At 58.1% G+C, this 57,671-nt stretch carries 50 protein-coding genes (2 of these 50 only partly in view); 25 read left to right on the top strand and 25 right to left on the bottom strand.

The genetic code is table 11. The annotated features are described in order from the left end of the window. The 4 genes from NLK60_RS10785 to NLK60_RS10770 all read left to right on the top strand — a co-directional run. A protein-coding gene (locus NLK60_RS10785; protein WP_254807800.1) for an ABC transporter permease crosses the window boundary here: on the top strand, positions 1–698 show its 3' portion. It extends 487 nt beyond the left edge of the window; only the last 698 of its 1,185 coding nucleotides appear in the window; its start codon lies beyond the left edge, outside the window; the stop codon is at positions 696–698. 25 nt (positions 699–723) lie between these two features. Beyond that, entirely contained in the window at positions 724–1,953 is a 1,230-nt protein-coding gene (locus tag NLK60_RS10780; protein WP_254807799.1) for an ABC transporter permease, read from the top strand. 258 nt (positions 1,954–2,211) lie between these two features. Then, positions 2,212–3,618 carry an NAD(P)-binding protein gene (locus NLK60_RS10775; RefSeq protein WP_254807798.1) on the top strand — a complete coding sequence of 469 codons (1,407 nt, stop codon included), beginning with the start codon at positions 2,212–2,214 and terminating at the stop codon, positions 3,616–3,618. Between the two features lie 175 nt (positions 3,619–3,793). Next, a complete protein-coding gene (locus NLK60_RS10770) occupies positions 3,794–4,123 on the top strand; it encodes a TRAM domain-containing protein (RefSeq protein ID WP_254807797.1) in 330 nt (109 codons plus the stop codon). 42 nt (positions 4,124–4,165) lie between these two features. Here NLK60_RS10770 and NLK60_RS10765 read toward each other — a convergent pair whose 3' ends face one another. Then, positions 4,166–4,978, bottom strand: a complete 813-nt coding sequence (locus NLK60_RS10765; RefSeq protein ID WP_254807796.1) for an aldo/keto reductase — start codon at positions 4,976–4,978, stop codon at positions 4,166–4,168. 24 nt (positions 4,979–5,002) lie between these two features. Here NLK60_RS10765 and NLK60_RS19690 point away from each other — a divergent pair, with 24 nt between their 5' ends. From NLK60_RS19690 to NLK60_RS10735, 7 genes are all read left to right on the top strand, one after another. Beyond that, positions 5,003–5,092, top strand: a complete 90-nt coding sequence (locus tag NLK60_RS19690) for a hypothetical protein (protein ID WP_425499045.1) — start codon at positions 5,003–5,005, stop codon at positions 5,090–5,092. 149 nt (positions 5,093–5,241) lie between these two features. Further along, positions 5,242–5,862 (top strand): metal-dependent hydrolase, encoded by a 621-nt coding sequence (locus tag NLK60_RS10760; protein ID WP_254807795.1) that lies wholly within the window; start codon positions 5,242–5,244, stop codon positions 5,860–5,862. 570 nt (positions 5,863–6,432) lie between these two features. Then, positions 6,433–7,824, top strand: a complete 1,392-nt coding sequence (locus NLK60_RS10755; RefSeq protein WP_254807794.1) for a nucleotide sugar dehydrogenase — start codon at positions 6,433–6,435, stop codon at positions 7,822–7,824. Then, positions 7,817–8,842, top strand: coding sequence for a glycosyltransferase family 2 protein (locus tag NLK60_RS10750; protein ID WP_254807793.1), 1,026 nt, complete (start codon positions 7,817–7,819; stop codon positions 8,840–8,842). Before NLK60_RS10755 ends, NLK60_RS10750 begins: the two co-directional genes overlap by 8 nt. Next, positions 8,835–9,611, top strand: a complete 777-nt coding sequence (locus NLK60_RS10745) for a polysaccharide deacetylase family protein (protein ID WP_254807792.1) — start codon at positions 8,835–8,837, stop codon at positions 9,609–9,611. The genes NLK60_RS10750 and NLK60_RS10745 overlap by 8 nt, the downstream gene beginning before the upstream one ends. Continuing rightward, complete coding sequence (locus NLK60_RS10740) at positions 9,608–11,167, top strand: alkaline phosphatase family protein (RefSeq protein WP_256530371.1); 1,560 nt, start codon at positions 9,608–9,610, stop codon at positions 11,165–11,167. Before NLK60_RS10745 ends, NLK60_RS10740 begins: the two co-directional genes overlap by 4 nt. A 1-nt stretch (position 11,168) precedes the next feature. Continuing rightward, on the top strand, positions 11,169–12,200 hold the full coding sequence (locus NLK60_RS10735) for a DUF354 domain-containing protein (RefSeq protein ID WP_254807790.1): 1,032 nt from the start codon (positions 11,169–11,171) through the stop codon (positions 12,198–12,200). Between the two features lies 1 nt (position 12,201). Here the strand turns inward: NLK60_RS10735 and NLK60_RS10730 are convergent, their stop codons facing one another. From NLK60_RS10730 to NLK60_RS10720, 3 genes are read right to left on the bottom strand one after another with little or no spacing between them, the layout of a single operon-like run. Further along, on the bottom strand, positions 12,202–13,800 hold the full coding sequence (locus tag NLK60_RS10730; RefSeq protein ID WP_254807789.1) for a LamG domain-containing protein: 1,599 nt from the start codon (positions 13,798–13,800) through the stop codon (positions 12,202–12,204). A 5-nt stretch (positions 13,801–13,805) separates the two neighbouring features. Next, positions 13,806–13,997, bottom strand: coding sequence for a hypothetical protein (locus NLK60_RS10725; protein WP_254807788.1), 192 nt, complete (start codon positions 13,995–13,997; stop codon positions 13,806–13,808). Next, complete coding sequence (locus NLK60_RS10720; protein WP_254807787.1) at positions 13,994–14,182, bottom strand: hypothetical protein; 189 nt, start codon at positions 14,180–14,182, stop codon at positions 13,994–13,996. The genes NLK60_RS10725 and NLK60_RS10720 overlap by 4 nt, the downstream gene beginning before the upstream one ends. Positions 14,183–14,887: 705 nt before the next feature. On the opposite strand from NLK60_RS10720, the gene NLK60_RS10715 reads away from it, so the two are divergent. The 4 genes from NLK60_RS10715 (at position 14,888) to NLK60_RS10700 (ending at position 19,240) form a co-directional block, all read left to right on the top strand. Then, complete coding sequence (locus NLK60_RS10715) at positions 14,888–16,372, top strand: hypothetical protein (RefSeq protein ID WP_254807786.1); 1,485 nt, start codon at positions 14,888–14,890, stop codon at positions 16,370–16,372. Between the two features lie 76 nt (positions 16,373–16,448). Next, a complete protein-coding gene (locus tag NLK60_RS10710; protein WP_254807785.1) occupies positions 16,449–17,327 on the top strand; it encodes a polysaccharide deacetylase family protein in 879 nt (292 codons plus the stop codon). Between the two features lie 207 nt (positions 17,328–17,534). Next, positions 17,535–18,584 (top strand): GNAT family N-acetyltransferase, encoded by a 1,050-nt coding sequence (locus tag NLK60_RS10705; RefSeq protein ID WP_254807784.1) that lies wholly within the window; start codon positions 17,535–17,537, stop codon positions 18,582–18,584. A gap of 332 nt (positions 18,585–18,916) precedes the next feature. Continuing rightward, complete coding sequence (locus tag NLK60_RS10700; protein WP_254807783.1) at positions 18,917–19,240, top strand: hypothetical protein; 324 nt, start codon at positions 18,917–18,919, stop codon at positions 19,238–19,240. 36 nt (positions 19,241–19,276) lie between these two features. Here the strand turns inward: NLK60_RS10700 and NLK60_RS10695 are convergent, their stop codons facing one another. The 4 genes from NLK60_RS10695 to NLK60_RS10680 form a co-directional block, all read right to left on the bottom strand. After that, positions 19,277–20,806: a lipopolysaccharide biosynthesis protein gene (locus NLK60_RS10695; RefSeq protein ID WP_254807782.1), complete on the bottom strand. Its 1,530-nt coding sequence runs from the start codon at positions 20,804–20,806 to the stop codon at positions 19,277–19,279. Positions 20,807–20,946: 140 nt separating this feature from the next. Next, positions 20,947–21,945: a class I SAM-dependent methyltransferase gene (locus tag NLK60_RS10690; protein ID WP_254807781.1), complete on the bottom strand. Its 999-nt coding sequence runs from the start codon at positions 21,943–21,945 to the stop codon at positions 20,947–20,949. A 220-nt stretch (positions 21,946–22,165) separates the two neighbouring features. Further along, positions 22,166–22,897 (bottom strand): class I SAM-dependent methyltransferase, encoded by a 732-nt coding sequence (locus NLK60_RS10685; RefSeq protein WP_254807780.1) that lies wholly within the window; start codon positions 22,895–22,897, stop codon positions 22,166–22,168. 245 nt (positions 22,898–23,142) lie between these two features. Further along, complete coding sequence (locus tag NLK60_RS10680) at positions 23,143–24,150, bottom strand: lipid II:glycine glycyltransferase FemX (RefSeq protein ID WP_254807779.1); 1,008 nt, start codon at positions 24,148–24,150, stop codon at positions 23,143–23,145. Between the two features lie 248 nt (positions 24,151–24,398). Between NLK60_RS10680 and NLK60_RS10675 the strand changes: the two genes are divergently transcribed. The 4 genes from NLK60_RS10675 to NLK60_RS10660 are packed head-to-tail and all read left to right on the top strand — an operon-like array spanning position 24,399 to position 27,456. Next, positions 24,399–24,677 (top strand): DUF8044 family membrane protein, encoded by a 279-nt coding sequence (locus tag NLK60_RS10675; RefSeq protein ID WP_254807778.1) that lies wholly within the window; start codon positions 24,399–24,401, stop codon positions 24,675–24,677. Beyond that, on the top strand, positions 24,674–25,786 hold the full coding sequence (locus NLK60_RS10670; protein WP_254807777.1) for a DUF4350 domain-containing protein: 1,113 nt from the start codon (positions 24,674–24,676) through the stop codon (positions 25,784–25,786). Before NLK60_RS10675 ends, NLK60_RS10670 begins: the two co-directional genes overlap by 4 nt. After that, on the top strand, positions 25,783–26,805 hold the full coding sequence (locus tag NLK60_RS10665; RefSeq protein ID WP_254807776.1) for an AAA family ATPase: 1,023 nt from the start codon (positions 25,783–25,785) through the stop codon (positions 26,803–26,805). Before NLK60_RS10670 ends, NLK60_RS10665 begins: the two co-directional genes overlap by 4 nt. Before the next feature lie 18 nt (positions 26,806–26,823). Next, the gene (locus NLK60_RS10660; protein ID WP_254807775.1) at positions 26,824–27,456 is read left to right on the top strand and encodes a GAP family protein; all 633 of its coding nucleotides are present in this window, start codon (positions 26,824–26,826) and stop codon (positions 27,454–27,456) included. Between the two features lie 56 nt (positions 27,457–27,512). Here NLK60_RS10660 and NLK60_RS10655 read toward each other — a convergent pair whose 3' ends face one another. The 4 genes from NLK60_RS10655 to NLK60_RS10640 all read right to left on the bottom strand — a co-directional run bounded on the left by NLK60_RS10655 (position 27,513) and on the right by NLK60_RS10640 (position 31,863). Continuing rightward, positions 27,513–28,454, bottom strand: a complete 942-nt coding sequence (locus NLK60_RS10655; RefSeq protein WP_254807774.1) for a hypothetical protein — start codon at positions 28,452–28,454, stop codon at positions 27,513–27,515. A 342-nt stretch (positions 28,455–28,796) separates the two neighbouring features. Further along, complete coding sequence (locus NLK60_RS10650) at positions 28,797–29,696, bottom strand: DUF7982 domain-containing protein (protein WP_254807773.1); 900 nt, start codon at positions 29,694–29,696, stop codon at positions 28,797–28,799. Beyond that, the gene (locus tag NLK60_RS10645; protein ID WP_254807772.1) at positions 29,693–30,370 is read right to left on the bottom strand and encodes a DUF8163 family membrane protein; all 678 of its coding nucleotides are present in this window, start codon (positions 30,368–30,370) and stop codon (positions 29,693–29,695) included. The genes NLK60_RS10650 and NLK60_RS10645 overlap by 4 nt, the downstream gene beginning before the upstream one ends. Beyond that, a complete protein-coding gene (locus NLK60_RS10640; RefSeq protein WP_254807771.1) occupies positions 30,367–31,863 on the bottom strand; it encodes a DUF58 domain-containing protein in 1,497 nt (498 codons plus the stop codon). The genes NLK60_RS10645 and NLK60_RS10640 overlap by 4 nt, the downstream gene beginning before the upstream one ends. Positions 31,864–32,096: 233 nt before the next feature. On the opposite strand from NLK60_RS10640, the gene NLK60_RS10635 reads away from it, so the two are divergent. Both NLK60_RS10635 and NLK60_RS10630 read left to right on the top strand, forming a co-directional pair. Next, a complete protein-coding gene (locus NLK60_RS10635) occupies positions 32,097–34,250 on the top strand; it encodes a hypothetical protein (protein ID WP_254807770.1) in 2,154 nt (717 codons plus the stop codon). 219 nt (positions 34,251–34,469) lie between these two features. Then, positions 34,470–35,297 carry an MSCRAMM family adhesin SdrC gene (locus tag NLK60_RS10630; RefSeq protein ID WP_254807769.1) on the top strand — a complete coding sequence of 276 codons (828 nt, stop codon included), beginning with the start codon at positions 34,470–34,472 and terminating at the stop codon, positions 35,295–35,297. Here NLK60_RS10630 and NLK60_RS10625 read toward each other — a convergent pair. From NLK60_RS10625 to NLK60_RS10610, 4 genes are all read right to left on the bottom strand, one after another. Continuing rightward, positions 35,282–35,491, bottom strand: a complete 210-nt coding sequence (locus NLK60_RS10625) for a hypothetical protein (protein ID WP_254807768.1) — start codon at positions 35,489–35,491, stop codon at positions 35,282–35,284. The two genes, NLK60_RS10630 and NLK60_RS10625, sit on opposite strands and share 16 nt — an antisense overlap. 155 nt (positions 35,492–35,646) lie before the next feature. After that, positions 35,647–37,530, bottom strand: coding sequence for a carboxypeptidase regulatory-like domain-containing protein (locus NLK60_RS10620; RefSeq protein ID WP_254807767.1), 1,884 nt, complete (start codon positions 37,528–37,530; stop codon positions 35,647–35,649). 70 nt (positions 37,531–37,600) lie between these two features. After that, positions 37,601–42,124, bottom strand: coding sequence for a S8 family serine peptidase (locus NLK60_RS10615; protein ID WP_254807766.1), 4,524 nt, complete (start codon positions 42,122–42,124; stop codon positions 37,601–37,603). Between the two features lie 237 nt (positions 42,125–42,361). Further along, positions 42,362–43,105, bottom strand: a complete 744-nt coding sequence (locus NLK60_RS10610) for a DNA polymerase sliding clamp (protein WP_254807765.1) — start codon at positions 43,103–43,105, stop codon at positions 42,362–42,364. A 463-nt stretch (positions 43,106–43,568) separates the two neighbouring features. On the opposite strand from NLK60_RS10610, the gene NLK60_RS10605 reads away from it, so the two are divergent. Both NLK60_RS10605 and NLK60_RS10600 read left to right on the top strand, forming a co-directional pair. After that, entirely contained in the window at positions 43,569–45,368 is a 1,800-nt protein-coding gene (locus tag NLK60_RS10605; RefSeq protein ID WP_254807764.1) for a serine hydrolase domain-containing protein, read from the top strand. Positions 45,369–45,529: 161 nt separating this feature from the next. Next, positions 45,530–46,312: a 23S rRNA (uridine(2552)-2'-O)-methyltransferase gene (locus NLK60_RS10600; RefSeq protein ID WP_254807763.1), complete on the top strand. Its 783-nt coding sequence runs from the start codon at positions 45,530–45,532 to the stop codon at positions 46,310–46,312. Positions 46,313–46,330: 18 nt separating this feature from the next. Here NLK60_RS10600 and NLK60_RS10595 read toward each other — a convergent pair whose 3' ends face one another. Next, a complete protein-coding gene (locus tag NLK60_RS10595; RefSeq protein WP_254807762.1) occupies positions 46,331–46,510 on the bottom strand; it encodes a ribbon-helix-helix domain-containing protein in 180 nt (59 codons plus the stop codon). Positions 46,511–46,609: 99 nt separating this feature from the next. Beyond that, positions 46,610–49,009: a twin-arginine translocase subunit TatC gene (locus tag NLK60_RS10590; protein ID WP_254807761.1), complete on the bottom strand. Its 2,400-nt coding sequence runs from the start codon at positions 49,007–49,009 to the stop codon at positions 46,610–46,612. Between the two features lie 803 nt (positions 49,010–49,812). Here NLK60_RS10590 and tatC point away from each other — a divergent pair. Further along, a complete protein-coding gene (gene tatC, locus NLK60_RS10585) occupies positions 49,813–50,814 on the top strand; it encodes a twin-arginine translocase subunit TatC (RefSeq protein ID WP_254810468.1) in 1,002 nt (333 codons plus the stop codon). A 146-nt stretch (positions 50,815–50,960) separates the two neighbouring features. Here tatC and NLK60_RS10580 read toward each other — a convergent pair whose 3' ends face one another. From NLK60_RS10580 to NLK60_RS10555, 6 genes are all read right to left on the bottom strand, one after another. Then, positions 50,961–51,551, bottom strand: a complete 591-nt coding sequence (locus tag NLK60_RS10580; RefSeq protein ID WP_254807760.1) for a diacylglycerol/polyprenol kinase family protein — start codon at positions 51,549–51,551, stop codon at positions 50,961–50,963. Positions 51,552–51,625: 74 nt separating this feature from the next. Beyond that, positions 51,626–52,642 (bottom strand): DUF7972 family membrane protein, encoded by a 1,017-nt coding sequence (locus tag NLK60_RS10575; protein ID WP_254807759.1) that lies wholly within the window; start codon positions 52,640–52,642, stop codon positions 51,626–51,628. A gap of 81 nt (positions 52,643–52,723) precedes the next feature. Continuing rightward, a complete protein-coding gene (locus NLK60_RS10570) occupies positions 52,724–53,395 on the bottom strand; it encodes a GNAT family N-acetyltransferase (RefSeq protein WP_254807758.1) in 672 nt (223 codons plus the stop codon). A gap of 229 nt (positions 53,396–53,624) precedes the next feature. Continuing rightward, positions 53,625–55,376 (bottom strand): glycine--tRNA ligase, encoded by a 1,752-nt coding sequence (gene glyS / locus NLK60_RS10565; protein WP_254807757.1) that lies wholly within the window; start codon positions 55,374–55,376, stop codon positions 53,625–53,627. Positions 55,377–55,733: 357 nt separating this feature from the next. Beyond that, on the bottom strand, positions 55,734–56,153 hold the full coding sequence (locus NLK60_RS10560) for a CBS domain-containing protein (RefSeq protein WP_254807756.1): 420 nt from the start codon (positions 56,151–56,153) through the stop codon (positions 55,734–55,736). A 141-nt stretch (positions 56,154–56,294) separates the two neighbouring features. Then, entirely contained in the window at positions 56,295–56,501 is a 207-nt protein-coding gene (locus NLK60_RS10555; RefSeq protein WP_254807755.1) for a hypothetical protein, read from the bottom strand. 136 nt (positions 56,502–56,637) lie between these two features. On the opposite strand from NLK60_RS10555, the gene NLK60_RS10550 reads away from it, so the two are divergent. Then, positions 56,638–56,922, top strand: a complete 285-nt coding sequence (locus tag NLK60_RS10550; RefSeq protein ID WP_254807754.1) for a DUF7967 family protein — start codon at positions 56,638–56,640, stop codon at positions 56,920–56,922. A gap of 57 nt (positions 56,923–56,979) precedes the next feature. On the opposite strand, the gene NLK60_RS10545 is transcribed toward NLK60_RS10550, so the two are convergent. After that, positions 56,980–57,671 carry the 3' portion of a CBS domain-containing protein gene (locus tag NLK60_RS10545; protein WP_254807753.1) on the bottom strand. The gene runs 160 nt beyond the window's last position, so the window shows 692 of its 852 coding nt (coding positions 161–852); the start codon falls outside the window, past its right edge; the stop codon is at positions 56,980–56,982.

The following is a 57,671-nucleotide window of genomic DNA, read 5'->3' as shown; positions in this document are numbered from 1 at the left end:
TTCTCTCTGACAGTGCCGGGTCGTTACTCGAGGCAGAGGAATCGGATACGCTGCGGTTGGCCGGCAACGAGAATTTCACGGTCGTCGGGGTCGACTCGACGTCAGGGGCACCGACGTTCCCGATTGCACTGGTCCAGTTACACGAACTGCAGGTCCTTACCGGAAGCGACGAGTACGACCTGGCCGATCAGTTCGTCGTCGGGACGAACTCACCGTCGGTCAAATCCGATCTGGAAACAGTATATCCTCAATCGGCCGTTCTCTCACGGACGGAACTCACCGCACGTGAGACGATGGATTCCGATCTGCCGCTGGCACTAGCACTCACCGGATTCGTCGTCGCTGTCGCCATCGGCACGCTCTTCGTGACGACCACGATGGGACTGGAACTCGTCGCCGACAGACGGCGGGTGACGACGCTCAACGCGCTTGGCATCTCACTCACCAGCCAGCTACGGCTCGTTGCCATCTGGGCCCTGGCGACGACAACGGCTGGTGGTCTGCTCGGTGGCATCGCTGGCTTCGCCGCGACCCTCGGCGTCAACGAACTGGCTTTGCGATTTCTCACCAGTGGCCCGATCGCCCTCGTCCACCCTGGCTTCGTCGTCTACGGCCTCGTCGCCTCGGTGGTGATCGGCGTGCTCACGCTCCCGTTTTTACTCCTGGTCACGAACCGACTCGCTCGAGGTGTTCCCTGATGGCGACCGAACGAGGTGAGCGATAGTGCGCCGGTTGCTCACTCGTATCCGGGGTGGCCTCGCCCTCAGCACTGCCCAACTTCGACACCATCGGCTGCGGCTCGGATTGGCTATCGTCGGGGTTGCACTCGCCGTCCTCGCCGTGACCTTGCTCGCCGGTGCCGGCATCGGCGTCCTCGAGACGGGTACACAGCAGTTCGAATCGGCCGATCGAGATCTGTGGGTGACGGCTGGCGAGACTCGAATCACCTCTGCTGGCGGTGGCGGGTTCGAGAACAGCCTGTATGACTCGCGCTCGGTGGCCGCTGAAATGGAAGCACACGATGGGGTGAGAAACGCCGCCCCACTCGCCTTCGAGACGGTGTACGTTGCGACCAGCCCCGACGCCGAGTTCCGGACGATCGTTGCGACGGGCGTTCCCGGGAGCGGGGCTTCGGTCACCATCACTGATGGCGAATCGCTTTCCGGTGATCCACACTACGCCGGCGGGACGTACGACGGTGAGCGAACGAACGAGATACTGATCGACGAGGAAACGGCTCGCCAACTCGACGTCGGCGTCGGCGACACGCTGTACGTCGGTGGGTCGCTTGCGTCGGCTCGGAACAACGAGATGACGGTCGTCGGTATCTCTCCCACGTTCGAACAGCTCCTCGGAACCCCGACGATCACGGTTCCGCTGAGTGAACTGCACGCCGTGACGGGCGAAACGGTGTTCGAACCGGCCACGTTCATCACGATCACTCTCGAGGACGACGCCGACGCCGAAGCCGTCCAGCGCGACCTCGAGGCATCCTATCCGGAGTACGAAATCAGAACGAATCAGGAACAACTCGAGGCCGTCCTGCAAGAACAGGTGCTCATCCTCGCGGCTGCCGGGACGCTCGTGGTACTCGCTATCGGCGCCGGAATTGCGCTCACACTGACGCTGCTCTCACTCGTCGTCGCCCAGCAACGCAAGACGCTTGCTGCGCTCAGAGCGATCGGTCTCTCGCCGCTGGTGACCTCCGTCGCCGTTATCTGGCAGGGGGTGACGATCGGACTCCTCGGCGGCCTCCTCGGCCTCGCGCTCACGCCACCGGCCGTTGCCCTGTTGAATCGACTCGGCGGCGCAGTCGTCGGCTTCGATGACCTGGTTCGGACTGCCACATGGGTCTCACTGGCCGGGCTCTTGATCGCCGTCGGCATTGGGACGTTGGCCGCAGCGATCGCCGGTTGGCGAGTGGGGCGGACGCCGGTGCTCGAGGATCTGTGAACGACCGTCCCGTCACAAAACTACCGCGTATATTCTTCACTAACCGATCGACTTGAACGGGGAAGTTCCTGCTCAGCCCCTGCAGATTGCTCAGCCCTTGCAGATCTGTCATAGAGTGATTCTATGTGGCTGTTTCGTATAGAGTAATTCATAAAATGATAGGAACTAGTGACCAGTTCGAAACCGAAGAGGGACAGATCAGTAAGGATTCTTCCGGGAGCGACCACACTGAGCGTCCGACTATCGGAGTGATTCGACGTGAAGACGGTTAAGACGGATTACCTGGTGGTGGGTGCCGGGGCGTCGGGGATGGCGTTTACTGATACGCTGATCGACGAGTCGGACGCCGATGTCGTGATGGTGGATCGGCGGGCGAATCCGGGTGGCCACTGGAACGACGCCTATCCATTCGTGCGGCTCCACCAGCCATCTGCGGTCTACGGGGTCAACTCGCGGCAACTCGGCAATGACACGATTGACGAGGTCGGCCCCAACGCGGGGTTCTACGAGCGGGCAACCGGCGCGGAGATCTGTGGTTACTACCGCCGCGTGCTGGACGAGGAGCTGCTTGGGTCGGGGCAGGTCCGCTTTTTCGGCATGTCCAACTACATCGGTCCCAATGCTGGTCGCTATCGGTTCGAGTCGCGACTGACCGGCGAGACGACCGGGGTGCAAGTCAGACGCCGGATCGTGGACGCTACGTACGTGGAATCGTCCATCCCCGCAACTCATACGCCACCGTTCGAGGCCGACCCGGACGTGCGGCTGGTCACCCCCAACGAGCTCGTCGAGCTCACCGACCCAGCTGAGGGGTTCACTGTTATCGGGGCGGGGAAGACGTCAATGGACACCTGCGGCTGGCTGCTCAACCACGGCGTTCCACCGGCGGAGATCCGGTGGATTCGACCACACGACCCGTGGACGCTCCCAAGGCGTCATATGCAAACCCTGGAGCTGGTGCCGTGGTTAATGGAGTGGGTTTCGCTGAGAACGGAAGCCGCCGCGAAGGCCGAAGACGTCCCCGACTTTTTCCGACGGCTTGAAGCCAGCGGGCTGGTCGTCCCGCTCGACCCCGAAATCGAACCTGAAACCTATCGTGGGGCGATCCTCAGCCAGGACGAACGCAACGACCTGCGTCAGATCCGCAACGTCATCCGCAAGGGATACGTCCAGCGTCTTGACGACGACCGAATCGTGCTCGACGATGGGACCGTGCCCACCGACCCACAGCATGTGCACGTCGACTGCACCGCCCACGGAGTCAAGACACCCCCGACGAGGCCCGTCTTCGAGCCCGCCCGAATCGCCCTGCAGTATATCGAGACCCCTGTTTCGTTCAGCGCCGCTATCATCGCCTACATCGAGGCGACCCGCAACGACGATGCGGAGAAAAACCGGCTGTGTCCGCCCACTTCCTTTCCCAGCGACGCGGAGGACATGATTCGATATACCCTCGTCGGCCAACGGGCTCGCGCTGCGTGGCGAGAGGAACCCGACATCCAGGACTGGCTTCAACACTGTCGGATCGGCTTCGTTCAGGGTATCGACGATCACTTCGATGACCCACGCATGCAGGACGCCCTCGAGCGGATCGATGAACACCGCGAACCGGCGATTGCCAACCTTGAGCGACTCAAAGAACTCGCCGAGTCCTCCACCTCCTGAATGATCCTTCAAGGATCTACCTGTTCAGGCTTGCATCTCAACGAGCTACCGAACTGTTGTCAGAAGTGGGTTGCAATCATCAGACAACGCAGATCTGTATCAACACTCGTCAGATCGATTGTTAGATCTCTGCGGAAGGACCATCCTTTTACCTCCCAGTGTCGTCGGTAGCGCCGTGGGACGTTATTTACCAGGCGAACACGATTCGTTTCTGAAATGCGATACCCCTCGATGTGGGGCGAACAACGCGCCGGAAGGAACGACAGCCTACGACAACGAGTGCTGGCGCTGTGGTGAACCCTTAGGCGGGAAGCCCGAACCGGGGGACGAACTGACGGTTGACATCGTCGACGAGAAACACGATGGAACGCTCGTGTGCAAAACCGAGAGCGGTTTCGTCCTCTTCCTCGAGGAGGAGACGGCTTCGCCCCTCCAGGCCAGGGTTCGCGTCGTCTCCGTCGACGACACCCATGGACAGGCGGAATTGCTCGATTCCGGAACGTGATAGCTCGTTTTCACGCCGCTTGAACTGCGGCCTGCCGGTCGATCAGAGGCCAAGTGTGTCGCGCGCTCGAGTGATGAATCCTCGTCGAAGTGAACCGACCTGTGCCATCTCTTCGCGGCTCAATTTGAAATCGAACACGTCCAGGTTCGCCTCGAGATGCTCGCGACTCGAGGCTTTGGGAATCGCGACAACGCCCTCCTGCTGGACGAGCCAGCGCAGCGCTACCTGTGCAGGCGATTTGCCGTAGCGGTCTCCGATCTCTGCGAGTGTATCGTCCTCGAGCACGTTACCTTTCGCAAGCGGGCTGTAGGCCGTGAGCAACACGTCCTGGTTACGACAGTAGGTGAGGAGTTCGTCCCGATCGACGTAAGGATTGTACTCGACCTGATTCGTCAGTATTGGCGTCTCTGACGTATTCATTGCCGCTTCGAGCTGGGAAATCGAGAAGTTACTGACGCCGACGTGTCGAACCAGTCCCTCTGCTTGCAGACGATTCATCGCCTCGAGCGTTTCTTCGACCGGCACGGCCTCGTTTGGCCAGTGAATCAACAACAGGTCGACGTACTCGAGGTCGAGTGCCTCGAGGCTGTTCGTGAACGAACGGTGTACGGCTTCGGCTTCGAGGTTCGTCTTCCACACCTTGGTCGTCACGAACAGGTCCTCACGGGAGACGGTGGCTGTGTCGATTGCCGTCCCGATCTCGGCCTGATTCTCGTAGAACTCTGCAGTGTCGATGTGTCGATAGCCAATCTCGAGTGCGGTCTGTACTGTCTCGCGACACTCGCTTCCTCGAAGCCGATAGGTTCCAAAACCGATGGCTGGCACGGCTTCGCCACGAACGGTGGCGTACTCCATGGCGAGTGAACACTGTCGAATGCCATGAATCGAAGGGGCCGTTTCACACACAACTCCTGCCGACGGGGTGGGGCAATCAACGGAGGCACGCTCGAGATTTCGGTCTACAGATAAGCAAGGCGAGTGCCTCGAGGTGCTAGCGCTCTGGAGGTGACCATCCACTCGAGTCCTATTCCACAATCGGTGACTATCGTGGATTCTGACCCGTTGGTACGGTGTATTTGGGGCTCTCGTCCGTACAACGAGTACCACGATTTTCACCCATGATGCCCTGGGAACACGCTATCGTCGGCTACATCGCATATTCGCTGTTTACGCATATCGTTTACCGGTCCGCGCCAACGGGGGCCGAAACGGTCGTCGTGCTGGTCGCGTCCGTATTACCCGACGTCATCGACAAACCGCTCGCCTGGGAGTTCGGGATCTTCTCGAGTGGGTATGCTCTCGGGCACTCGATCTTCTTCGCCGTGCCGCTGAGTACTGCCGTTTTTCTTCTCACACTCGTCGTTGGTCGCCCACGATTCGGGTGGGCGTTCGGGATAGGGTACCTGCTCCACCTGCCCGCCGACGTCATCCCGATCTACGTACAGGAAGGACGGATGCCACTCGAGCGGATACTGTGGCCGATGAGTTCGCTCGATGGGCGAAGCGAGGTCGGATTCACCGAGGCGTTTGCCGCCACGAACGACCAGTATCTTCAATCGCTGGCCGAGCTCAATCAGTCTCCGTACATGCAGGCGGTGGCACTCTTGATGCTCGGTGGGTTCCTCCTCTGGGTGTACGACGGCATGCCAATCGTTCGTGAAGGGTATCTCGCACTCCGTCAGGCGGTAGTCTGGTCCACGCGGCAACTCAGAAAATACTGGCGTGGGGACTCGACGTGAGGGGACGCTTCCTCGAACGTGCAGCGAGTCCAATCGATGCTTACGATACCTGAACTCGAGTGAACGGAGATAATCCTCGATTACGTCGTCTCGAGGCGGGTGTCCGAAACGGTTCTCTGGCAGGATAGCAGCCAGTGGAATCGCTGGTGCACTGTTGCCCACAGCGAGTCACGGTCACCACAGGAGTTCGTTCGGGGCAGACCGAGATCTCCTATTGGCAGGAAACCGATCCGTCTGTGAGGTTCCACTCGGTTTTGCATTCTCCGAACCGGTCCGGGTCATAACTCGATCAACCGATCTGCTCGGATTTCGACTCTCCCGTTACTCGACTTTCGGCGTCCGTTTTGACGTATTCCGATCGCATACTGACAGGAATCACTAGCCAGATTGTGGATTAACCGGTGGAACGGTCGGCGCCGCTTATACCGAGTTCTGTCTTTCGTGGCAGAATATGGGCGACGGGACGACACCGAGAGACACGAGACGGTCACTCGTGTGGCTGCAAGACCGACAGTTACACGAATCAACGGTGGCCGCTCACCTCGAGCGTTCGCCTCTGGAGGCCGGTGTATGAGTGATGCGATCACCGACCGTACAGACGGCGTCTACGACGCGTTCCACTCGAATGAGCGGCTGCAGGATGCGTTTACCACGGGGACGTTCCCCGTTTCGGTCTACGGCCTCGGCAAGATGGGACTGCCACTGGCTGCCGTCTTCGCCGACGTGACGGGCAACGTCCGTGGCGTCGATATCGATCCATCGATCGTCGACGCTGTCAACGACGGTCGGTGCCACGTCAAGCGAGAACCTGGGTTGCCATCGTTAGTCGAACGATCGGTCGCGAACGAGGCGCTGGTTGCGACGACGGACCCACGAGACGCCGCGAAGGAGGCCACGATTCACGTCGTTATCGTCCCGACCCCGATCACGGACGATAACGAACCCGACCTGTCGATACTGGATACCGTCGTCGAGGATATCGGCCATGGACTCGAGGCGGGCGACCTCGTTCTCATCGAGTGTACCGTACCACCGCGAACAACACGCGACCGGGTAGTGCCACGACTCGAGACGGTCTCCGGTCTCACACGTGACGAGTTCGGCGTCTCGGTCTGTCCCGAACGAACCTCGAGCGGTCGGGCCCTCGAGGATATCCGGGGCGCGTACCCGAAAGTCGTCGGCGGTATCGACGACGAAAGTACGCGTGTTGCCGAGGTCATCTACGATGAAATCAACGATACCGGTGTCATCCCCGTGGGCGACGCGACGACTGCAGAAGCCGTGAAAGTGTTCGAAGGCGTCTATCGCGACGTCAATATCGCGCTGGCGAACGAACTCGCGACGTTTACTGACGAACTCGGTATCGACGTTCGCGAGGCGATCGATGTCGCCAACACCCAACCGTACTGTGACATCCACGAACCCGGTCCTGGCGTTGGCGGGCACTGCATTCCGTTCTATCCGTACTTCCTGATCGACCCCTTCGAGACGGACGCACCGTTGCTCGAGACGGCTCGAGGCGTCAACGACTCGATGCCCGGCTTTACCGTCGAGAAACTTCGGGAAGGACTCGAGGTGACTGGACGCACGCTCGCGGATGCCACCGTCCTGGTACTCGGGCTAACCTATCGGCCTGGTGTCGAAGAGATTCGCGCCTCGCCGTCGCTCGCTATCGCAGAGCGACTCTCGCAGGCGGGGACAGAAGTGTACGGCGTCGACCCGATGCTCGAGTCAGCCGAGGAATTTGCGCTCGAACTGATCACGCTCGAGGGGATGGGGGAACTGACATTGGACGGCATCGTCCTCGTCACGCCACACAAAGAGTTCGAGACGATTCGATGGTCGGAACTCGAAGCTGATGATCGGACGGTCATCGTCGATGGGCGAGATTCGATCGAACCCTCGTCGCTCGAGTCGGCTGCACAGCGCGTCTACACTATTGGTGGTGGCCACAATGTATAGAGAGCACACTGTCGGCGTGGTCGTTCCAGCGTACAACGAGGAGGGATTCGTCGGGGAGGTCATCGAGACCGTGCCGGCGTTTGTCGACCGCATATACGTTATCGACGACGGCTCGACGGACGACACCTGGGCGGAGATTCAACAAGCTGCCAGCCGCGTCAACGAGCACGCACTGGTCGTCGACACACACGAAGCCACCTCGACCGACGGCGGACTGGCCTTCGACCAACGCGTCGTTCCCATCCAACACGAGCAAAACCGTGGCGTTGGCGGCGCGATCAAAACCGGCTATCAGCATTCACTCGAGGACGAAATCGATATTACGGCCGTCATGGGCGGTGACGGCCAGATGGATCCCGAACTCCTCCCTCGGTTTCTCGATCCGATTGTCGAGGGCCAGGCAGACTACACCAAAGGAAACCGCTTGCTGTACAAAGAGTACCGGCAGGGCATGTCTTCCTGGCGGTTCCTGGGCAACTCGGTACTGACCTTCCTGACCAAAATCGCCTCGGGCTACTGGAAGATGATGGACCCACAGAACGGCTACACGGCCATCTCGAGACACGCCCTCGAGAACGTCGGCATCGACGAGTTGTACGAGTACTACGGCTACTGCAACGATCTGCTTGTCAAGCTGAACGCCAAAGGCATGCGTGTCGCCGACGTTGCGATGCCAGCCCAGTACGGCGACGAGAAATCGCATATTGAGTACCCCACCTACATCCGAAAGGTTTCGGGGATGTTGCTCCGGAACTTCCTGTGGCGACTCAAAACGAGATATCTGGTGTTGGATTTCCATCCGCTCGCGTTGTTTTACCTGTTCGGGGCGGCCGCAGCGACGCTTGGGACGATTGGGGTGGGATGGTCTTTGTATTCCTGGAAACGGCTCGAGAACCCACTGTTCGTCCGAATCGCGCTTAGTGGTTTGCTGTTTGCGACTGGCAGTATGTTCCTGATGTTCGCGATGCTGTTCGATATGCAGGCGAACGAGGGTCGAGAGGTGCAGGTATATGACTAGAGACTTCACCTTCGAAATGTACGAGAAACTCCTTCAGGCTGGCCTCGAGGCCGGATATCACCATCTGACGGTGCGAGAGTACCTCTCTCGTGACAACTTGCCTGAACGGTTCATCATCCATCGCCATGACGTTGATCGGAAACCAGAGAATTCGCTGGCCATGGCACGTCTCGAGGCAAGGTATGGTATCTCAAGTACATATTATTTCAGAACAATTGAAAAAACGTTTAAGCCGAAGATCATACGCGAGATCGAATCTCTGGGCCACGAGATTGGATATCATTATGAAGACCTCGACCGAGCCAGTGGTGACGTGGATGCGGCTCATGAGTCTTTCTCGAGGGAACTCGAGAAGGTACGTTCCCATGTAACCGTGGATACGGTGTGTATGCATGGAAACCCGTTGACGAGTTATGATAATAGGGATATGTGGACTCGAACTGTCCCGTTTTTCAGACAGTATGACCTTGACGGTGAGGCGTACCTCTCGATGTCATTCGAGACGGTTTCGTACTTTTCGGATACTGGCCGGACGTGGAAGGATGGCCTGTTGAAAATTAAAGATCATGCTATCGGAATTGATGGAAAAAGTCGGCAAGTCCGATCGACTTCGGAGCTAACAGATCTTATCCAATCTCGATCAATTCCACGCTACTGCATACTTACTCACCCAAATCGATGGGCGAAAACGAGATCGGAACTTGTTGTAGAAACGACCAAAGACCTGGCGACCAACATCGCTAAAATCGGTATTCAAACGTTTAAATGACGACAATTGTAATCGGATTGGACGGGGCGAACTGGCAGATGATCGACCAGTGGATCGAAGACGGAATTCTTCCCAATCTCAGTCAGTTAATTGATACTGGTATTGGAGGTATTTCCGAAAGTTGTTTACCGCCTTTGACTGTCCCCAATTGGAAGTGTTATTCGACGGGAAAGAACCCTGGAAAACTCGATGTGTTTCGATTCGATAAAATCAATACTGATGCAAGAGAGCACACGTTTCACGACGCGACGGATTTTAAGAGTGCTGAACTCTGGGAATATCTCAATGAAGGCGGTTACACGACGGGGATTATCAACAAACCATCCACGTACCCACCAAAACCAGTTGATGGCTTCGTGATCGCTGGCGGACCTGATGCTTCCAATTCAGAGTTCCGAACGCTCGATTCCGGATTTACGTACCCTGCAGATCTTGCTGATGAATTGCGTGACTCACTCGATTATTCGGTACATCCTTCGCCGATGATTTCTCCATCCGAAAAAGGCGAGGATGAGGTTGCGGCTATTCTCGAACTGATAAGTTCTCGGTTCGACGCTGCAGAATACCTTCTCAAGCAGAGTTCGGTCGATTTTCTTCATATGACTGCATTTTACAACATGGCACTTCAACATTATTTTTGGCGCGACGAACCAGTACGTAGGGCTTGGGAGGTAATTGATCAGAACCTTTCCCGGTTTATGAACGATGGACATGATCTGATCATCATGTCTGACCACGGGACCTGCAAAGTTGAATCCGTTTTTTACATCAATGTTTGGCTTGCGGAACGAGGCTACCTTGCGACACAACGAAATATCGATAATGTCCTCCGAACAGTCGGTATCACACGAGAACGGGCACTCTCGGTCGCCAAACGATTCGGCTTAGTTGATGGGCTTAGCACGCATGTTCCAGAACAGTTGCAAAAAATGGTCCCTTGGGAAGAAGGTATCAAACGTGATCGAATCTTATCGATCATCGATTGGGAGAAAACGGACGCTGTAGCCAGCACACAGGGTCCTGTCTATCTAACTCCGACCTCGGAGACACCGGAGTTTGAACGCCTTCGGGAAACACTTATTACTGAATTAACCGAGCTTTCTCATCCTGAGACTGGAACAGTCCTAATAAACGATGTCCACCGTGGTGAAGAGTACTACACCGGATCGTATGCTTCGAATGCTCCGGATCTGTTACTTGAACAGGGGCCGAATGTACATATAAGTGATGCCGTTGGCCCAGCTAACTGGTACGCTTCTTCAGGGGTTTGGAAGGGCGGAAATATGCCGGATGGGCTCTTTTTGATGAACGGCCCAAGCTTCCGAAACGGCGGGCTCAACCAACGAGCCAATATCGTAGATATTGCTCCAACGATACTTCACTTGTTCGACCTTCCTATCCCGGAGGACATGGACGGAAAGGTCCTCGATGTGTTCTCCACGACATACAATCGGCCAGTTGAGTATGGTCCTCCACTCGAAAGGGACCATCATTCCACGTTGAGTGAGACAAATGAAATTGCGGAACGATTAGCTGACCTCGGCTATCTCGAATAATATGCGAGTTTCATTCGATTTGACACACCCTGCTCACGTCCACCTCTTTCGGCACGCTATCGATGACCTTTCTGCAAGTGGCGCGAAAACGCTCGTTACATCGAGGGAGAAGGATGTCACCGTTGATTTACTAGATTATTACAATATTCCACATCGCGTTCTCTCGAGCAAATCAAAACGGATGTCAGGTATGCTCGGAGAATGGTCGTTACGTGGAATCCGGTTATTACAACTCACTTATTCATTCAAACCTGATATTATTGTAAGTCGTTTTAACCCGGCATCAGCGTTCGTTTCTACGGTTGTGAACTGTGAGTTCTTATTGTTTGATGATACTGAGACCAAACCAGCAGTGCTTCGGTCAATCACCTACCCGTGTGCTGATCGTATCTATACACCTTGCAGCTTTTATCGTAACCTAGGATCTAAACAGCGACGATATGACGGTTATCACGAACTTGCCTACCTTCATCCGAATCGGTTCAATGCTGACCCGAACGTGTTGCGTAATCTCGGTATCAGCCGAGATGAGACTCTCGTCTTTGTCCGTCTGGTTTCTTGGGATGCACCCCATGATATCGGTCAGAGTGGATTTGATGACGTGGTCGATGCGATCAAACAACTCGAGGACGCTGGAGCAACGGTTTTACTTTCAACGGAGGGGGACCTCCCTATTGGGCTCGAAAGTTACGAGGTGACGGTTCCAGTACACGAGGTACACGATTTGCTGTACTACTCGGATCTTTTTATTGGTGAGAGTGCCACGATGGCAATCGAGAGCGCAGTACTCGGTACACCAGCAATCTTCATTTCTTCGATAAGTGCAGGGGTTATCAAGGAACTCTCGGAACGATATGGTCTTGTTTACCAGTTCGATGGACCAAACAAGCATACACTTGGTCTTGAAAAGGCACTCGAAATTTTACGAATGAGTGATCCTTCTGTGTGGCAACAACGTCGTTCGAAACTCTTGAACGACAAAATTGACACCACTAGTTTTCTCCTCCAAGAGATACGCAATACCGTTATGTAATCTATTGTCGATTAGTCTCGGTGAAGAGTGGTCGCTTATCCGGGGTGGGGACGTCTGCATCGACAAATATTCGATGTTCGTCGTGGTAGACTTCTTGGTATTGTGGTGATTCTTCTCCGCCACCGTAACCAATGTACGGTCCGGAATACTCGATGGCGTTGTTCTCTAAATCGTGAGTCCACCGTAGGTTTGTACGCTCATAGATCAGATCGCCGTTGATCCACCACCGATACTCTCCATCATTGTTGGCAACTCCGTTACTGACTGTGTTCAATTTAATGTGTTGTTCGAAGTAGTGCCATTGGCCTGGATAGAGGTGGCCGCCTTCAAACTCAACATTTCGATCGGCATCTTGTGAGTACTCGTCCATATGATATAGATAAGCCGTCGTATTGTATGGTCCGCTGTTGCCCGAACCTGATAATCGATTCGCGGCAACAATACCAGCTGACCAACCATTATCACCTTCACTGTTACCCCCTCCAGAATGACCGCCACCAGCAGAATACGAAAGGCCAGTTCGGGCGATTTTCATCTGATCGTTATTTCCCATGTAGAAGTCATCTTCCAGCCGATACCAGTAAGTGACGTACAATTCTGTTGGCTGATACCCTAGAGCTTCTTCCAGGTTGAAATGTGCATTCGTACCACCCTGTCCAGTTGGTTCGATTTCTATCGCCATGGACTGTTTTCCAGTTACTGCCGGTGAATTGACGAATTTTGCATCACCTGCCCCTGTCCAGACTCTATATATCTCACTGGGGTCGCTATGTTCGTCGAAATCGAAAGCGAAGGTAGCGTCAGCCCCCTGTGTATCTGGTTCGTAGTCTGGTTCCCAACTCTCCTTGAGGCCCCTTACCAACTGGTCACGTTCATCGTACGTCAAGCGACGATCATAGCCGCGCAATTCCGCGATAAGTCCTTGAAATCCACGTGAGCTATCGCTATGGGCGCCGATTGTCAGTCCCGCATGAGAAAGCGACCCGGCATCGCCGTTTACCGATTCTTCTTCACCGGTTGCTGGATCAACGACATGTAAGACACTTTCCCCACCGTCGACTACGCCGATGATGATCTGACCCTGAATACCGGTCTTGATTCCACCGGGCTCACCTGCCCAGAGCCTAGTAGTGTTTTCCGGAGTGAACTCGAGGAACGATCGCTCATCGGCATCAGCTCCGTAAAAGACGTAATCGTACTCACCCGTTGGGTCGTGTTGGAGGACTGCTGCCCATGTGTATGGCTGCTCGAGGATATCGTCTTCGTCAAAATACCCTACCTCGAGATACTGCTCGCCGTCGAACTGAACAGATGGGTTTCCACCAACACCATCGCTCACGTACGTTGGCTGACTATCCGTACTGGACTGGTCGGCAGTCAGATCGCCGGCTGTCGTTTCCCATTCGGCAACTGGGTCCCCATCATCCAAAGCCAACTGCCGAGCATCGAACTGGAGAGCCATTTGCGAGAGTGACGACCACACTGTTTGTTCACCGTCGCCGTCACCGTGATTGACCGAAACGCTCGTGACGACACCATGGGGTGTCTCTATTTCGCGCAGCTCCCGCTCGCCGTCGCCGTTATTAACGTAAATACTCATTGAGATCACTCCGTCTTGAAGCGAATGTAGGTGTCTGATTCGGGCGTTTCGTCGTCGAAGACGAGTTCGTATTCTCCCCAGAACTGAGCTGATTCCTCGAGGTCGTCGATATCGCTCCCAATCTGTTCGAAGTTTTCGTTAAGTGGGACGTGCCAGTCGCTGCTACCGGGTTCGGGGGTGTTGTATCTATCACTCATAGGTATTGTAGATTTTTCGTAGATTCAGATGTCTCATCCTGGAAACCGTCGGGGCCAGTGGATGCAACAACGGAGGGTAGATTGTTTTCGATAGTCACATCCTGGTCGATATACTGACCAACCGGTGTTCCGTCAGTGGAAAGTACCGTTTTTCCGCTGGCGAAACACGTGGTTTCGACTACCATCAACTCGAGTGAGTGGCGCTCACCGCATATCCGTTCTCCTGATATTGGGCAGCCTTTATATCGGGACCTGTCTTCGGAGGTCCAGTACCAGCATACTGAGATACTTTAATTCGATAGTGTTCACAGAGCGATTATAGAGTACAAACTCACCCTCTCGCCTCTTTTCCAAAATGCCTACGAAAGTAATATTGTTAATTGATAGTTCTCGATAAAGTGATTGTAGAGTGGTAGTTTTTGCATCTGGATAGCATACTGAGCAGCAAATGGTGGGCCCGTCGGTGACGGGAATTTACGGTGTCAATCGTGTAATAGAGACGCCTTTGACTGACCGGTTGAACCGTAGACGCCTGCACAACCAGTAGTATGTCGTTCACTCGTGATTTCGACGCCCCGGAGCATCTTTACAGCGTGGGAGTTGTTGCCCTCCCTACAGCAGCAGTTCTCGGTATTCTCGGACCACTGCTGATTGGACAGCCCAACCTCTCTATACTGGGTCTGTATCTTGCGGTTCCGATGGTAGCTGGTTCGATTATTGTTCGAAAAACACGAACGGCTACTTACGCGTACGGCTTTACTGAGTACGATCTCGACTGGAGGATTCCTTCAATACTGTTTCACTGTACATTCGCCGTTCTCGTCGTCGTTCTTGTACTCACTTCGGTTCGACCAATCATATTCTACGTTGGCGTTGCCGTGTTGTATGCGTTGACATTCTTTCAGGCGGCCACGGCCGACGGTCAGGAACTGGTCGTCCTGTATCAAATGATTGTGGCGTACACACTTGTCGTCTTCAGCGTCACGCTAAACTACGCCTTGTTCGTGGGGCGAACGGACCTCTCGGGGCACATCGCCTATGCAAATCACGTCCTCGAAACGGGATCGACTGTTGGACTTTCACCAACGTACGAACCGTTTCCGTTATGGCACGTGTTCGTTGCTGAGTCCACACTGCTCTCGGGTGGATGGGTCGAGACGCACACCTCGATGTATCTTCTCAGCGGCTTCATATTTGCCGCCGGGATTCTGGGGATGTACGCACTCGGCTTGCGGGTACTGTCCAGCAAAAAATACGCGCTTTTTTCGGCTTTTGTAATGATCTGCTTCCCGTTGTACCTCTTCTATGGAATGTACTCAATCGCCCGCAGCGTTACATCGGTATTGTTCTTGCTGCTTTTGTTGACCCTGATGATTAGGCGGTCGGATTCTCAGCGAGTCGTCGTGTTGCTCTTGATCGTCGCCATCGTCATCTACCACCCGGTTTCGATTCCGTTTGTCCTCGTATTGCTCGCCGGAGTAGCGTTGATCGAACGTTTTCTCGATACTCGAGGGCCTATTATCGACACGTACGTACTCGGAGTCGCAGCCGGATTCACGACCATTTACTGGTTTTATCGGGCCGAATTTATCATCGGGAGGTTGACTGCATCGATCATTGGCATGTTCACTGGACCGTCTCCCTCGACTGGCCCGGAAAGTGTTGAACTCAGCCCATGGGTGGAGGTTGCGAACTACGTCCCCTATTCGTTTTTGATACTGTTGCTCTTGCTCGGCTTTCTCTTCTGGTACCAACAGCCAACGCTGTCTCGTTCAACATTTGCCTCGTTAGCGCTTTTTTCAGTCCTGATCGTTCCGCTCGTCTTTCCCGGCCCCACATTATTACTCGACTCACTCGTGGGCGTCAACGTCGGACGCTTCGGCCACTACAGCTTCATGTTCGTCGCACTGACTGGCGGCTACGGACTGTACGAACTGGTCCGACGAGGCAACATCAGAACGTTTCTCCTGATCCTCGTCTTGGTCTCGTGTCTGTCTTTTACCGCCGTTTCGAACGACTTCGTCGCCTCGGACAACCCGATCGTCGAGCGCCCGTTCTATACGTTCTACTTTACCGAACACGAACGCAGTTCGCTCGAGCACGTCGGTGCAACGTTCGAGGAACCGATGGCAGCTGATCGCCCTGCCTGTCGGTATCTTCGCTCGTTCGAGGCAACGGAATGTGAACGGATTTCTGTCGACGGTGAGGGAGAAATGTTCGACGAGTACGACACCGTCTTGCTCCGACATCACGAAAACGAGAAACGGCCGCTTCAGTTCTCGAGGTACGTCTACGAAGACGAAATCACGGCGGCGAACCTCGAGTTACGGAACAAGCCGTACGACTCGGGATCGGTGGCAATGTATACTCGGTGAGAATCGTTCACCTCGAAGTGACAGTCTGATCTGAGACGACTGTGGATTATTTTCCTCGAGGGTGTAGGGTACTCGGATGGACGACTACGAGTTCGCACTGTGTCTCACCCACGACGTTGATCGTCCGTACAAGACCTATCAACACCTCTATTATGCCGTCTCTGATCGGGACCCTAGCCACCTCACGTCGTTCTTTTCACGAGACCGTCCATACTGGCAGTTCGAGGAGGCGATGGCCCTGGAGGACCGCCTTGGGGTCCGATCGTCGTGGTACTTCCTCAACGAGAAAAACCTGCTTCGGGAGAAGCCCCCCTGGGAATGGTTACAACCAAAAAACTGGCAACTGTTCGCCGGCCGGTACGACATCACTGACGAGGAAATCGTCGAGATAACCGGGGCTCTCGAGCGCGGCGGCTGGGAGGTGGGCTTACACGGATCGTACGAATCGTTTGACGACCTCGAGCGACTACGATATGAAAAGGCGGCCCTGGAAGATCTCGTAGATGCACCAATCGTTGGCGGGCGACAGCACTACCTGAATCTCGAGCAGCCCCGAACGTGGGCCTACCATCGAGAAATCGGCCTCCAGTACGATGCCAGTCTGGGCTCGAGCGAAACGTACGGCTTCGACGGCCACTACGATGTCCTCCGTCCATTCGACGACGAATTTGTCGTATTCCCGCTGACGATCATGGAACGGCCGTTGCTCGAGGGCCACTCGTCGGTCGAAGAAAGCTGGCAGGCGTGTCTCGAGGTACTCGAGGAAGCCGCTCGAAACGAGGCAGTGATGACCGTTCTCTGGCACCCACGGTACCTGAACGAGGCGGAGTTTCCAGGATATCGAACGATCTACGAGCGGTTGATTCGCGAGGCGAAAGCGATGGGTGCGTGGGTTGGTCCGTGCCGTGACTGGTATGAACAAACCCTCTCCAGACAGGTCTCATACGGAGACTGATACGGAACGGTGAACCAATCGCCAACACAGATTGATGATCGCCAGGAAATGACGACACGGCCCTTCTGTCAATGGGTCACTACCGGCGAATCGATTCCGGCTACGACGGTGAAACTCGTGTACGTGTGGGTTTACAATATGGTGTGTCGGCGTGGTATCTGTCGCTCACTCACGGAGTACCAGACTCACGAGGAGAGACGTTTGATTATGAGTGTAACAATAACAACACTGGACTCGGACGAACGCAATAGGTGGGATACGTACGTCGAACGATCTCCTGGAGGCACCCTGTTTCATCGCTACGATGCCCTTGAAGCACAGGCGGATGCGACGGATTCGACGCTTCACCCGTTGGTCGGCTACAAAGGTGAGGAGCCCGTTGGCATCTTTCCATTATTCGAATTTGGAAAGGGGCCGCTCACGCTCGTATTTTCCCCGCCATCAGAACTTGGGGTACCGAATCTCGGGCCGGCACTTGTCCATATGGATCAGCTGAAGCAGCGAAAACAGGAAAAAAGACACAGGCGATTCATCGAAGGGTGTATCGAGTGGATCGACGACGAGCGTGGTCCCAACTACGTATCGATCCAGACGGGGTGGCAGTACGATGATGCCCGTCCGTTTCTCTGGAATGAATTCGACGTCACACCGGCGTACACGTACACGATTGACCTTCGTGATGGAAAAGACGCAGTCATCTCTCGGTTCAGCAAAAGCGCCCGACAAAACGTTCGGAATAATACTGATGCATCGTACACGATCTCGCAAGGTGGACAGCGAGAGATTCGATGGATTCTCGATGAGTTACACGAACGATACGAAGAACAGGGTAGGGCGCCACCTATCCCGACTACATTTATCGAAGAGCTGTACGACCGGCTTCCCGAGGGAACTGTCCGTCCGTACGTGTTGAGCGTCGATGGCGAGAAGGCAACGGGAACGGTCCTACTCGAGAACGGTTCGATCGCCAGAAGTTGGGTGGGTGGTGCAACACCCGATGTCGACATTCCCGCGAACGATTTACTCGAGTGGCACATGATGTGTGATGCACTCGATCGAGGAGTGTCTTTTTTCGAGATTGTTGGTGGCAACACGCCACGCCTCAACAAGTGGAAGGCGAAGTTCAGCCCGGATATTCAGACGTACTATCGAGTGAAACGCTCGTCACCAGGTGGCGAAGTTGCCGAGAACCTGTATACGACACTGCGCGATCGCTCGTCGCTGGTCTCGAGGATGGGACCGGCTAGAGAGGTATGATTCCCGACCGGTTGCCGGCTCCTATCTCCAATATGCCACGGGTCGAGCTGCGAAGTCTACTCTGGCGAGAGCCAGTCCGTCAGGCTGTACGCAAGTTTTTCATTCTATCTTACGTCTACCGGTATCGAGGTGGCAAACCGGCTGTAGCGATTCCAGATAAGCAGTGTTCTCTCGAATCGATTACACCCCAACTGATAGATCGGGTGATTCAAGACGAGCAGTTACGAAATCGATTTTCATCACTATTAGAAGATGGTCACCAGGGTCTCATCGCGACAGATTCCGATCAGTGGATTGCGTACGGGTGGACTCACACTCCATCGTCGACAGCTGTGCCCTATCATCTGCCGGAGTGGATGCTCGAGATGGATCTCTACTGGATGTTTTACGCCCGGACGAAGGAAAACTACCGAGGCCGAGGATGGCACAAATACCTTCTTTCACAGCGGGTGATACGTATTCTCGAGACGGTGCCGGATGCAGACATCTTTACTGATACGGTGTACGAGAACCCCTCTCGGTTTTCGATGATCTCTGTCGGGTTCGAACCTGACGGCGCGCTCCGCATCTATCGAGCTGGACATCCCGCTATCGGTGTAAAACGATACGGGCGCTGGGATCCCCTTGTTGATCATCCACCATTGCCGTCGACGTAAAACCGTCCGTGTTGCCTACTTGTCACAGCGTGAAGGTCATTTGCTAAGATCGGTCACCCGTTTAACCGTTACCAGTAATCCCCTTTCGAGTCTTGTTGGTAAGACTCCGACAGTATCGACGAGCGACTGGAGTTCGTCGAAAGTAATCGCTCCGAGACCGAAAATACACACTGTAAAGACGAGTGCGCCAATCGGTGGGACGATTAGCAGGGACAGAACTGGCGATGTGATAATTACCGAGAGTGGTACAATGACGGCCGCGGTGACGGTAACTGACGCGAGCGTTGGCCCCCATCGGATGCCACCGAGTGGCTGATAGCCCAGGTCTCGTGCAATAGCGGATTGGAACACAACCAGACTCCCATACCCAATCGACGTTGCAATCGCTGCTCCTGCCATCCCATACCTCGGTATGAGTAACAGATTTAATAATACGTTGAGCACAGAACTCGCTCCGGTAGCGAGCAGTAGTGGTCGTAACGAGCGTCGGGCCTGGTTAATCGCGAGTGACGGTCTCGCGACGGCAAATCCGAGTACCCCTGGAAGGAGGAGGATCAACGGTACGATGGCTGGTGTAAATGACTCTCCGAGATAGAGTGGGACGACGTCGAAAGCGAGGGCACCCACCCCAAGGGCGAGGAGCGATGTGAGCAATAATACGTAGTATGTCACCCGCTGTGCACGTACCTCGATCGTTTCGATATCACCGGACTCCCATAGACTCGAGACGCGCTGTAAGAGCGCTAATTGGACGGCTAGGGGTGCCACCCAGAGCACCTCGGCAATGACCAACGCACCCTTGTAGTAGCCAACTGTGCGGTCGGCAACCCATATTTGGAGTAACAGAACGTCGACGTGGTATAGTGACATAAGAAATAGATAAAATATCACGGTACTGACCGCGTACTTTCGAATCTGTTTGATCGGCAAATCGACCGTTGGCGGATTCCGGAACGCAGTGAGTGGGAGGTGTCTACCGATGAGAACCCCACCGATCAAAACCGTCATCACGCTCGTGATAATATCTGCGATGAGGACGCCGGCTACACCGTACCCAATATATACAAGCGTGAGGGCTAGTACGACGAATACCACTTTCTGGACGACCTTGAGCGGCTCGGACCACGACTCGAGTTGGAGTCCCATCAACGTCCACAAAATGTGGACCCTAAGCTGTCGACCGATTGCGTATGCGCTCAGAAGATAGAACAGTGGGGTGAACGCCTCCCCGAAAAGCGTGGCCACGACACCCGACCAGGCAAGAAGTGCAAAGGCCACTGCAGCGAGGATACCGATGAGAAACGCTGGCTGATAGGTCTGCTTGATTACGGCGACTTGCCATTCCACATCGTCTTGCTCTGACACGTATTTTCGAACCGCTTCGGTCGTCCCTGACATCATGAAAATAGCGGTGATTGCAAACACCGACAAAATAATTGCATACTGTCCATACAGCGTTGGTCCGAGCAGGCGAACGAGTAAGGGAGTAAAAAGAACGCTCAATGCGAGAATCGAAACTTTCGAAAAAAGTACTGTCAGGATGGCTGACTGGAAAGAGCTTGCCATCGTCAGTGTATCATTGGCTGATCCGTGGTTTCCGATGTGTGAAACGTTTCATAGGCGTGATCGTCCTGTTCGAATGACCTGCCTACGAACTGATTTGAGCTCGAACGCCGTCAGGCGATATCGGTGCTAGCACGACTGTATTAGGCCGATTTCATGACGTACCCACAACTACACGGAACATCGTACTCGCTGCTCGCCAGGTAATCAAACTCAAGCAGGCCGTGGGGCGCTTCTCGTTCGGTTACGAACGTCTCAAATGCGTCGTTCCGATCGATGTGGGGAGAGATTAACATCCCACCTGGCTTGAGCCATTCCCACGCGAGTTCATATTCGAACAGCATACCGGAGGTTGAATACTCCGAATCGTGATAATATATATCGATATCGGGGAGTTCGGAATAGAGTTTCGGCAGTTCGTCCCGAGGTGACCCCAGCCGTGAAACCCAACGGTCTTTCAGTTCATCGGGAACGATCCATCCCGGTTCTTTCCCTTCTGGAAGCAGGTGGCTGCGGTGTTCGGAACACGACGGTCGTCCGCGTGCAATGTGTTCGAGCATTGTAGCTCGCGTACCGTCAGAAGGAGTGGTTCCGTTGCCATCAGTTCGCATCCCATCATCGATGGCCTGTGCTCGCGTCTGGGCATCATCAACCGTATACAGGGTGCCGTGTTCGTTCTCTCGTAATGCCAGCAGCATCGATGCAGTGCCGACACCGCTGTAGACCCCGCTCGAGACAATTCGGTCAGGCTTCCACGTCCGGATGAGCGCATACACGTGTGCAGCAACCCCTCGATGTGTATCGAAGACGACTTTCTGATCTCCAACTTCCTCGAGGCCACTCATCACAATATCGACGATATCGCTCTCGTCGAAAAACTCCGTCCAGAGTTGATCGTAGCGCTCTTGGCCAAAGAAGTCCTCGGCAAACTGTGACCGAGCTCTTTCACGGCGTCTGAGGTACGACCAGGAGGCTGTGGGACTGACGATGTGATAGCCGTGTTTGATCGCAGGTTTCATCGGGTCAGGTATACGGTCGTACACAGCTCCCGGCAGCGTTTCCATCTCGTCGGTCATTGCCCCCCACCGCTCGAGAACCGGTTCTGGAATGCGTCCTTTGATTGGTTTTGGTATCGAACTCATGTCAATTCACTCGTTTCCATAGCCCTGGTGGTGCCTGTACTGCCTATTCTCTGGCCACACGTGAGGTGAGGCGGACATCCACATTTGGCTGCGACGTAGTCGGCTATTCACGCATCGATTGCTGGAGCGTTGGTGGCATAGTAAATGAGTACAAACGCCTCGAGTAATCGCGTTTTCAGACCATCGGCTTCTGAGTTTCACCAGACAGCGACACATTATCTCACAACGGCTTCCTCGCTACGTAGTACGGTTGCCGCTCGAAGTATTTTCCAACAGTATCTCGTTTTCCCACGTACTGAATATGGATAAATCCGTGACGACGTAATTGTCGTCGTTGGTGTAGTGGATTAGAGATGTACTTTTTGACGCCGAAATCCGTTCCGTCGTACTTGTACCTCGAGCCGATATTTTTCGTGTTGTCGTTCTCGAGGTACCAGTTTCTGAGATGATTGTGATCAACGACGATAGCGGGCAGCGTGTACCAGGAGTTGTGTGAACTGAACGCGAAGACGCCACCGGGCTTCAGAACACGACGTATTTCGTGCAGCGCCTGTCGCCGTAACCAGGGCGGTCGAATCGAATCGATGCCAACCCACGAAAAGAGGACGAAGTCGAACGAGTCATCGGGGAACTCGAGGTCAGTTGCAGTGCCGGTCCGGATATCGAGATCGTCGAAGAGTCTATTCGCTCGCTCGACCATCTCCTCGCTGATATCGATTCCGATGACGTCGAATCCTCGATCTGTTAAGGCTCTCGTCGTTCGTCCAGCACCGCAGCCGATATCAAGAACGCGACCGCCTTCCGGTCGAAAATACCGGCCCACCACTTTTTCCTCACGTTCTCGAAGCCCTTCGGTCTCCGCGAGGGTTTCGTAATGCTGTGCGACCTGTGCCTGTTGATATGGTGTCGAACCCGGTGTCTCTGGAGTTCGACTGTGTTTGTCGGGTGGCATGGGAAAACATCCGGTACCGTCGAGAGGGAAGCCACTGGCCGGTTACATAGGTGTTAGCGACCGTTTCATCATTACGGATGCTGTCGACCCTGCATACTGGCCCCGTTTCGTAGCCACAGTCGAACTGTCTGAATCAACTCGAGTGAGGGGTCCTTCGTGTTTTTGCCGTCGTGGCCTGCAAAATACAGCTACTCGCTGTTTTCGGTAGATCTGCATCCGCCCGAATGGTCTGACGCTAATTTCGTTCACCTGGCTGCGATCGTTCGAGCGAGTTTCAATGCGGGAAGGGCCGGTTTTGGGACGCCTCGTTCCCAACTGAGGAGAGGCACCGTTTGGCCGCCGAATTGTGTTTTAAAGTTGAACAACCCGTCTCGGAAATCGGGCGGCGTTCTGAGCAAATCATAGGTTTCGAAGCCGTGTTCAATGCCCCACTGTATCGCGTGCTCGTGGAGAAGTTCCGAGGCGTGGTACTCGAAGTGTTCCGACCGAACGCCTGAATACGCGTAATGAAGCGTCGATTGTTCCTCGTCACAGTAACACAGCATCCAGCCACGACGGACACCGTCGATGTCGATTGCGAACAGTTTGAGACGATTAGCGAGGTGTCGGAGTGCGATAAAAAATGTGTGCGATAAGACGGGCAAATCGGCCCGTGTCATTACTGCTTCGTAGTCTTCGTAAAACTGAGACAGCGACCGGACTGTGACTGGTTCTTCACTGATCTCGAGCGACTGGTCGTGCCCGCGTTTGATTCCCCGACGACGCGTTCGGTCCATTCCTTCGAGTAACGACTCCCAGCCTTGTGTGAGATCAAGGGCAACTCGACACCACTTGACGTCGATTTCGTAGCCGAATTCCCGAAAGAGAGCGTGATTTCGAATCGCCGCCTGGTCGTAGGTTCGGATTCGATTGAACAGCGTTCGCCCGTCACAGAGTTCTGGGACGACTTCGAGGAATGTCTCGAGTACGGTTTCTTCGTCGGTGATAGCCAGTGGACCGCCGAATCCTGGATACAAGGAATCGAGCCGTTTGACTGGCCCGATTGAGGTGATAACGTTGGGAAAGACACCGACAGGATTGCCTTTTTTACTCGCAACCAGGTGTCTCGGCTCCCTATCGGTTCCATCTTCGACTGCCTGGAGCCACTCGTAGCGGTGGAAAAGGGTTCCATGCGGTGCAGTTTCGACCACGTGGTTCCACTGGTTCCGGTTCGTTTGCTCGATACTTTTGAGGGCGCTTATTTCCATGGTCATATCTGAGTGGTGCTGTCGAATCTACCAGTCCAACGCGATGGTTCCCAAAATAGATTGGCACCGAATGTGAATCATAATCACGTACATTCGCCATTCCGACGAGACTGGTTCGAGAATGTGCCACCGTGAACGAGGAGAAAAACAAGCCACGGTAACAGTGGGCAAATAAAAAGGGAGACACGTAACGACACTTTTCTCGCTTTCGGGTGTGGTGGTTTTACGTTATCTCTCACTGTAGGCGGTCCACGATGGCTCTCCAGCGCCGAATTCGGTTCATCCACGGTCAACTCGCGTGGATGGTGGCGACAGTGCTCGTCCTCGCAGCGCTCGGTTCGCTCTCATATAGCCTGTTTTTTCTTCTATCGCTTCTCGGCCTCGTGATCCTGATGGAACTGACCGCACCGACTAACGTCTCACCCGAATGGCGGACGCGGCTCCGATGGCTCATCGTCTTCGGACTCGTCGGGTTTGCGTACGTGATCGTTCGACGCCTCCTCGAGATCCTGCCACCAGAGCTATTCGCATGAATCTACAAACCCTCCTCCTCGAGCGCGACCGAATCCACTGGCCTCGAGTCCTGTTGATCGCCCTTTTCGTCACCCTTCTCCTCGCACTGGGCGTGTACGCGACGACGTCCGCAACGGGGTTTGCCCCCTACAACCCGTCGTGGGACGGGACGAGCGAGTTCCGGGGCCAACTCGAGGACGACCCGGACACCGACGTCGAACTCATCACCGATACGACTGACTACGACACTACCGACCCGAACGAAACGGTATCGTTCGTCATCGCACCGGACGAACCGTACGACGAGACGGAGGCCCAGCGCGTAAGACAGTTCGTCGATCGAGGGGGGACGCTCGTGGTTCTCGAGAATTTCGGCTCGAGCGGTCAGGAACTACTCTTCGAGCTAGACACAGAGGCGCGTCTCGACGGCCAACTCCTGTACGACGAACGAAGCCACCAACAGGGGCAGACGATGCCCGTCGCGACGAACGTGACCGAGCACCGGACTACCGACGGCGTCGACCAGCTATCACTCAACTACGCGAGCGCTGTTCAACCCGGCAACGCCACGGTACTGGTTTGGACGAGCGAGTACGCGTACCTCGGTGACGAAACGACCGATATCGAGGACGTAGACGGCCTCGAGTCGTATCCGGTCGTGACGGTCGAAGACAGAGGTGCGGGGGAGGTCGTCGTCGTCAGCGATCCCAGCATCGTGATTAATGCCATGATCGACGAACCGGACAACGCTGCGTTCGTCCGTGGACTCACCACCGGGAACGAACGCGTCTTGCTCGACGTTTCGAACGCTGGTGATCTACCCCCAGTGATGAGCGTCTTGCTCGCCGTTCGTGGTAATCCACTATTGCAGGTTCTCCTCGGGCTGGGCGCCGTCGGCACGCTCGTGGCGCTGCGTCACCGAGATCAGACCCAGTGGGCGTCCATCGCTCGAGCGCTCCACCGGAACCGGTCGCCGTCACTCGAGGATGACCACTCGATTCCGCGACTCACGGCAGAGGAACGCGTTGCCTATCTCCGACGCCGGTATCCGGAGTGGGACGAGCAACGAGTCCAGCGCGTTGCCAAAGCGAGCCACCTCGACCGATCGGATGGTGAGTCGAACCCATGACGTCGACGCCACCGGCAGACGACGGGCGTGGGACGCCACAGGCCTGTTATGAAGCTATCAAGAACGAAGCCGAACGCGTCCTGGTCGGCAACGAGACGATTATCGAGCACCTCACGATTGCGTTGTTGACACGTGGGCACGTCCTGCTCGAGGGCGTTCCGGGTGTGGCCAAGACGACGATTGCGACGCTGTTCGCTCGCACAACTGGTCTCGAGCACCGGCGAATTCAGATGACGCCGGATATCCTGCCGGCCGACATCACCGGGACGACCGTGTATCGCCAGCACGTCGGCGAGTTCGACCTCCAGCGCGGCCCTATCTTCGCCAACGTCGTCGTCGCCGACGAGATCAACCGAGCGACGCCCAAAACTCAGAGTGCACTGCTCGAGGCGATGCAAGAACGCCACGTCTCGATAGAGGGTGAGACGCTGGCGCTTCCGACGCCGTTTCTCGTCGTCGCGACGCAAAACCCGATCGAGATGGAGGGGGTGTTCGAACTGCCCGAAGCCCAGCGTGACCGCTTCCAGTTCAAACTCACCGTCGATATCCCACCCCGATCGGACGAACGAGAACTGCTCGACCGATTCGACGACAATCCCGAACTCGAGGCCGACGCCGTCGAACAGGTCATCGATACCGACGACATCTTCGCTGCCCGAGCGGCTGTCTCGTCGGTGTACGTTGCGCCGCCGGTCAAAGAGTACATCATCGATCTCGTGACGGCCAGTCGAACGCATTCGGACGTTGCACACGGCGGGTCGCCGCGAGCGACGCTGGCGTTTCTCCACGCTGGCAAGGCGCGGGCAGCGATTCACGGTCGGTCGTACGTGATTCCGGACGACGTGAAATCGCTCGCTGAGCCGACGCTCGTCCATCGACTCGTGTTGAGTACCGACGCCGAACTGGGGAACGTCTCCCCGGCAAGCGTGGTCCGGGACCTGCTCGAGATGATCGAACCACCGTCTGGCGAACTCGATGCCAGCACGGCCGTGGGTGACGGGGGCGATGATGCCGGTTGAACCACTCGAGTACGAACGATGAGCTTCGTTGACGTTCTCCCGTTGGCTATCGTGATGATCGCGGGTCCACAGATCATCTCATCAATCTTCCTGTCCACGAGTGAACGGTGGCGCGCGAACGCTACGGCCTACGTCTTCGGTGCAGCTCTCTCTATCAGCCTCGTCGTCGCCATCGCGTACCTCCTGGGGAATAGTCTCGGGAGTGATGGCGGTCTGTTAGGTGCGAGTGCACGACAACTCCTTTACGTCGTCGTCCTCGCTCTCCTCGTCTACGCAGGGGTGGATACCTATCGAAACCGAACCGTCTCTGAGCCGCCGAAGTGGATGGGTGAGTTGACCAGCGCGGCGCCGCAGTTTTCGTTTCGACTCGGCTTTCTCTTGCTGGGCTTTTTCCCGACCAACGTCGTCACTTCGATCACCGTCGGAACCTACCTTGCGGCCAACGGTGCACCTGTTACGGACGCGGCGGGATTCGTTCTGCTCACACTCTTTCTGTTGGCGCTTCCGTCGCTTGGAGTGGTCATACTCGGCAAACGAGCCGAAACAGCACTCCCGCACATTCGCGATTGGATGAACGACAACTCGTGGATCATCTCCGAGGCGGTGATTGTCATCTTCGCCGTCCTGACGCTCCGGAATCTGCTCGGTTGAGACCCTGCCGGACGCGAAGACGCGGTAACTCCTCGGCGTTCACGCAGGGGAGGATATCACCACCTGTCGTAGGAAACGTCGACGTCGGCGGTTCCGACGAGGCTGAACGTCTCGATCTCGCCGTCGAACCGGTAGGCCGTTTTCTCGCCTGCTTCGACGCTTCCACGGACCTCGTTCCCGTCGATCACGCTACCGGTTGTTTTCGTGGCGCCGTCGTCGGTCGATTGCTCGACGCCTTCGCTGACGCTGAACGCGTACTGACTCGAGTCGTCGGCGTCCGTTCCGTCGAAGACGATCAGGTGTGGAAGTTGCTCGGTACCGTCGTACTCCTCGGGGTCGATACGTTCGTCGTCCAGGTAGACCTGTGTGCCACCTTCCTCGAAGGTACACTCGAGGAGGTCGCCGGTGAACTTGAGGCGGTGGACGCCGGTCTCGATTTCACCGATGGCTGTGTCACCCAAGACCGTCAGTTCGGCGTCGCCCTCGAGGACCTCGAGGTCACTTTCGACAGTCACCCGGTATCGTGAGGGGACGCCGTTGCCGACGACCGTCACGACTGACACGCTTTCACCACCGTACTCGGCGGGGTCGATTTGGTCGTCGTCGACGGACACGCGTGCGCTCCCATCGACGGTGAGCGACTGGATCTCGCCGGAAAACCGGTAGGCATCTCGCCAGCCAGTTACCGTCCCCGAGACGTGGTCGTCCTCGATGACCGTCGAGTCGTCGATAGATGCGCCCTTGTACGTCGAGGGTTCGATGGAGCCGTCGACCTCGATTTCGTACTGGCTTTCACCCGTCGTCCCGATGCCGTCGATGAGAATCGTCCGCTCGAGGGAGTCCGGTTCGTCCGTAACCGGATCGCCGCTGTCAGTCCCGCCATAGCTGCCCGCACCGTAGGCTCCGTTCCCATAGGTCGCATCGTCACCGCTCGAGTCGCCGGCGACGGTCTGTCCGGCCACGAGCGGAACGGCACAGGTAGCGAGTCCTTTGAGCACCGATCGCCGCTCGAGCCTCGACGAGGGTGGTGTTCTTCCACCATCAGAGCGGTCGGCAGTAGAAGTCCGGCGGTCTTGCGTCGTCGATTCATTCTGTTCCGTTCGTGAAAGATGGGTAGGTTCCATAGAGAGAACGACACTGTCACGTTTTCCTGACTACCTATATTTCGTGACGAACACATGTTGTGACTTTTTCTCCCCTCGGATTTGTCACGGACGCTCACCGAAAAAAGACGCTCTCTTCGAATGGGATGAGTGCACACTCGACGGGGCCGAATCTCGAGAAAGTGCCCTCGAGTGACGGTGCTTCTGAGGTTTTGACAGGGCGAACTCCCCTTCCGCTCACTCGTCGGTTTCGCTCTGTGGCTCCCACCGACAGGTGACTAACCCGGCGTCAGCGTCGACCTCGAGTGTCACTACCCGCTCGAGGCCAACCGCGAATCCGACGGCGAAAAACGAGGCCACCGGGTGGTCGAACTGTTCGAGGTCGCCGAACTCGTTTTTAGCGACCGCGACCGTCGCCCGTCCGTCGTCGGCATCGACGTCGACCTCCGCACTCCGGGCCAGTTCGAGCGTTTCGACGAGACCATCTGCCAGCTGGTCGCCGAGTTCTGTCGGTGAGCGGGCGAACTCGTCCTTGAGCGTTCGCCTCACTGAGCGCAACAGTTCGGTTCCCGTCGCCTCGAGCACTACCCCACGATGGGTTGAGTCGGTCACCAGCGGCGTCGTAAGCGTCGACGGATGTTCGGTTTCGGGTCGCTGGGGGACGAACAGTCGTGCCAGACGAGAGTCGCCCGTCGGGAGGTAGACGTGTTCGTCTTGCAAGCCGAGTTCCGCGGCGATGGCGGCTTCGTTCGCTGCCATCGTCCCGTACACGTTCTCGCTGACGTCCGCGGTGACGAAGCGCTCCGGGGTGAGGTAGTACGTGAGCAGGCCACCGAACAGTCCGGTTCCGGCGAGTGCGAACAGCACGTCACGACCATCGGGCAGCAAGAGACCACCGAGGCCCGCAACGAGGCCGAGAACCACGAGCCCCTGTGCCGTTTTCCGATACGGTGACTGGCGAGCGCTGACGTAGGCCTCGCGTAGCTGTCGGTTCTCCTCGGCGAGTACCTCGAGTTGGGCGCGACGTTCGACGTCGTCCGCTTTCGTTCCATCCTCCGCCGGCGGCGCCGTTTCGCTCGCCTCCGATGATGTCGATTGTCCCGATTCGGTATCGGTCCCGACGCGCTCGGAACTCATACCGCCTCACCGGAAGGATCGTGCGCCGTCTCATCGGTGGGCTCGTAATCTGATCTGGCGGTTTCCTCATTGGCGATGTCTAATGCAACTCGCTGGTATCTGTGAATCCCGTAGCCGACCATGAAAAACACGACAAGGAACGCCCCTGCAGCGAGCCACACCGAATCCGCTCGGAGGCCTGCCCAGATACCGCCCGCCAGCAGGCAGTAGCCACCGACGGTCACCCCGATAACTCGCGTCGGAGCCGATTGCCAGCTCTCCGTCACGTCTCCGACATTCGAGTGCTCGAGCAGCGACCGGGGCCACTCGAGCGGTTCGGTTTGCCCGGGTTGCGATGGTCGCTCGAGCGCTCGGATTCGCTCCCACACGCTGGGTGATGACGCCTCCCAGGACAACTCGAAAAGAACGATGGCGAGGAAGGCGCCTTCGAAGACGAGCAGTGAAACGATGCCGAGGCCGTTGGGAACGAGACCGACCACCACGACGTGGCCGACCGCGATGGCGAACGGGACGCCGAACGCGCGCCAGGTTGCGGCCGTGAGGAGCCCGGCAGCGAACCCAGCCACGCCGCCGAACACACTCATCGTCCCGATGAGAAACACAAATGCAAGCCCGGTCGGTGAATCGAACGGCTCCAGCCAGTCAACACGCCTCTCGAGAACCTCCCAGCTCATCGAGCGACCTCCCGACGCGTCCCCGCCGCGAGGATACTCGAGAGTCGATCACTGGGGCCGACCTCGAGTGCGGAGACTCGGTCCATACTGGCGAGGTCTCGCCGGTGTGATTCGAACGTCCGGTAGCGGTCGTAAGTACGTTCGATTCCGGTGAGTCCGTCCGATTCGAACAGTGGCGAGGGTGTGAGGAGGAGCAGGACATCGTTCCCGTTCGACCGGGCTAGCGTGACGGCTTCGTGCAGTTCGGCGAGGTTCGAGTCGTCGGTTAACACGACCGTCCAGGTGGTTCCCGGCTCTCTCGAGAGTTCGGCTCGGAGGGCGCGAAAGAGGGGGTTTGATTCGATTCGTGGCTGTGCGGATGCTCGAACGCGATAGAACGGTAACAGGCGATCGGCGAACCGGTCACCGTCACCTACCCCATCGATCGTGCCAGCGGATCTTCTCACGTCCGTCTCGAGGTGATCACGTGCTCGTCTGACGGTCCGTGGGGTGACCTGCTGATCGTGCCACGCCGAGGCGCCCGACGTACTGGCCTGTGGGGTATCGATGCCTGCGTGGTCGTTCGTCGCCTCGAGTTCGAGTAACGAGCGGCGAACGAGTGTGTACTGCTCCGGTCCGGTCGATATCTCGAGTCGCTCGGTGATGCCGTCGTCACCGATCGTGAGCAACCCGACCGGGTCACTATGTGTACTGGCACTCGAGGCCAGCGACAGCGCAACCTCGCGGAGGTAGTCGAGTTTCGTCTCGCCGGACGGCCCCCTTGTGAGTGGTGTTCTGTGGTCTACGACGAGCAGGGTGCGTCGGTGTGTCTCAGCTTCGAACGCACGAACGTGCGGGGTCGCCAGTCGGGCCGTGGCTTTCCAGTCGATTCTGGCGGCCGAATCGGTAGGCTGGTACTCGCGCAGTTCGGCCGGTTCGTACCCGGAACCGAGCCCGCCTGATCGGTGGTCGCCGGAGGCGATGGCGAATCGATCACCACCTTCGCCAACGTGTACCCGACGCGGACCCACCGGTTCGACGGTAACTGTGGGGCACTGTCCGAACGGAAATCGCTCGAGGAAAAAGTCATCCGACACTGTCACCGTCGCGGAATCGAACCCGTGGCGGCCAGCGACCGGCCAGGTGACCGATTCGGTTCGCTCGCTCTCCCGTTCGCCCGACGCGAGAGCCACCGATATCTGGGCTCCCGTCGCCGCGGTTGGTATCCCTGCATCGACGCTCACCGACAGTGAGACGGGTTCTTCCAGACGAACAGTCAGCGTCACTGGCGTCTGTTCACCAACCCGGATGCCCGAGCGCTCGGGCCACTGGGAAACGGTGAGCGACCCGGTAAGGTGTGTGACCTCCCTGGTGAATCGGTACTGCATTCCCAGCCACCAGGCTCCGACTAGCGCGCCCCCGGCCAGCAACACGGGCTGTGCGAAGACGCCCGCCAAAACCGCGAGCACTGCGACGAGCGAAACGATCGTCCACGACCGGCCCGTCAGATGCATTTTCGGCCCCTACACCGCTCGCCCGTTTGAATGTGCGGGGCGGAAACGACCGATTACGCCGAGTCGTACAGTTCAACCACGTGTTATCCTCGAGTGGCTGATTCCCACTCCACATTTTCACAGTCTGGACACTCACAACGAGGGATTGTCACGTCGACCCGAGTGGCTAGCTTTTGTGTCGCCGTCGAGAATCCCCCCGGGTGGTTACCGCTCGAGGAGCGACTCTCGTGTGTGTGCTCGGGGTAGGCGTAGCCCTCGCTACCGTCGCCGGTGGTGGTTTCGCCACCGCAACGACCGGTGAGGTGAGCACTGTCTCGAGTGCGTCGAGTGAACCGAGCGCCAGCGTACTCCCTGAAACGACGGCGAACGTGCCCTCGAGCACGAACCAGTTGTTCGTATCGACGACCCTCGTGGGTCAGCAGTCGGTCCAAGCGGACACCGATGACGATGCCGAAAACGAGACCCCTCGCCATCAAAACCCGGATGAGTACGAGGGTAGTGGTGACCAGGATGGGCTTCGACAGTGGCTCGGCGACCAGTTGGCTGATCGGCTGGCTGGCAGTACGGTCGCGTTGAGCGATGGCCAGTACGATCTCGCTCGTTCGTATCTCGACGACGAGTACCGCGATCTCGCTGGCCAGTACGTGGAGGTTGCCGACGAGGAGGACGACGAGCCCAACGGTTTCGAAACCGCACAGGACGAACAGACCGAACTGATCGACACGCTCGAGGAGTACGACGCGGTAAAGGAGGCATACGAGGAAGCACAGGCTGCCGGTAACGACCGTGAGGCGCGCCAACACGCCCGTCGTCTGCTCGAACTCGGCGACGAAATCGAATCGCTGGCCGAGGATCTCGACGACCAGCACGCTGACCTCGAGGAGGAAACCGACGGAAACCTCAGTGAGTCTCGAGACGGTCTCGCCACCGTTACTCAAGATGTGCAGGCGGACCGAACCGAGATTCAGAGCGAACAGTTCGTCGAAACCACGCTCGAACTCTCGAGTGCGGATGAAACGATTTCCTTTCTCGACCCGCTCAACGCCACGGGTGAACTTCGGACGGTGAACGGTTCGCCAGTCGCCAACGAACCGCTCCGTATCGAGGTCGGTAACCAGACGGTCCGTACCGAAACCGATAGCGACGGTACGTTCGACTTCGAGTACCGGCCGACGGCACTTCCCCTCGAAACGACTGCGCTGACGATCGAGGCCGTCCCCACAAACGGCTCCGTCTACCTCGAGAGTGAAGCCGCAATCGACGTTTCGGTCGAACAGATCGAGCCCACGATTTCGGAGCTGACGACGACGGAATTTGGCGCCTACGACGAGACGGTAACACTCGAGGGAACGATCTCCGCCGAGTCGGTTCCGGTCGACACCGTCCCGGTAGCAGTCTCTATCGCTGGCCAACAGCTGGGGACGATTCAGGCCGAAAACGGCTCGTTCGAGGGCGAGTTTCTCCTCCCACGGGCGGTACCGGCCGGTGACCACGACCTCGAGGTGACGCTCGCCTTCGAAGAGCGAGCCCTGGCTCCTGTGGGTGACACAACTGAGATAACCATCCGCGAGACCGACACGACGATTTCCATGGACGCGACAGCCGAGGATGACGACGCCATCCACGTTACTGGTACACTCGAGACGGCGGACGGAGCGGCTCTCGAGAACGAAACAGTCACTGTGACACTCGATGGGACGAGCGCCGGCATCATCGAAACCGACGCTGACGGCCACTTCGACGAAACCCTCGAGAGCGTGCCGACAACCGACGGCCAACGAACGCTGTCGGTGACCTACGACGACCCCGGCTCGAATCTCGCCTCCTCGAGTGCCGAAACGACCGTCGGTACGGCAGCCACCTCGAGTGATTCGTCGGTCAGTGTTCCGGTTTGGGTCTGGGGCGGGCTCGGTCTCGCGGCGGTTATCGCGGGCGGATGGTGGTATCGTGAGCGCCGTTCGGGCTCGAATCGCTCTCTCGAGGAGTTTTCCCCGACCAGTACGCAACGCCAGCGGCCACCGACTGAGTCGCGGCTCGTCTCGACCATGCTCTCACAGGCGAGAGACGCACTCGCTGACGGCCGGACGGATGACGCGATGCAATTCAGTTACGGGGCCGTTCGACGAACCATCGACCCGACACTCGAGGCGCGGGACCGGACTCACTGGGAGTTTTTCGAGCAGGTCTCCAGTGAGTCTGCTTTCGATGCGGACGACGTATCGTTGTTGTACGACCTCACTGTGGGCTACGAGCGATCGACGTTCGACACCGAACCGATCGAACGAGACCGCGCTGAATCGCTGTTCGTGCTGGCCGCCCGATTGTGCAATCGCCTCTCCTCGAAGACGAACGGCACCGATGGGAAGGACACCGAGTCACGATCTTGATCCGTGTGACGGGTTTTGAGCCACTCTTCCGGAGACGGATCGCTCGAGTGAACCGACCTTCACACATTTGATATATTCTTTACAATCATACTCTCAGGAAATTCTTACCCTCCTTCTCTCTTGTCTATCACATCTTCATGATAGTATGTTTATACGTACTTTTCAAACGAACACATATTCACCCACGACGGTAAGGTCGACGACAGGTGTCGCTACTGTATGCGGTTTACTCGACGAGATCTGTTGGCAGTCGGTGTCGGTCTCCCTGCGACGTACGGTGTGGCGTATCACTCGGCCGGTGTCGGTGCAACCGATGGCACTGTCGAAGGAACGTATGGAGCGGGTGGATACGGGATGAGTGCATACGGTACCCTGCCAGAGGGGGATACTGACGAGCACGATGATACCGGGGGTACCGGATCCGACGGCGATGCATCCGACGAGGACTCGAGTGAGAACGGTGACGAGGACTCGAGTGAGAGTGATGACAGCAACAGTGGCGACAGCGGTGGGACCGGCGTCTATCCACCTCGAGACGATGATAGCGATGCCCTCGAGGATGACGACTCGGCTGGTGCAGACCGATCGGATGAAGACACCGACTCGGAGAAGGTCACAGACGACAGTGCAGATGCATCCCCAGTCGATGATGATGGTGACTCAGGTTCCGATGAATCGGTTGCCGACGGTAACGAGAACGCAGACGATATCGTGGATGACGACTCGAGTGAATCCAGTGGGGACGACTCGAGTGAGCACAGTGGCAACGACTCGAGTGAGCACGGTGGAAACGACTCGAGTACGAACTCCGACGATGGCTCCACACCGGAATCGGACGACTCATCGAACGCGGATGCTACAGACAATCAGTCGAACGACACCGATGACAACACTGCAACGAACGTCTCAGCCGACGGCTCACCCGGGTTCGGGGCTGGAGTCACGGCCGTCGGCGTTACGGGAACGGCGCTCGCACTCGAGCGTCTTCGCCAGAACGCAGACACGGGCGATGAGAGTGACGACTCGAACGATCACTGCGAACCGTAGGCGTCCGCTCCGTAGGGGTCAGCACCGTACCCCGACCCGCTCGAGGCCGTCGCCGATTGTGCAGCCAGTGGAATCGCGGCGATACCCAGCAGTGTGAGTGCCGAACGCCGTCCCATACGAGACTCGGTCGTGACCTCCGATTCCGATTCGCCATCAGTATCGTTTCGCGCCGTCGGTTCGCTACGAGTAATCACGTTTTACCCGCTGAACTCGCCGGGTATAGGGGGTCGGCTCCACCAGTTCTTCCTTTAAAAAATGGTCGGTAATATTTCATTTATGGCGACTGTACCGATCACTCGAAGCTGTGGTGGAACGATACGTCCATGACCCGATAAAAAGGACTGAGGCGTTACTGATTTCTGGACGACTCGTCGCTGCGATCGGTGTAGACGTAGTACGCGCCAGCGATGAGCGCCACGATGACCAGCAAGACGACGAGCCAGGTGAGCCACGAGGTGCCATCATCTTCCTCGACGCTGGCGAGTTCAGTCGCGACCGCCACGTCTTCACCATCGACGGTGATGTCCTGGGTCATGTCCTCGAACCCATCTGCGGTGATCGTCGCCGTGTACTCGCCGTCTGCGAGTTCGACGGTGACGACACCGTCCTCGTCGGTGGTGTACGTCTCGCCGTCGATCTCGACGGTAGCACCGGCGATCGGCTCGCCGTCACTGTCGGTCACGACGATCTCGGTCTCGTAGGCTTCATCTTCCGGTGGATCGTCGACGGGTGGCTCATCTTCTTCGACGGTCAGCGTTTCAGTCGCGGTGTCGCTGTTGCCAGCGTCGTTCGTGACCGTGAGTTCGACCTCGTAGGTACCCGGCTCGAGGTCACTGCCGACTTCTACAGTCTCCGTATCGCCGACGTCCGTGCCGTCGAGTATCCACTCGTACGATTCTATCTCACCGCTTCCCGGTTCTGCGTTTTCCGCCGAGAGGGTGACCGTTTCACCTTCCTCGAACGTTGTGTCCGGGTGGACATCGATCACTGCCGTCGGCTGGGCAGTTTCTGCAACCGCGAAATACGAGAACCGCGGCGTTTCGACGTCGAGAACGATTCGGTCATCGCCGACTTCGACGACATCGCTCTCGAGTGGGTCCCACACACCGTCAACGTCGTCGAACCGGTACGCAGTCAGCGCATCGGTATCGACGTCATCGTCGAATTCGTCGCCCGAGATCGTGAGACGGATCGTTCCGGCGGTTTTCTCGAATCCTTCTGAGACGCTGATTCGCTGGAGGGTGAGTCCATCACCAGGCACCTGTCTGACCCCTTTCGGTGGAGCAGCGACGTCATATCGCTGGACCAGCACGTCGATCGTCTCCTCGCTCTGGAACGTGATTGACGTGACCGGGGAGTCGTCGCCAAATGTGACCGTCGAGGCACCGACCTCAGGATCGAACGCTGCTCTGCGTTCTTCGCTATAGTCGGCGTTCGGATCGGGCTCGACCGGGATTGCTGGTGGGTCTGTCGGTTCGTCCGGCTCATCCGGCGGCGCTGGCGGTGCCGGCGGCGCTGGTACCGGTTCGGGGTCTGCTGTTGCAACCGAAACCGTTGCGGTCGCCTCGTCGTCGACCGTCCGGACGAGTGCCTCGTACTCGCCTTCTTCGGCGAGTGTCACGTCGAAACTGACGGTTTCAGTCTCGCCGTCAGCAAGCTCGAGTTCGACGGCTTCCTCGAGGCTGCCGTCGAGTTCGAACTCGACCGCGCTCTCGCCGGGCGCGTCACCGGTGTTTTCTATCTCGGCCACGACAGTCGCGGTTTCGTTCGGTTCGACCTCGAGTGTCGACTCGTCTTCGTCGATCGTTGCCGCGATGAACGGGAAGCCGATGTCGTCACCGGTGAGCGTGACCTCCTGAAGGTCCGCCGATTCCCACTCGACGGCCGGATCGGCCTCGAGTTCCTGACCGTTGACTTCGAAGGTCACCGACTCGCCCGCATCGTCACTGGAGCCGGGCACTTCGAGTTTGTCGTCGTCGATACTCGGCCCACCAAACTGCCCGGGTTCGGTAACCGTAACCGAGCCGCGTTCTTCGCCATCGACGAGGGCGACGATCTCGGTCCCGACGGGTGCCGGTTCGCCGTTGAGCGTGACCTCGCCGTAATACGCTGCGGGCACCTCAGGTGGCGAGTCATCAGCAAGTGCCGGGGCTGCCGCACCGACAGAAATCACCGAAAGCACCAGTACCACCGCGAGGGCGATGGCACACACTCGAGTGCGTGTCTCCCTCATCTGGTGGCGTCCTCCGTTGTATTGTGTGTCATTGGTTGTAGACGTTAGTGGAAGGGTATAGGCTCGGTGATTATTCGGTTACCGTGACGGTGACGGCTTCCGAAATGACCGTTTCCGCTGCACCGTCTGTGTTGTACTGCGTGATCGGTGGTCCCTCTGGATCGCTCTCGCTCGCAGCAACGTGGAGCATCGCGAAGACCTCCGTGTCGTCCTCGAGTGGGTCCTCGAGGGTGACCGTCACGTTGTCTCCATCTGCCGTGAGAACGTCACTGTAGCCGAGGATATCGCTCGGGTCAGAGGCGTTGTGAATCGCGATGGAGTAGCCATCGCCCGGCACTGGTTCGACCGAGGAGGTGTTGACCTCGACGGTCTGGTTGCCGTTGGTCGCTTCCTGGTCATCCATCGAGACGGATGCGGCGTGGACGGTCGCGGTGTCGGCATCGAAGACCGCGTCTGCGGTTTCAGCCGAAACGGTATCACCGACTGCGTACGACTCGCTCAACCCGTCGACCGGGATCACGTGAACGGTGTGGTCACCGGGGAAGCCACCGGCGTCTTCGACGTCGATCAACTGGGTCGTTCCGTCGAGTTCGTCGGCAGCGAACGTGTCGAGTCCTGCAATCGTGAGGTCTTCGCCACTCTCGTAGGTGACGACGACGGCGCTCTCGACGTTCGCTTCGACATCAGCACCGACGTATGCCGTTCCTTCGTCATCGCCTGCAGCCTGCTGGATGAAGTCGACCGATCCGTACTCGACAGTCACGTTGACTGCCTCGCTGTCATCAGCAGTGTAAACCGTCACCTGCTGGTCGCCGACAGCGACGAAGTCGCCAACCGTGGCTTCAATTTCGATAGTTTCAGTCACTCCAGGCTCGAGTTCGACTACCGATGCGTTGAGTTCGTAGGCGTCACCGGACGCTCGTGGCAGTACGTCGGCCGGTCCGAACGTCGAGGTGACAATCTGGGACGCCGACTCGGTACCTTCGTTCTCGATCGTGTAGTTGGCGGTGAACGTATCACCGACGGCAAACTCGGTCGGGTCGACCTCGAGGTCGGTCACGTTGAAGTACACCTCGTCTTGCAACGCGACACTGGCCGTCCCGGGTCCGGTTTCGACGACTGTGCCTTCGTAGCCCTCAGCGTCGATGTAGACGTTCTGGGTCTCTCCGCCGAGCAAGGCAGGGATGACGTAGCTTCCGTCGTCAGCCGTCTGCGCGCTCAGAGACGTTCCTGCAACGTACACCTGGGCACCTTCGATTGGCTCGCCGGTCACGGCACTCGTGACCTGACCGTCGAGCGCGCTTGCGTCGATGTTCAGGTTGTCGTAGGCTTCGTTGAGCGTCATTCCGTCGTACGTTGCGCCGGCCATCGTGGCGTCGTCGTCGACGAACACGAAGTAGCCCGCGAACGGGTTGACGTAGTTGTCGTGACCCGAGAGTGTTTGCACGCCGTCGAAGCCACCATCGGGCACCATTTGCGAGCCCGCTTCATCCTGGATCTGGATGACGCGGTCTTCGCTTGCGGTGGACACGAAGGCGTCTTCGGGTTCGTCGTACACCGACGGTGCGACGAAGTTCCAGCCAGCGCTGACGTCGCGCTGTGCTGGCGTGGACGTCTCGTCCTGACCGGGTGTACCGGCGAATTCGACCGTTGCGGTCGTGTCTTCGTTCGTCGTTACGACCAGTGCATCAAGCGCGCTGACTTCCGTTTCACTCGTCGTCGAAGCCCAACTGTTGTTCGCCGCGTCGTACTTCCAGACGACGAGTTCGGCTTCACTCGAGAAGACGTCACCAACGGTACCACCTTCGATGTCGGCTGGGACACCGAGCGAGTAGGTCTCGTCGGCTTCCAGCGTGAAGGTGAACGTTGGGTCACTACCGAGCTCGAAGTCCTGTTCGACCGGCGTCAACTGATCGTCCATGACGACAGTTTCGGTAACATCTCCGTAACTGCCTGAGCCAGCGGTCACGTCGTACTGACCGGGGAACGCCGGATCGAGGCTGTACTGGCCTTGGCTGTCAGTAATCGTGGTGAACGTGTCGAATCCGTCAGTTGCTGTCACTTCGACACCGCCAAGCGGTTCGCCGTCGGTGTCGGTCACGGTCCCGCTCAGCGTGCCGGCACCGGTCAGGGTCGTCGTTCCCACGGCGAAATCGACGATTTGACCATCCTGAGTGATCGTAACGAACTGATCGATGTCATCTCCTGGCTCACCGAGGACCGCCCACGGTGCCGTATAGCTCAACGGAATCGTCACGTTTTCGCCTGGGCCGAGTTCGAAGGCTCCGGACGTCCCTTGTACCCCACCGATGATATGGTCGAGGGTCGCAGTTTCGGTGAAGTCACCGGTGTTTTCGATCGTCACTTCGCCCCCATCGATCGGATTGAGGTAGAAGTCTTCAGCTGGGAAGTCCGTGGCGGTGATCTGCACGGGTACAGGCTCGGAATCCGATTCGAGGACGACTGTTGGACCGGTCGTCACCTCGAGGCTGTCATTGAGTCCTTCAAAGGTGTGATTGAACCCGATCAGTTCTCCGGCTGCCGCGTCGTTCTCAACGGTCAGCGTCGCGGTCCCATTGAGTCGGTCAAACTCTTCGGTGGTCCCGAGGATGTCTTCGCCCTCGTACATGACACTGACGTTCGAAGCGTTGGCGGTCGCCTGTTCGTGTAACTCGACCGTCAGCGCTTCGAGATTTGCCACGTCAACCTCGATATCGAACCTCTCACCGCTCGGAACCTCTGCTGGCTGTCCCTGCACGAGCGCAACGTCGATTTGTGACTCGAGCGTGACTTCGACGTATTCGTCACCGTCGTCGACTGTCACGTTCGTGCTGGCGGGTCCGTAGCCGAAGGCATCAGAGACCTCGAGTTGGTACGTACCGTCAACGGCCTCAAAGGCCGCCGTACCGTCGAGTGCGTACTGTTGTCTGTCGGCGTCACCAAGGGTGACGAGTGCACCGCTGCCGTCAGGTAGCGCCTGCGGATAGCTATTATCAGTTATCGGATTACCGTCCTCATCGACAACTTGTACCGACACCGTCGAGCTACTGTCGTTGACTGCTGCAGCGGCAGCGTACACGTCGATGATGCCTGTTCCGTACCGGACATCGGCAACTGAATCGAAATGGAGATTGACGAATTGGTCCTCAGATACACTGAAAGCATCACCAGCCGTGGCGTCACTGATCTGGTTCGGTGCCGGTTTCGTCGCCGTCTCCTCGAGGACGTTCTTCGCTTCGGTTGGCGTCAGATCATCGTCCTGTGCCATCAACAGCGCAACGGCACCGGTGACGTGTGGTGCGGCCATACTCGTTCCGCTGAGTTCGGCGTACGCATCGTCACCACCGACGTAGGAGCTGTTAACGGCGGCACCGGGTGCGGAGACGTCAGGCGTGACGTAGTGGTCCGGCCAGTCATCGGGGGCGATGAAGCCCCACTCCTCGGCGGTATCGATTTCGGTCCCCGTCGAGAAGCCGGTCACCTGGCGATCGATGTCAGTTGCACCGACAGCAGTCCCGTTGTAGACGTTTCCTGGCGTCCCCTCACTTCCCGGGCCCGAGTTGCCCGACGAAGAGACGATGTGGGTTCCCGCTGCTTTCGCGTTCTTGATCACGTCGATGTAGATGCCAGCGTACCCGCTCCCACCGAGGCTCAGGTTGGCGACATCTGCGTCCTCATCGACGGCTTTCTGCATTCCCGCGACGATCGCTGCGAGCGTCGTTCCGCCTTCTTCGGGGAAGACGTTGATCGCGAGCAACTCAGCGTCGGGAGCAACACCGATGTGCTTGCCGCTTGCATCGTTGCCGAGCACCGTTCCGGCAACGTGAGTGCCATGCCCGTTATTGTCGTACGGAGTGACGTTGCGTTCGTTTCCGTCGAAATCGAACGCCGCCCAGTTCGAGGTGTTGTAGTCGTCGAACGCTTCATGGTCCGGATTCACGCCCGTGTCGATGACGGCCGCTTTGACGCCCTCGCCTCGAGTGCCGAACGCCTCCCAGGCTTCGGGTGCGTTGATCTGCTCGAGGCCGTAGGTGTGATTTGCGTCCTGATTCGTGGAGACGTCACCAGCACTGGTGCTGACTGCCTCAGGCTCGATCAGGTCCACTTCGTAGTTCGGATGGAGTTCAGTCACTCCGTCTATGCGTGCGAGATCATCGAGGTTGACCTGACTGGTGTCGACTTCGACCAGCACGGCGTTCGTGATCCAGAACTCGTTTTTGATCGTGAGGCCATCGAGTCGCTCTGCGTGTAACTCGAGTTGGGCCTGCGTAATCTCGGCTTCCTCTTCGAGTGCAGCCTGTGAGTCACTCGCTGGTGTTGCGTCGCCGGTCACTTCGGCGAACGTGTGTGACTCTGTGGCGTCCATTCGAACGAAGACATCGACTGTCTCGCCACTGTTTGCTTCCGCCTCGAGTTCCGAGGAGATCGTTACCTCACTTGTCGATTGTGTAAGCACCTCATCCACACTGAACTCGTCGTCGACCTCGCCGTCCGTGCTGGCGAGGCCGGGCGCTGCCATCGCAACCGGAGAGGTTGCCATCAACAACGCCATAATGAGTACGAGTGCGGTCCCTAACCCTGTACGTATTGACATTCGTGTGTCTATACCTATCGCAGGACTGGATTGACTTATAATTATACGAAGTAAAAAGGCAGTAAATTATTCTGACTCCAAAAGGATTTTATATGTGTTCTGACCGTGTATAAAAACATATACAACTTCTGTTATATTTATTCCCGTTTATACTCTGCAGGGATCGGCCCAGTCTGCAGTCTAGCGCTTTCGCTCGAGATTGCTCGAGAAAACGCACCCGAAAAAACGGAACCGCTGCTAGTCGCTCTGAATCCGCGGTGCCAGCATGTACGTTACCTGGCCCTGACCTTCTGCAAAGCCGAAATACAGCTTAATCGGGAACTCCTCACCTAGATCCAGGGTCACTTCGGTATCGCCGGGAATCGCCTTGTTCATGTCTTTCAGGTAATCCAGCGAGAACAGCGAGTGGGCCGGGCCGACCTGCAGGTCGATCAGGTCGTCTTTGGTCAACTCGAGGTGGACGTCGTCGGTGTCACCCTCGGCGTTGACGTAAAAGAACTCCTCGGCGTCGTCGACACCGAGTGCGATGTGGTCGGAGACCATATCGGCGGCTTTCACCGAACGGTTGACGTCTTTGCCCTCGAGGACGACGCGGGCTGGCAAGTCGAGGTCCGGAATGTCCGGCTCCTGGCGGATCGAGTCGGGGTCGATCAGCGCGAGGGTGTACTCGAGGCCGTCGATCTGGATGTGGAGTTTGCGCGTTTCTTCGTCGAGTTCGAGCTGGATGAGCTGGCCGGATTCGGCCATGCCAGCTATGTCTTCGAGTCTCGAGAGGTCGACACCGATGAGGCCGCCGTCGGCCTCGTAGGATTCGAAGGCGGCGGCATCGAGGGTGAGGTCTACCATACCGACGTTGGCGGGGTCGACCGCTCGAATGGAGAGCCCCTCTTCCTCGAGGTGAATCTTACACTCGTCGACCAGCACGCTCACAGAATCGAGCGCACTGGTGAGCGTTGCCGCGCTCACGATGGCCTTGAACATATAGGTCGTGGTACGAACGGTCGGTACAAAAAGGCACCCTTTATTCTCTCTCGGAGGCTCGGTGATGCGTTGTGGAGGTCCGTTGAGAAAACCGCATCCGGGACTGCCGAGAGTCCAGTTCAGGTTGTTCTCGAAATCCTGTCCGTTGTCACTCGAGGGGCGCTTGTAGAATCATCGCATGCTGACAATACGGCTGAGGAATAGGGTTTCACTCCGATGCTTTCTGCATTTCCTATACGATGAGAACCAGAAGTGCCCTATATCGATTTCATTCACCAACTCAGTCCCAATGGGGTCTACGCACATGCAGTTCAACTCTACTACAATCGTTCTAACGATTTGTGTGCTTCTCGCAATGGCTATGATTGGTCCATTCGCAGTGGGTACCGGGGACGCTGCGGATGTACAAAAAGTGGATACACTACACACTGGTGACGAACCAGTTGAACCACCACTTGAACCAATGGTTATCGATGCGGTGATTGAGGAGACGATGGCTGAACACGACGTGGCAGGGGCAACGGTCGCGTACGTGGAGGGAGACGAGATCGTCTACACCGAGGGCTATGGGCATGCCGACTACGAGACGGGTGAGTCTGTCGATCCGGATGAAACCTCCTTCATGATCGGATCGGTCTCGAAATTGCTGGTCTGGACCGCGGTAATGCAGGGCGTAGAAGATGGCACGCTCGACCTCGATGAGCCAGTCGGGACGTACCTCGATGCCTACGAGTTCGAAGGCGACGACGAAGTAACGCTTGCACACCTTGCAACGCACTCAGGAGGATACGATGACCGCTTCAAAGGGATCTTCGTCCAGGAACACAGTGAGATCGATGAATGGGAAGGAAAACTCGAATCGGAGATGCCGCCACAGATCTGGGAGCCTGGCGAGACGATCTCATATTCGAACCACGGTACCGTCCTTGCCGGCCTCGTCGTTCAGGAAGCGTACGGCAAACCCCTCGAGTCCCACATTGAGGACGAAATTTTCAACCCACTGGGGATGGACAGCGCCACGTTTGTCCAACCCGCTCCAGAAGACCGAACGCTTTCGAAGGGGCACGTCCCGGTCGATGACGGGTTCGAAACACGTGACCCGGCGATCGTCGGTATTCCACCAGCTGGTTCGATGAGCTCCACCGCACCCGACATGGGCGCGTTTGCGCTCGCTAAACTCCAAGACGGGGCAGTCGAACACGACGGTGAGAATGTCCAGATCCTCGAGCCTACGTCAGTCGCGGAGATGTTCGATCAGCAGGCGACGAACCATCCGGGTGTACAAGGATTGGGCTACGGGTATATGTTGAGCGAATATCGTGGCGAGCAACTTGTCGTGCATACCGGTGGAACCGAGTACTTTCACACGTTGTTCGTCTTGTTTCCCGAACACGACGTTGGTCTCTTCGTGAGTTTCAATTCGATGGCACCGTTCGACGATGTCCTCGACGGATTCATGGACGAGCGATTCGAACCGGTCGAGAGTTCGATCGAATCGGATCCGACGACGGCTGACCGAGCGGACGAGTACGCCGGGGAGTACCGGATGACAACGTTCCAGACGACACACGAAAAGTTCCTGGGACTGGCTCAAGGGACAGTGACGGCCTCCGTGACCGATGACGGCGTGCTCGAACTCACATCACCAGCAGGTGAGAAGACTCGATGGGTCGAGGTCGAACCGGGCGTTTTCGAGCCCAAAACCGACGATGATGCAAGTTTCGGACAGACGAGCGTGGCGATCGAAGATGGCTACCTCTACATGAACGCACCAGCGCCACCATTCGAACGTCTCTCGTGGTATGAGACGGCGGGTTTCCAGGTCGGTCTCGCCGGCGCAGTTATTGTGACGCTCCTCTCAACGATTGTCATCTGGCCGATCAACGCCTACCGACACCGCGGTTGGGGAGCGATGCGTGGGTATCTGAACCGTCCTCGCCTCGCAATCCTGGGATGTGTTGCTCTTCTGGTGACGTTTATCGGTGGCGTCGCGTTGAATCCGCCGTTCGATATGGCGTCCTGGGTGTACGGCTTCTCGCTCTGGCAACGGCTGACGTTCGCGCTACTGTACGTCTTGGCCATCGGAGCCGTAGCCACGGTGGTCGCGGTTGGCATTGAGTGGCAACGAGTTTTCGTCGCCCGCGACCTCGATGCAGGATCAACTAGCCGGTACGGTCTGGTGTATCTGACCACTCTGGTAATGGCACTCCTCGTCTTACTCTGGCAAGCGTGGTACTGGAATCTATTCACAGCGGCGTTTTGAACACCCCTCCTTTGCAGCTTCACCCACACTTCATCTGCGTTCGCACAGTGTATAGCACGCAGGTCGTGTCGGCAATCACTAAAAATCCACTCAGTCCGACTCTCGAGTCTCAACGCAGTCCGAAGCCTGTAAACGGCTTCCCGCACTATGTCACCCAATCAATGACACGAAAAGACGACTACTACAATCGGGCGAAACAACAGGGATATCGCTCGAGGGCGGCGTACAAACTCAAACAACTCGACGACCTCGAGGGGCTGATCGAGGGCGGCGACACGGTCGTCGACCTGGGTGCAGCACCGGGTGGCTGGCTTCAGGTCGCCGCCGAGAAAGTCGGCCCGCGGGGCCGCGTCATCGGCGTCGACCTCCAGCGAATCAAGGACCTCGAGCAGACTGACCTCGCCGAGCGAACCGAAACCCTCCGCGGGGACATGACCCAGGACAAGACCAGAAAGCGGGTGCTCGATGCGGCCGAAGGGCCGGTCGACTGCGTCATTTCGGACATGGCGCCGAACATGTCCGGTGAGTACTCCCTCGACCAGGCTCGTTCGTTGCACCTCGCCCGGATGGCGTTCGAAACGGCCCTCGAGATACTCGACACCGGGGGGAACTTCGCAGTCAAGGTGTTCGAAGGCCCCGACGTCGACGCGCTCCGGGCCGACCTCGAAGACGAGTTCCAGTACGTTCGAGCGACGAGTCCGGACGCCTCTCGAAAATCGTCCTCGGAAATCTATCTCATCGCTAAAGGACTGTTGACTGCCCCCGTGGAAGTCGGGGAGACGCTCGAGGTCGAGATCGTCGACACCGGTTCGGAAGGTGACGGCATCGCCTCGATCGAGGGCTACCGAGTGTTCGTCTCCGACGTGGACGCTGGTGAAACCGTCCGTATCCGTATCGAGGACGTCAAACCCAACTTCGGGTTTGCCGAGCGACTCGAGGAGTAGTCTTTTCGAGAGGGAATACTACGAGTCGTCGACATCGAGGCGGTCGTGTCTGGCGTCGATTTCGTCGAGCAGGTCGAGCGTTTTTCGGATCGACGATCGAATCGCGTCGCTACGATTGACGAACTTCCCGTCGTCGCCGACGTGTTCATCGAGATCGTCGAGCAACTCCTGTGGAATTTCGACGCTGATCTTGGGCATACTGGACGTTGCTGCCCGTGATTCTTATATTGTTGGTCGGCTTTGCTCTCGAAGGAACAGTCGACGGCAATTGGATAGTTGGCGACAAACGCTGCCGTCTTATTCGGCGACGGCGTCGGTCTCAGGTTCGGGACTCGTTCTCGAGCCGCCCTTGCCACCGAACAGTCGGCCACCGGCGGTGAGGACGTAGAGGACGGCCAGCCCGAGCAGATACGTCAGCGCGAGTGGGGTGGCGAGCAAGATCATCGTCAGGATGCCTTTGGGACTTGCGAAGGCGGCGAAAGCGAAGATACCGACGACGACGGGTCGCCAGCGCCGGAGCATCGTTCGGTAACTGATGATGTTGCCGACGTGGAATAGCGCCATCGTGACGATGATGTTGAACAGGAAGCCGATGCCGACGGTGGTGTAGATCACGAGCCAGAAGAAGCTCTTGATGCGGTAAGAGACCACCATCCCGTTGGTTACCGCGTCGGTGACCAGATACGAGATGATGGCGGGGGCGACCCAGAAGAAGCCGAGGTAGGTTCCCACAGCGAATCCAACGGCGAGGGTGCCACCCCAGACGAGGAACACGCGCTGGTCTCCGCGAACCAGGCCGCGTTCTTTGGCCGCCGGCCAGGCGTAATAGAGCAAGAGCGGGAGGACGGCGACGAAGCCCGCGAGCACGCTCACTTTCACGGCGAAGATCAACACTTCGACGGGGTGAAGGGCGATGACCAGATCAGTTTGCTGGAGGAACGCGTCAAGCCCCATCTCGGGCTGATACAACTCGTCGTCGGGAACGAGTTGCTCGAAGTGTTCCTGTGGGAGTCGCGCGAGGAAGCCGGTCTGTTGTGGACCGGCGTTGCGGGCAACCTCGTCGAGGACGTCCTGTGGGACGCGGCTCAAGAACAGTTTGAGCACGTCACCGACGCCGCCCTGGTACAGCCAGAAGAACGTCCCGGCCATGACGACCATGAACAGGCCGACCAGCCGGAACATCTTGGAGGTCAAACTGTTGAAAATGAACGCCAGGTCGTAGGCGTAGCCTCCGATGTCCTCTTCGGTGGTCTCGTCTTCGGTGAACGGGTCGAGCATCCCCGCGGCCGTGCTCGAGAAGATGCTCGAGTCGTCTTCTTCTTCGGCTGCGGCTGCGGCCCCGTCGCCACTTGCCTCGGCACCCCCAGTCTCGCCTTCGTCTTCGGCCTCTGCTGCCGCATTGAGCGTATCGAATCGGTTGAGGATCGCCTGGGCTTTCTCCTTCTCGTCATCGTACATCGCTTCCCGGGCTTCCTCCATGGCCTGTTCTTCGCTCATCGCGAGGAAGACCTGTGCCGGGGCGCGTTCGATGGCCTCGGCATCGAGAACGCTCAGATCGATCTCCGAGGGGTCGGTCGCCGTCCTGAGCGCCGATTCACGCGGATAGACCGGGCTCTGGAGGACCTTGAGCGTGTAGACGATCAACACCAGCAAGCTGATCGTCAACCCGATTGCCACTCCAGAGGCGATCGTGCCCGCGATCCCGTAGGTTTCCGGGAGCGTTTCGACAATCGAGGAGCCACTGGGTCTCATCCAGGCGGGGAATGAGGGGTAGATTTCGGCCTCGAGGTAGTCGAACGCGCCGTAGGTGATGGCGACGGCGGCCGCGGTAGAGACGGCGGCAATCGCGAGCACGAACTGGAGAGCGCGTCGCTTGACTAACGCAGTGCCCCCGTCGAGTTCGGCCGCGCCTTTCCGACGGATGTTGGCGACGAGTTTCGCCAGCCCAAGGCTGAACACGTAGAGGACGATCATGGGCGTCGCCCACATGATCAACGTGAACGGATCGGGCGGAGAGAACAGTGCGCCGAAGACGGTGATGCCGACGATAGCGTGGCGCCACTTTTCGCGGAACGTTTCGTAGGGGACGATTTCGGTGTACGAGAGCGCCCCCATAAACAGCGGCAGTTGGGCGGCCAGTCCGAAAGAGAGGGTCAATAGCGCGATGAATTCGGTGAACTCCGTGATGCCGAAGCTGGGTTTGATACTCATGCTGACGGCGTTCCCGGCGAGGAAATCGAACGCATAGGGGAAGAAGACGACGTACGCATAGACCAATCCGATGACGAAGAGAACAATCGATGTGACGATGAAGCCAGCAGCGTAGGTCTTCGAGATCGGGACGACGCTCTGAATCCCACGCTCACGAAGCTTCTGCCGGGAGAGATACAGCAGTGCCGGGATAGCGACGATGATCCCGACGATCATCCCGATTTTCGCCTGTAACAGGATGACCTCGAACGGCGTCCGCGTGATGATGTCCGTACTGTCGGCGACGTACGTGGCCATCTCGGCTTTCGCGGTCGCCTCCAAAAAATCCCAGATGTAGAGTCTGAGCGCGTAAAACGAGCCGATAAACCCGATCACGAAGACGATAAACACCTTCTGGAGGTTTTCCTGGGCGCTCGAGAACAGCGCGCCCAGTGATTCTCGCCCGCTATTAATCGCTCGGGCAGTGTCTTCGTCGATAGCGCTCATTCGATGGGCGTAGGTAGCTTATATCCAGTTATCAACCTTTCGAGTCAATGCGTAAGCTGAACCCACCAAACCTGACGGCCCCGGTCCTTTCTGGGTTCTCTCACGGACGTGGCGTAAGAAAAAGGCCTATAACCGGTGGCCTATCTATATCTCGATAGATGCCGGACGAGTCGGACGAAGGGTCGGGTACCGAGGACCCAACGGAGCCACTGCCCTCGAGCCCTGAGCCGTCGGAATCCGACGCGGAGGACCGCCCGCAGGATGACGACACGCCGGGCGAAGACTCGAGTGACACTGACGCAAGTGAGTCCGTCTCCAACGAGACTGACTCGGATTCGTCGCCAGCAACCGATGGCGATACTACAGCCGACGGTACCGCCTCGAGCGACGACGCCGATGATCACGATCAGGATGGTGAGCCGACGACTGCCGAGGAGCAGACCGAAGACGGCTCACTCGAGGCGGCTGCAGAATCCACTGAAGCCGAAGACGGTACCGAGCCGGAGGCTGCAAACGACGATGAGCCAGCCGACTCGGACACTGACGGTGATGGTCTCACGAAAACGGACGACGATGGCGGCCACTCCCGGGAGTCCTTCGAGGACGTTCCACTCGAGGACCGACCACGGTTCGGCCCACGACCGACGCGTGGCGCGCGAGACGACGACGGACGGGGCCCTCGGAGCTCGGCCGATCGCGACCCGAACGGTGAGTCCGTAACGGACGCGGACGAGGATGACCGATCGCTCGAGGACGAAGCCTCGAGTGACGACGAGAGCGAAGAAGTGCCGGATAGCGAGAGTGTGGAGACAACCGACAGCGACGACGCTGCCGACGACGCCGACAGCGAAGACGGCCGGGCAGCAGACGGTGAGAAAGACGAAACTGACGGCGATGACGACGACACCGGAACCGTCGACGATGACGACCTCGAGGAGCCCCCGGAACGGCCGGAAGGTGACGAGACGGCCGAACCCCCTCGAGCGAAAACCGATGGCGACGGCTTCGGGTCTGCACACGATCCCGAGCGCCAGGAACCGACGTATCCGGACCCAGACGAAGATATCGGTGGCATTTCGACGCCACCCGACGACCAGGAGATGCCCCTGGCCGACCACATCGAGGAGATGGTGTTGCGGCTCGCGGTCGTCTTACTCATCGCTGCAGCCGCAACCGCGATTGCGCTGCTGTGGGCCTCACAGGCCATCGAGTTCATCTGGTTCAACATCTTCCCCGGCCCGACGGTCGAGGTGCCACCGCCGCACGTGTACCATCCGCTCGAGCTGTGGCTGACCCGGATCAAAGTCGCCGCACTGGCGGGTGTTATGGTCGCCGTCCCGATGTTCGTCTACGAGTGTTACCTGTTCATGCGCCCGGGACTGTACCCCCACGAGCGCAAGTACTACCTCGCCGCAGTTCCCACGAGCGTCGTGCTCGCGGGTATCGGGATGCTCGTCTCGTTCGTCGTCGTCCTCCCGATTTTGTTCCGGTACTTCACGTTCTACTCCGAAGGGAGCGCCGAGATCGCCTACGCGCTCGGCGAGACGTTCAACCTGGTGATCACGCTCACCGGCTTCCTGGCTATCGTCTTCCAGATTCCGTTGTTTATCATCCTCGCGGTGATGATGGGCGTGACCACTCGCCGGTGGCTCGCTGACAAGCGGATTTACTTCTGGGCGGCCTTCGCCGGGCTGTCGTTCATGTTCACCTTCGACCCGACGCTCATGGCCCCGATCATCGTCGCTATCATCATGATCATCCTGTTCGAGGGGACGCTCCTCTTGCTCAAGTGGGTCGGACGGTAGCCCACTGTCGGTTCTTTTGTCCACTCGAGCACCGGTTTTTCCGATCGACTCATCGATTTCCTTTCACTGGATTTCATCAGCGGTCGAGGCGGATACCCCGAAAGGACCTCGCCGTCGAGAATCAGGACCACAGGTGTCTCTTCTCCTCACAGCGGGACAAACTCGAGTGCCAGATACCCGAGTACACCGGCGTAAAGGGGAATCGTCAGGTTGTCATCGACGATGAAATCGCCGATCTGTACTTTAATGCCGTCGGCGATGGTCGCGCCGATCGCTGCGGCGACCGCGACGTGCGGGCGCTCGAGGAAGAAGGGCAGCGCTAACAGCGTACTGGTGACGAACATCGTCGCGAGCGTCTTCGGGTGTTTCACTCGCCTGAGGGTGTTATCGGAGACGAGGCCACTGAGGGGATCGCCAATGGCGAGCATCAACATCCCGGCGAGTGCCAGCGGTTCTGGAAAGACGAGAACTGCGACGGTCATACTCACCATGTAATAGCCGTAGCCGGCGAACTGGTTCTGCTCGTACTCGCGGGTTAGCTTCTCGTAAATCCACCACTCGAGACCGACTTTGAGTCGCAGGACCTCGAGACCGATTGCACCCGCTGCGAGCACGACCATGAGGGCCTGAAATCGGGGCCACGTCAGCCCCAGATCGAAATAACTGGCCAGCAGGTAGAGCGCGACCAGTCCGGCCCCGCTCGAGTGGACGACCCGTCGCTTGAGTTCGTCAGCCATTTCCTATGCCCTTCGAGGGCAGGATATTCAGTTCGTCGGTTAGGTTTCGAGATTGCCGTGTGGCCCGTCGAGCGCTATCGCTGCGAGTCTCGCAAAATCAATGGCCCGATCGCCAGCGTCCGTTTTGCGAGCGTCGTAATGCGAACGACGTAGGCCATCAACAGGAAAAACGGCAACAGTGTCACGGTAAAAGCGATCCCAACCGTCCACAACAGGTTCTCGACGCCGAGTGTCGTTCCCGGAACCGTCTCCGGGGTGACGAACGCGAGCATCATCCCGCTCACCAGCAGTGCAGGGACGCTCACGTACAGAATCAACCGCGAAAGGTCGATCAGTGCCCACTGAAAATACAGCGTCTTGACGTGCTCGCGTGCGGGGCCATACAACACGAGCACGCGGTGGAGCGCCTCGAGCGCGTCTCGTTGTTCTCGTTCGAGGACCGCGTCGTAGCTCGCCCGGAGTCGCTCGAGCTGAAAGATTTTCCAGCCGTAGTTGAAGTCCATCGAGGCGTAGACGACGTCGAAGCTCCCAAAACGCGCGCCATCGAGTTTTTGGGATACGGTGTCGGCGTTGCCGGTGAGGCTGTCCACGAATTCGCCGACTTCGTCTCGGAGCCCGGCGTCATCGACGCCCGCTACCGAATCTGCGAGATCGGTTGCTCGCTCGCTTGCCGTCTCGACCAGCCGTCCCAGAAAGGCGGAGGGGTCTGCGGGAGCTGGTTCGCCGATCAGGTCGGTGACGCTATCGCGTACGTCCATCGTCTCGCGCATCCGATCGTGTTGGTCGCCGAGGGGTCCGTTTTCCTGGGAGAGAATCATCTGCCCGATGGTCACGACCAGCGTGACGGCGGTGATGATCGCCGTGAGCATCGCCGAGAACATGACTTCGATCACCGCTCGCTCGAGTAACACCGACGAGAGTCGCGGTTCGAGGAGTGCTCCGAGCATGAATAGGACGAATACGGTCACCGAGAGGACGACCGTGACGAACAATCGATTCGCGCCGACGAGCAACCAGAGTTTGAGCCGGCTTTCGCCCGCCCGTTCGCGCATGGTGTCGGCGGTACTCACCTCGTCGGCGGAATCACTCATAGGGGGGCGGTCCACGAACCCGGGCAAAAGCGTTGTCCTGCGTGACTCGAGCAGGCGTGGCTTACGCCCCGAACGTCTGCGTTAGCCAGAGCGCTCGAGCACGTTTGCGGGGCCGTCCCACTCGCGGCGGAGCAACCCGTAGCGCTCGACGTCGACGTACGCGCCGTCGGCGAACTGGGCCTCCCGTGCGGTGCCTTCGTGGACGAACCCCAGTCGTTCACAGAGTCGCTGGGACGCCTCGTTCGGGCACATTGCGGTCGCCGAGACGCGATGGAGTCGTCGCTCTCGAAAGGCGTGTTCGAGGAGGTGTGCGCTCGCCTCGAGGGCGTAGCCGTTGCCCCAGGCTTTCGGGTGGAACCAGACGCCGAAGTTGGCGTAGCCGTCGCGCTGGATGAGTGGGGCGAGCGAGACGGCGCCGACGGGTTCGTCTGCGAACTCGCCTGTCGTGGGTACGGCGAGGAGCGTCGTGCCGTCGCCGTCGTTTTCGCGCGCCCGGAGTTCGTCTCGGTAGCGTTGCTCGTCGTATGGTCCCTCGAACGCGCTGATGTACTTGCGCACCTCGGGATGGTTCACGCCCTCCTGGAGAAAGGGAATGTCCGATTCTTCGGGCGGTCGCAACTCGAGTCGGTCGGTCGTGATGAACGTCGGTCCTGGCATCTCTCGTAGGATTTCAGTGGTGTGGTCGGCGTCGATACGGGAACGAAAGATAGTCTGGCCGCTCGAGGCGGCTGTCGAAACACGCGAGACAGGCACGAACGGCCTCAGGAAAGAACGGTCATCGGTCAGCTCTGTCGTATCGCTCGAGTTGGAGCCAAGTAACAATTGGGGTGGTGTGTGGGTGTGTGATACGATTGGGGTGGTGTGTGGGTGTGTGATACGGGGGGATGGTGTGTGATACGGGTGGGTCAACTACAGGTCACACACACCCCTATCGATTTGTTCCACCCTGAGTAAAACGAGCAACTGCACGCCCCTCGAGGGCTCAGCCCTCGAGTGCCTCGAACGCAACGTCGCCGGCTCGCAGGGCTGCCAGCGTTTCGGCCAGATCGTCTATCGGCAGGCGTTTCTGGGCCGTCGAATCCCGCTCGCGGACGGTGACGGTGCCGTCCTCGAGGCTCTCGTAGTCGACGGTGACACAGAATGGGGTGCCGACCTCGTCCTGGCGGCGGTAGCGTCGACCGATGTTGCCCGAGTCGTCGTAGGTGACCGAGAGGCCTGCCGCTCGCACCTCGGTCGCGATCTCTCGAGCGGTCGCCTCGAGGTCGTCGTCACTCTGGAGCGGGAAGACGCCGACGAACGTCGGGGCGACTTCTGGCTCGAGTTCGAGGTAGGTTCGTTCCTCGCCGGCGACTTCGTCTTCGGCGTAGGCGTGGTGCAAGACGGTGTAAAGCAGTCGGTCGACACCGAAGGAAGGTTCGATGACGTGAGGGATGATATGCTCGCCCGCGATGGTCTCCTCGTCGACCGAAAAGCCGGTTTTCTCGACCGGAATCTCGTGGGACTCGCCTGCGAGTTCGATTTCGACGTGTTCGCCTTCGAACGCCTCGCGGTCGCTCACAGCACGATCCTCGAGTGCGTCGACGACGGCACCGGCGTCGCCACCGAACTCGGGACCGAGATAGCTCATGTCGGGGTCGACGGTCGCTCGTTCGACCGTCTGTGGGTCGTCGTACTGGCGGAAGACGGTGAACCGGTCGCCAGAGCCCTCGGCGTGTTTCGAGAGGTCGTAGTCGCCACGGTGGGCGAAGCCAGCGATTTCGATCCAGTTGCCGTCGATTTCACTCTCGGCGTCCCAGCAGTCGCTCGCGTAGTGAGCGCGCTCACCGGCCAGGTGCTGTCGGAACCGGAATCGGTCCATGTCGACGCCGACAGAGGCGTACCACTCCTGGGACACACCGAGGAAGTAGCCAACCCACGGGTCGGCGATGGTGCCGTCTGCGACGGCCTCGCCGATGGTGGTTTCGCGAATCGAGCCATCGTCGGCTTGCTGTTCGCTGGCTGCGTACAGGCGGACGGACACGTCCTCGACGCTCGAGAGGTCGGGGCCGTCGTCTTCGGGGTCGACGAAGTACTCGAGTTCGGCCTGCGTGAACTCGCGGGTTCGGATGATCGACCGACGCGGGCTGATCTCGTTGCGATAGGCGCGACCGATCTGGGTGACGCCGAAGGGAAGCGTGTTGCGGGCGTACTCTTTGAGTCGGGGGAACTCGACGAAGATACCCTGTGCGGTCTCCGGGCGGAGATAGCCGGGTTGGGCGTCACCGGGGCCGATGTTCGTCGCGAACATCAGGTTGAACTCGTCGATGGCCTGGCCGGCCAGGCCGCCACCACAGGACGGACAGACGAGTTCGTACTCGGCGACGATCTCTTCGACTTCCTGAATCGGGAGACTCTCTGCGTCCTCGTACTCGGTGTTGTCCTCGACGATGTGATCGGCCCGGTGGCTCTCGCCACACTCGGGGCACTCGATGAGCATGTCGTCGAAGGTGTCGAGGTGGCCCGATGATTCGAACACGGGTTCGGGCATGATCGTCGGCGCGTCGATCTCCATATTGCCCTCGCCGACGGCGAAGCGTTCGCGCCAGGCGTCCTCGAGGTTGCCTTTCAAAGCGGCACCCTGGGGACCGAACGTGTAGAAGCCGCCGACGCCGCCGTAGGCGCTCGAAGACTGGAAGAAATACCCGCGCCGTTTGGCGAGTTCGGTTAGCTTCTGGCTGATGGCCTGTTCACTCATCGGTCGATCAACTCCGTTCGGGACTCGGCTCGGTCGACCGTCGACACTCGAGGGACTCGAGTGGACGGCGACGAGCGCAGCGATTCGGTCATACTCACCCGTATCGAGCCCCGCCTGACAAAAGTCACTTTCGAGGCTTCGTCACGGGTTCGCAGTGAGGGGGAGGATTCATATCGTGCTGGTTGACAGGGGCCGATCGCCGCTCTCGAATGTGGCTTTCTCACGCAAATTTGGTCCCTTCGAGAGCGGTCGTATTCGGACTATCTCCTCGAGTCGGGGACGATGGACACGGTTCGCCACACGTTGTCACTCGAGCAATCCTCGAGTCAACTGGAAAAGGAGCGACGACGGCCGCGATCAGGTCGCCCGGGTCTGCTGGGCGACCACGTCAGAAGCGTTGCTCAACTCTGCGGCCATCACCATCAGCATGTCGTCGAGGGTGATGATGCCGGCCAACGCCCCGTCGTGATCGACGATCGGAAGTCGACGAATCCCCTCGCTGCTCATCATCTCGAGCGCTTCGAAGTGCGTCGTATCGTCCTCGAGTGTGTGTAACTGCTCGGTCATCAGGTCGCTCGCGTGCATGTCGTCGACGGCCCCGCCATCTTTGAGCCCCATCGCGATCATTCGGTCGGTCACGATACCGACTGGCTCGGTTCCGTCGGTGATAACGACGCTGCCCACGTCATTTTGGTCCATCTGCTCGAGCAAGTCGTGGATAGTTGTGTCGGGTTTTGCGGTGACGACGTCGGTCGTGGCCATTGCTGTGAGTGTCATAGTTGATCCGAGAATCCGTACCACCAACACCGACTTAGTGGCGGTGGTTGCTCATGCCGGGTCAGTGATACTGCTTGTCAATGCCGGTGCAGTGGTGGTGACTGACCATGCAGGTTCAGTGTGAGTGGTTGCTCTGCCAGATTAGTGACGACCGACTTGCGCTCCCTCGAGGGCCGCCGATCGGGTCGCATACCCAAAGCCCAGGGCGTCACACTCCAGACACTCCCAGGTGTGTTCTCCACCGATGCCGCGAATCGAGATGTGTCCGTCACACTCGGGGCATCGTTTCCGCCGCCGTCTGGTGTGTGCGTGCTCGAGTACGGTGCCAACAGTGAGGTCGTCAGTCATTTCCGTGAGACAAGGATGGGTCACTTATAGGCCTTTTTCTCGAGGGAACTGTTTCCCAGCGAGAGTCTCAGCCGACACATTGCAAAACCGTCTGTCCCCCCCCACTCCCTTGGTTCTGGCACCAGAAGGAGTTGGTATGGCGTCCGATTCTCCCGAAACCGTTCACGTCTGGCTGGCCGAACGGACATACTCCGACGACGAACAAAACGTCATTATCCTCACGTATGCCACCCTCGATGGCGAGCGCTACTACCGAAAAGAGCGGGCACTCACCTCGTTCACCGACGTCCGTGATACAACCGCTGCACTCGAGGTCTCGCCTGCGGATCTGGGTCGTGTCGACGACGCCGACCTCGAGGCACAGTACGCGCGGGAAGCACGACGGGTGGCCGACGCGCACGACCCCGACGACATCATCTAGAACAGTGGCTGGCTCTGTCAAAACCGCCTGTTGAGAGTCACAAACTCGGTCGGTCAGTTACTCGTACAGGGCGCGAAGCAAGTCGATGTCCCGAACGATTCCAGTGAGGTCGTTGCCGGTCATCATCGGAATCTGTTCGATGTCGTTGGTGACGAGCAACTGGGCAGCCTTTTCGACCGGCTTTCGAGCCGAGACGGTCACCACGTCGTCGGTCATAAATTCGCTGACGGGGCCAACGGGGAGTTCGATGTCTCGAGTGGGCAGTGCACGGCTGCCCACGGCTTTGATGCCTTCCCAGGAGTAATCGGCGTCCTGGTCCGGGAAGTTGTTGCCCGTCTCCTCTTCACCTTCGACGATTCGGGCGACGTCGATGATATCGACCTCGGTGAGCATCCCGCTCATCCGGCCGTCGTCGCCGAGGACGACCGCGTAGGGGACGTTGGCGTAGTTGAGTTCGCGTTCGGCGACCGGGAGGGGCACGCCTTCGTAGGTCGTGTTTACGTTTCGCGTCGCGTACGCGCCAACCTCGGCGTCGGTCGCCTCGTCGCCGGTGGCGATGGCGTTGACGACGTCGGTGACCGTCACGATGCCTTCGAACTCGCCGTCGACGACGGGAATCCGTCGGGCGTCCTCTTCGACCATCACCTTCGCAACGTCCTGAAGACTGGTTTCAGCCGTCGTCGTCGGTACGTCGGCCATCAGCATGACCAACTGGTCTTCGTCCGGCTGTTCGATCAACGACTCTCGAG

Origin of the sequence: Natronosalvus amylolyticus, from assembly GCF_024298845.1 — an archaeon.
GTDB classification, from domain to species: Archaea; Halobacteriota; Halobacteria; order Halobacteriales; family Natrialbaceae; genus Natronosalvus; species Natronosalvus amylolyticus.
This window is presented reverse-complemented; position numbering and strand designations above follow the sequence as displayed.

Bases quoted from the DNA above. Each gene is read 5' to 3' on its own strand.
- NLK60_RS10685 (WP_254807780.1), bottom strand. From the start codon at position 22,897: ATGCCACCCGACAAACACAGTCGAACTCCAGAGACACCGGGTTCGACA.
- NLK60_RS10640 (WP_254807771.1), bottom strand. From the start codon at position 31,863: ATGCATCTGACGGGCCGGTCGTGGACGATCGTTTCGCTCGTCGCAGTG.
- NLK60_RS10670 (WP_254807777.1), top strand. From the start codon at position 24,674: ATGAATCTACAAACCCTCCTCCTCGAGCGCGACCGAATCCACTGGCCT.
- NLK60_RS10575 (WP_254807759.1), bottom strand. From the start codon at position 52,642: ATGAGTGATTCCGCCGACGAGGTGAGTACCGCCGACACCATGCGCGAA.
- NLK60_RS10755 (WP_254807794.1), top strand. From the start codon at position 6,433: ATGAGTGATGCGATCACCGACCGTACAGACGGCGTCTACGACGCGTTC.
- NLK60_RS10615 (WP_254807766.1), bottom strand. From the start codon at position 42,124: ATGTCAATACGTACAGGGTTAGGGACCGCACTCGTACTCATTATGGCG.
- NLK60_RS19690 (WP_425499045.1), top strand. From the start codon at position 5,003: ATGAATCGAAGGGGCCGTTTCACACACAACTCCTGCCGACGGGGTGGG.
- NLK60_RS10710 (WP_254807785.1), top strand. From the start codon at position 16,449: ATGGACGACTACGAGTTCGCACTGTGTCTCACCCACGACGTTGATCGT.
- NLK60_RS10745 (WP_254807792.1), top strand. From the start codon at position 8,835: ATGACTAGAGACTTCACCTTCGAAATGTACGAGAAACTCCTTCAGGCT.
- NLK60_RS10680 (WP_254807779.1), bottom strand. From the start codon at position 24,150: ATGACCATGGAAATAAGCGCCCTCAAAAGTATCGAGCAAACGAACCGG.
- NLK60_RS10735 (WP_254807790.1), top strand. From the start codon at position 11,169: ATGCGAGTTTCATTCGATTTGACACACCCTGCTCACGTCCACCTCTTT.
- NLK60_RS10730 (WP_254807789.1), bottom strand. From the start codon at position 13,800: ATGAGTATTTACGTTAATAACGGCGACGGCGAGCGGGAGCTGCGCGAA.
- NLK60_RS10720 (WP_254807787.1), bottom strand. From the start codon at position 14,182: ATGGTAGTCGAAACCACGTGTTTCGCCAGCGGAAAAACGGTACTTTCC.
- NLK60_RS10675 (WP_254807778.1), top strand. From the start codon at position 24,399: ATGGCTCTCCAGCGCCGAATTCGGTTCATCCACGGTCAACTCGCGTGG.
- NLK60_RS10740 (WP_256530371.1), top strand. From the start codon at position 9,608: ATGACGACAATTGTAATCGGATTGGACGGGGCGAACTGGCAGATGATC.
- NLK60_RS10665 (WP_254807776.1), top strand. From the start codon at position 25,783: ATGACGTCGACGCCACCGGCAGACGACGGGCGTGGGACGCCACAGGCC.
- NLK60_RS10605 (WP_254807764.1), top strand. From the start codon at position 43,569: ATGGTTATCGATGCGGTGATTGAGGAGACGATGGCTGAACACGACGTG.
- NLK60_RS10620 (WP_254807767.1), bottom strand. From the start codon at position 37,530: ATGAGGGAGACACGCACTCGAGTGTGTGCCATCGCCCTCGCGGTGGTA.
- NLK60_RS10550 (WP_254807754.1), top strand. From the start codon at position 56,638: ATGGCGTCCGATTCTCCCGAAACCGTTCACGTCTGGCTGGCCGAACGG.
- NLK60_RS10590 (WP_254807761.1), bottom strand. From the start codon at position 49,009: ATGAGCGCTATCGACGAAGACACTGCCCGAGCGATTAATAGCGGGCGA.
- NLK60_RS10645 (WP_254807772.1), bottom strand. From the start codon at position 30,370: ATGAGCTGGGAGGTTCTCGAGAGGCGTGTTGACTGGCTGGAGCCGTTC.
- NLK60_RS10695 (WP_254807782.1), bottom strand. From the start codon at position 20,806: ATGGCAAGCTCTTTCCAGTCAGCCATCCTGACAGTACTTTTTTCGAAA.
- NLK60_RS10560 (WP_254807756.1), bottom strand. From the start codon at position 56,153: ATGACACTCACAGCAATGGCCACGACCGACGTCGTCACCGCAAAACCC.
- NLK60_RS10765 (WP_254807796.1), bottom strand. From the start codon at position 4,978: ATGGAGTACGCCACCGTTCGTGGCGAAGCCGTGCCAGCCATCGGTTTT.
- NLK60_RS10600 (WP_254807763.1), top strand. From the start codon at position 45,530: ATGACACGAAAAGACGACTACTACAATCGGGCGAAACAACAGGGATAT.
- NLK60_RS10705 (WP_254807784.1), top strand. From the start codon at position 17,535: ATGAGTGTAACAATAACAACACTGGACTCGGACGAACGCAATAGGTGG.
- NLK60_RS10595 (WP_254807762.1), bottom strand. From the start codon at position 46,510: ATGCCCAAGATCAGCGTCGAAATTCCACAGGAGTTGCTCGACGATCTC.
- NLK60_RS10725 (WP_254807788.1), bottom strand. From the start codon at position 13,997: ATGAGTGATAGATACAACACCCCCGAACCCGGTAGCAGCGACTGGCAC.
- NLK60_RS10690 (WP_254807781.1), bottom strand. From the start codon at position 21,945: ATGAGTTCGATACCAAAACCAATCAAAGGACGCATTCCAGAACCGGTT.
- glyS (WP_254807757.1), bottom strand. From the start codon at position 55,376: ATGAGTGAACAGGCCATCAGCCAGAAGCTAACCGAACTCGCCAAACGG.
- NLK60_RS10555 (WP_254807755.1), bottom strand. From the start codon at position 56,501: ATGACTGACGACCTCACTGTTGGCACCGTACTCGAGCACGCACACACC.
- NLK60_RS10650 (WP_254807773.1), bottom strand. From the start codon at position 29,696: ATGAGTTCCGAGCGCGTCGGGACCGATACCGAATCGGGACAATCGACA.
- NLK60_RS10630 (WP_254807769.1), top strand. From the start codon at position 34,470: ATGCGGTTTACTCGACGAGATCTGTTGGCAGTCGGTGTCGGTCTCCCT.
- NLK60_RS10760 (WP_254807795.1), top strand. From the start codon at position 5,242: ATGATGCCCTGGGAACACGCTATCGTCGGCTACATCGCATATTCGCTG.
- NLK60_RS10610 (WP_254807765.1), bottom strand. From the start codon at position 43,105: ATGTTCAAGGCCATCGTGAGCGCGGCAACGCTCACCAGTGCGCTCGAT.
- NLK60_RS10660 (WP_254807775.1), top strand. From the start codon at position 26,824: ATGAGCTTCGTTGACGTTCTCCCGTTGGCTATCGTGATGATCGCGGGT.
- NLK60_RS10580 (WP_254807760.1), bottom strand. From the start codon at position 51,551: ATGGCTGACGAACTCAAGCGACGGGTCGTCCACTCGAGCGGGGCCGGA.
- NLK60_RS10750 (WP_254807793.1), top strand. From the start codon at position 7,817: ATGTATAGAGAGCACACTGTCGGCGTGGTCGTTCCAGCGTACAACGAG.